This is a genomic window from Candidatus Niyogibacteria bacterium CG10_big_fil_rev_8_21_14_0_10_46_36 (assembly GCA_002772995.1).
Classification (GTDB): domain Bacteria; phylum Patescibacteriota; class Minisyncoccia; order 1-14-0-10-42-19; family 1-14-0-10-42-19; genus 1-14-0-10-46-36.
In genome coordinates, this window is the sequence record PFCO01000009.1 from 15832 (window position 1) to 73375 (window position 57544).

62 protein-coding genes and 6 tRNA genes (1 of these 68 cut by a window edge) are annotated in these 57544 nt (G+C 46.2%); 10 read left to right on the forward strand and 58 right to left on the reverse strand.

Features of this window, described 5'->3' with window-relative positions; genetic code table 11:
• Positions 1-1900: 1900 nt before the first annotated feature.
• Positions 1901-2122, forward strand: a complete 222-nt coding sequence (locus COU47_03785) for a MerR family DNA-binding transcriptional regulator (protein PIR69197.1) — start codon at positions 1901-1903, stop codon at positions 2120-2122.
• Positions 2123-2313: 191 nt separating this feature from the next.
• The gene (locus COU47_03790) at positions 2314-3309 is read left to right on the forward strand and encodes a hypothetical protein (GenBank protein ID PIR69198.1); all 996 of its coding nucleotides are present in this window, start codon (positions 2314-2316) and stop codon (positions 3307-3309) included.
• Positions 3310-3355: 46 nt separating this feature from the next.
• On the opposite strand, the gene pgk is transcribed toward COU47_03790, so the two are convergent.
• The 12 genes from pgk to COU47_03850 all read right to left on the reverse strand — a co-directional run bounded on the left by pgk (position 3356) and on the right by COU47_03850 (position 12451).
• Positions 3356-4501, reverse strand: coding sequence for a phosphoglycerate kinase (gene pgk, locus COU47_03795; protein ID PIR69199.1), 1146 nt, complete (start codon positions 4499-4501; stop codon positions 3356-3358).
• A 1-nt stretch (position 4502) separates the two neighbouring features.
• Positions 4503-5249: a triose-phosphate isomerase gene (locus COU47_03800; protein PIR69200.1), complete on the reverse strand. Its 747-nt coding sequence runs from the start codon at positions 5247-5249 to the stop codon at positions 4503-4505.
• 2 nt (positions 5250-5251) lie between these two features.
• Positions 5252-5851 (reverse strand): hypothetical protein, encoded by a 600-nt coding sequence (locus COU47_03805; protein PIR69317.1) that lies wholly within the window; start codon positions 5849-5851, stop codon positions 5252-5254.
• A gap of 27 nt (positions 5852-5878) precedes the next feature.
• Entirely contained in the window at positions 5879-6964 is a 1086-nt protein-coding gene (locus tag COU47_03810; protein ID PIR69201.1) for a galactose-1-phosphate uridylyltransferase, read from the reverse strand.
• Complete coding sequence (locus tag COU47_03815) at positions 6909-7664, reverse strand: hypothetical protein (GenBank protein ID PIR69318.1); 756 nt, start codon at positions 7662-7664, stop codon at positions 6909-6911. The genes COU47_03810 and COU47_03815 overlap by 56 nt, the downstream gene beginning before the upstream one ends.
• A gap of 76 nt (positions 7665-7740) precedes the next feature.
• Positions 7741-8169, reverse strand: coding sequence for a Holliday junction resolvase RuvX (locus COU47_03820; GenBank protein PIR69202.1), 429 nt, complete (start codon positions 8167-8169; stop codon positions 7741-7743).
• A 47-nt stretch (positions 8170-8216) separates the two neighbouring features.
• Complete coding sequence (map, locus tag COU47_03825) at positions 8217-8975, reverse strand: type I methionyl aminopeptidase (protein ID PIR69203.1); 759 nt, start codon at positions 8973-8975, stop codon at positions 8217-8219.
• Positions 8972-9574, reverse strand: coding sequence for a hypothetical protein (locus COU47_03830; protein ID PIR69204.1), 603 nt, complete (start codon positions 9572-9574; stop codon positions 8972-8974). Before COU47_03830 ends, map begins: the two co-directional genes overlap by 4 nt.
• Positions 9575-9620: 46 nt before the next feature.
• Positions 9621-10892 (reverse strand): preprotein translocase subunit SecY, encoded by a 1272-nt coding sequence (locus COU47_03835; GenBank protein PIR69205.1) that lies wholly within the window; start codon positions 10890-10892, stop codon positions 9621-9623.
• On the reverse strand, positions 10892-11332 hold the full coding sequence (rplO, locus tag COU47_03840) for a 50S ribosomal protein L15 (protein PIR69206.1): 441 nt from the start codon (positions 11330-11332) through the stop codon (positions 10892-10894). The genes COU47_03835 and rplO overlap by 1 nt, the downstream gene beginning before the upstream one ends.
• Positions 11333-11337: 5 nt before the next feature.
• The gene (locus COU47_03845; GenBank protein ID PIR69207.1) at positions 11338-11832 is read right to left on the reverse strand and encodes a 30S ribosomal protein S5; all 495 of its coding nucleotides are present in this window, start codon (positions 11830-11832) and stop codon (positions 11338-11340) included.
• Positions 11833-11923: 91 nt separating this feature from the next.
• Positions 11924-12451, reverse strand: a complete 528-nt coding sequence (locus tag COU47_03850) for a hypothetical protein (GenBank protein PIR69208.1) — start codon at positions 12449-12451, stop codon at positions 11924-11926.
• Positions 12452-12700: 249 nt separating this feature from the next.
• Here COU47_03850 and COU47_03855 point away from each other — a divergent pair, with 249 nt between their 5' ends.
• Positions 12701-13078 (forward strand): hypothetical protein, encoded by a 378-nt coding sequence (locus COU47_03855; GenBank protein ID PIR69209.1) that lies wholly within the window; start codon positions 12701-12703, stop codon positions 13076-13078.
• A 27-nt stretch (positions 13079-13105) separates the two neighbouring features.
• Here the strand turns inward: COU47_03855 and COU47_03860 are convergent, their stop codons facing one another.
• The 4 genes from COU47_03860 to COU47_03875 all read right to left on the reverse strand — a co-directional run bounded on the left by COU47_03860 (position 13106) and on the right by COU47_03875 (position 15030).
• Positions 13106-13531 (reverse strand): hypothetical protein, encoded by a 426-nt coding sequence (locus COU47_03860; protein ID PIR69210.1) that lies wholly within the window; start codon positions 13529-13531, stop codon positions 13106-13108.
• Between the two features lie 113 nt (positions 13532-13644).
• A tRNA-Ala gene (locus COU47_03865) sits at positions 13645-13718 on the reverse strand.
• A gap of 47 nt (positions 13719-13765) precedes the next feature.
• On the reverse strand, positions 13766-14932 hold the full coding sequence (locus COU47_03870) for a methionine adenosyltransferase (GenBank protein PIR69211.1): 1167 nt from the start codon (positions 14930-14932) through the stop codon (positions 13766-13768).
• Positions 14933-14955: 23 nt separating this feature from the next.
• Positions 14956-15030, reverse strand: a tRNA-Arg gene (locus COU47_03875).
• A 50-nt stretch (positions 15031-15080) separates the two neighbouring features.
• Between COU47_03875 and COU47_03880 the strand changes: the two genes are divergently transcribed.
• Positions 15081-16169, forward strand: a complete 1089-nt coding sequence (locus tag COU47_03880; GenBank protein ID PIR69212.1) for a hypothetical protein — start codon at positions 15081-15083, stop codon at positions 16167-16169.
• Positions 16170-16215: 46 nt separating this feature from the next.
• On the opposite strand, the gene COU47_03885 is transcribed toward COU47_03880, so the two are convergent.
• Positions 16216-16950, reverse strand: a complete 735-nt coding sequence (locus tag COU47_03885) for a hypothetical protein (protein ID PIR69213.1) — start codon at positions 16948-16950, stop codon at positions 16216-16218.
• Positions 16951-17004: 54 nt separating this feature from the next.
• A complete protein-coding gene (locus COU47_03890; protein ID PIR69214.1) occupies positions 17005-17244 on the reverse strand; it encodes an NrdH-redoxin in 240 nt (79 codons plus the stop codon).
• On the opposite strand from COU47_03890, the gene COU47_03895 reads away from it, so the two are divergent.
• On the forward strand, positions 17243-18376 hold the full coding sequence (locus COU47_03895) for a hypothetical protein (GenBank protein PIR69215.1): 1134 nt from the start codon (positions 17243-17245) through the stop codon (positions 18374-18376). The two genes, COU47_03890 and COU47_03895, sit on opposite strands and share 2 nt — an antisense overlap.
• A gap of 169 nt (positions 18377-18545) precedes the next feature.
• On the opposite strand, the gene COU47_03900 is transcribed toward COU47_03895, so the two are convergent.
• Positions 18546-19784 (reverse strand): RNA polymerase sigma factor RpoD, encoded by a 1239-nt coding sequence (locus tag COU47_03900; GenBank protein PIR69216.1) that lies wholly within the window; start codon positions 19782-19784, stop codon positions 18546-18548.
• 69 nt (positions 19785-19853) lie between these two features.
• Entirely contained in the window at positions 19854-21569 is a 1716-nt protein-coding gene (dnaG, locus tag COU47_03905; GenBank protein ID PIR69217.1) for a DNA primase, read from the reverse strand.
• A gap of 131 nt (positions 21570-21700) precedes the next feature.
• Here dnaG and COU47_03910 point away from each other — a divergent pair, with 131 nt between their 5' ends.
• The gene (locus COU47_03910; GenBank protein PIR69218.1) at positions 21701-22741 is read left to right on the forward strand and encodes a hypothetical protein; all 1041 of its coding nucleotides are present in this window, start codon (positions 21701-21703) and stop codon (positions 22739-22741) included.
• Positions 22742-22788: 47 nt separating this feature from the next.
• On the opposite strand, the gene COU47_03915 is transcribed toward COU47_03910, so the two are convergent.
• The 13 genes from COU47_03915 to COU47_03975 all read right to left on the reverse strand — a co-directional run bounded on the left by COU47_03915 (position 22789) and on the right by COU47_03975 (position 35065).
• Positions 22789-23010, reverse strand: coding sequence for a hypothetical protein (locus COU47_03915; GenBank protein ID PIR69319.1), 222 nt, complete (start codon positions 23008-23010; stop codon positions 22789-22791).
• Positions 23011-23210: 200 nt separating this feature from the next.
• A complete protein-coding gene (locus COU47_03920) occupies positions 23211-23723 on the reverse strand; it encodes a hypothetical protein (GenBank protein PIR69219.1) in 513 nt (170 codons plus the stop codon).
• Positions 23724-23771: 48 nt separating this feature from the next.
• Positions 23772-23856: transfer RNA gene (locus COU47_03925), tRNA-Ser, on the reverse strand.
• A gap of 82 nt (positions 23857-23938) precedes the next feature.
• A complete protein-coding gene (locus tag COU47_03930) occupies positions 23939-25096 on the reverse strand; it encodes a hypothetical protein (protein PIR69220.1) in 1158 nt (385 codons plus the stop codon).
• Positions 25097-25224: 128 nt separating this feature from the next.
• A complete protein-coding gene (locus COU47_03935) occupies positions 25225-26121 on the reverse strand; it encodes a zinc metalloprotease HtpX (GenBank protein ID PIR69221.1) in 897 nt (298 codons plus the stop codon).
• Between the two features lies 1 nt (position 26122).
• On the reverse strand, positions 26123-26683 hold the full coding sequence (locus COU47_03940) for a hypothetical protein (GenBank protein PIR69222.1): 561 nt from the start codon (positions 26681-26683) through the stop codon (positions 26123-26125).
• A 130-nt stretch (positions 26684-26813) separates the two neighbouring features.
• Positions 26814-28085: a hypothetical protein gene (locus COU47_03945; GenBank protein ID PIR69223.1), complete on the reverse strand. Its 1272-nt coding sequence runs from the start codon at positions 28083-28085 to the stop codon at positions 26814-26816.
• Positions 28086-28144: 59 nt separating this feature from the next.
• Positions 28145-28354 (reverse strand): hypothetical protein, encoded by a 210-nt coding sequence (locus tag COU47_03950; protein PIR69224.1) that lies wholly within the window; start codon positions 28352-28354, stop codon positions 28145-28147.
• Between the two features lie 159 nt (positions 28355-28513).
• A complete protein-coding gene (locus tag COU47_03955) occupies positions 28514-28765 on the reverse strand; it encodes a hypothetical protein (protein PIR69225.1) in 252 nt (83 codons plus the stop codon).
• A gap of 96 nt (positions 28766-28861) precedes the next feature.
• Positions 28862-30520 carry a chaperonin GroEL gene (groL, locus tag COU47_03960; protein PIR69226.1) on the reverse strand — a complete coding sequence of 553 codons (1659 nt, stop codon included), beginning with the start codon at positions 30518-30520 and terminating at the stop codon, positions 28862-28864.
• A gap of 18 nt (positions 30521-30538) precedes the next feature.
• Entirely contained in the window at positions 30539-30847 is a 309-nt protein-coding gene (locus tag COU47_03965) for a co-chaperone GroES (GenBank protein PIR69227.1), read from the reverse strand.
• 145 nt (positions 30848-30992) lie between these two features.
• Positions 30993-32117: a hypothetical protein gene (locus tag COU47_03970; protein ID PIR69228.1), complete on the reverse strand. Its 1125-nt coding sequence runs from the start codon at positions 32115-32117 to the stop codon at positions 30993-30995.
• 101 nt (positions 32118-32218) lie between these two features.
• Entirely contained in the window at positions 32219-35065 is a 2847-nt protein-coding gene (locus COU47_03975; GenBank protein ID PIR69229.1) for an excinuclease ABC subunit UvrA, read from the reverse strand.
• 138 nt (positions 35066-35203) lie between these two features.
• On the opposite strand from COU47_03975, the gene COU47_03980 reads away from it, so the two are divergent.
• Positions 35204-36466: a hypothetical protein gene (locus tag COU47_03980; protein ID PIR69230.1), complete on the forward strand. Its 1263-nt coding sequence runs from the start codon at positions 35204-35206 to the stop codon at positions 36464-36466.
• Here the strand turns inward: COU47_03980 and COU47_03985 are convergent.
• The 4 genes from COU47_03985 to COU47_04000 all read right to left on the reverse strand — a co-directional run bounded on the left by COU47_03985 (position 36451) and on the right by COU47_04000 (position 39617).
• The gene (locus COU47_03985) at positions 36451-36906 is read right to left on the reverse strand and encodes a magnesium transporter MgtC (GenBank protein ID PIR69231.1); all 456 of its coding nucleotides are present in this window, start codon (positions 36904-36906) and stop codon (positions 36451-36453) included. The genes COU47_03980 and COU47_03985 overlap by 16 nt on opposite strands.
• A gap of 2 nt (positions 36907-36908) precedes the next feature.
• A complete protein-coding gene (locus COU47_03990) occupies positions 36909-37484 on the reverse strand; it encodes a hypothetical protein (GenBank protein ID PIR69232.1) in 576 nt (191 codons plus the stop codon).
• A gap of 61 nt (positions 37485-37545) precedes the next feature.
• On the reverse strand, positions 37546-38208 hold the full coding sequence (locus COU47_03995; protein ID PIR69233.1) for a hypothetical protein: 663 nt from the start codon (positions 38206-38208) through the stop codon (positions 37546-37548).
• A 44-nt stretch (positions 38209-38252) separates the two neighbouring features.
• Positions 38253-39617 carry an MBL fold hydrolase gene (locus COU47_04000; protein ID PIR69234.1) on the reverse strand — a complete coding sequence of 455 codons (1365 nt, stop codon included), beginning with the start codon at positions 39615-39617 and terminating at the stop codon, positions 38253-38255.
• 104 nt (positions 39618-39721) lie between these two features.
• Here COU47_04000 and COU47_04005 point away from each other — a divergent pair, with 104 nt between their 5' ends.
• Positions 39722-41146: a hypothetical protein gene (locus COU47_04005; GenBank protein PIR69235.1), complete on the forward strand. Its 1425-nt coding sequence runs from the start codon at positions 39722-39724 to the stop codon at positions 41144-41146.
• Between the two features lie 31 nt (positions 41147-41177).
• On the opposite strand, the gene thiI is transcribed toward COU47_04005, so the two are convergent.
• The 11 genes from thiI to recJ form a co-directional block, all read right to left on the reverse strand.
• Entirely contained in the window at positions 41178-42326 is a 1149-nt protein-coding gene (gene thiI, locus COU47_04010; GenBank protein ID PIR69236.1) for a tRNA 4-thiouridine(8) synthase ThiI, read from the reverse strand.
• Complete coding sequence (locus COU47_04015) at positions 42302-42736, reverse strand: hypothetical protein (protein ID PIR69237.1); 435 nt, start codon at positions 42734-42736, stop codon at positions 42302-42304. Before COU47_04015 ends, thiI begins: the two co-directional genes overlap by 25 nt.
• Positions 42737-42760: 24 nt before the next feature.
• Positions 42761-43351: a nucleoside-diphosphate kinase gene (locus COU47_04020; protein PIR69238.1), complete on the reverse strand. Its 591-nt coding sequence runs from the start codon at positions 43349-43351 to the stop codon at positions 42761-42763.
• A gap of 211 nt (positions 43352-43562) precedes the next feature.
• Positions 43563-44495, reverse strand: coding sequence for a hypothetical protein (locus COU47_04025; GenBank protein PIR69239.1), 933 nt, complete (start codon positions 44493-44495; stop codon positions 43563-43565).
• A 3-nt stretch (positions 44496-44498) separates the two neighbouring features.
• Entirely contained in the window at positions 44499-45416 is a 918-nt protein-coding gene (locus COU47_04030) for an MBL fold metallo-hydrolase (GenBank protein PIR69240.1), read from the reverse strand.
• Positions 45416-46270, reverse strand: coding sequence for a hypothetical protein (locus tag COU47_04035; protein ID PIR69241.1), 855 nt, complete (start codon positions 46268-46270; stop codon positions 45416-45418). Before COU47_04035 ends, COU47_04030 begins: the two co-directional genes overlap by 1 nt.
• Before the next feature lie 134 nt (positions 46271-46404).
• A complete protein-coding gene (gene guaB / locus COU47_04040; GenBank protein ID PIR69320.1) occupies positions 46405-47844 on the reverse strand; it encodes an IMP dehydrogenase in 1440 nt (479 codons plus the stop codon).
• Between the two features lie 72 nt (positions 47845-47916).
• Entirely contained in the window at positions 47917-49386 is a 1470-nt protein-coding gene (locus tag COU47_04045) for a hypothetical protein (protein PIR69242.1), read from the reverse strand.
• Complete coding sequence (locus COU47_04050; protein ID PIR69243.1) at positions 49383-49832, reverse strand: hypothetical protein; 450 nt, start codon at positions 49830-49832, stop codon at positions 49383-49385. Before COU47_04050 ends, COU47_04045 begins: the two co-directional genes overlap by 4 nt.
• Positions 49825-50427, reverse strand: a complete 603-nt coding sequence (locus COU47_04055) for a bifunctional (p)ppGpp synthetase/guanosine-3',5'-bis(diphosphate) 3'-pyrophosphohydrolase (GenBank protein PIR69244.1) — start codon at positions 50425-50427, stop codon at positions 49825-49827. Before COU47_04055 ends, COU47_04050 begins: the two co-directional genes overlap by 8 nt.
• Positions 50428-50466: 39 nt before the next feature.
• Entirely contained in the window at positions 50467-52173 is a 1707-nt protein-coding gene (gene recJ / locus COU47_04060; GenBank protein ID PIR69245.1) for a single-stranded-DNA-specific exonuclease RecJ, read from the reverse strand.
• Between the two features lie 74 nt (positions 52174-52247).
• Between recJ and COU47_04065 the strand changes: the two genes are divergently transcribed.
• A complete protein-coding gene (locus COU47_04065) occupies positions 52248-52613 on the forward strand; it encodes a hypothetical protein (GenBank protein PIR69246.1) in 366 nt (121 codons plus the stop codon).
• 48 nt (positions 52614-52661) lie between these two features.
• Here the strand turns inward: COU47_04065 and COU47_04070 are convergent.
• The 10 genes from COU47_04070 to COU47_04115 form a co-directional block, all read right to left on the reverse strand.
• Positions 52662-52745, reverse strand: a tRNA-Leu gene (locus COU47_04070).
• Positions 52746-52747: 2 nt separating this feature from the next.
• Complete coding sequence (locus COU47_04075) at positions 52748-53251, reverse strand: 50S ribosomal protein L19 (GenBank protein ID PIR69247.1); 504 nt, start codon at positions 53249-53251, stop codon at positions 52748-52750.
• Between the two features lie 25 nt (positions 53252-53276).
• On the reverse strand, positions 53277-53972 hold the full coding sequence (locus COU47_04080) for an RluA family pseudouridine synthase (GenBank protein PIR69248.1): 696 nt from the start codon (positions 53970-53972) through the stop codon (positions 53277-53279).
• A gap of 56 nt (positions 53973-54028) precedes the next feature.
• Positions 54029-54343, reverse strand: a complete 315-nt coding sequence (locus COU47_04085) for a hypothetical protein (protein PIR69249.1) — start codon at positions 54341-54343, stop codon at positions 54029-54031.
• Positions 54344-54368: 25 nt separating this feature from the next.
• Positions 54369-54443 (reverse strand) — tRNA-Val (locus COU47_04090).
• The gene (locus tag COU47_04095) at positions 54434-54640 is read right to left on the reverse strand and encodes a hypothetical protein (protein ID PIR69250.1); all 207 of its coding nucleotides are present in this window, start codon (positions 54638-54640) and stop codon (positions 54434-54436) included. The genes COU47_04090 and COU47_04095 overlap by 10 nt, the downstream gene beginning before the upstream one ends.
• Position 54641: 1 nt before the next feature.
• A complete protein-coding gene (locus COU47_04100) occupies positions 54642-55163 on the reverse strand; it encodes a hypothetical protein (GenBank protein ID PIR69251.1) in 522 nt (173 codons plus the stop codon).
• Positions 55164-55260: 97 nt separating this feature from the next.
• Positions 55261-55335: transfer RNA gene (locus tag COU47_04105), tRNA-Glu, on the reverse strand.
• 85 nt (positions 55336-55420) lie between these two features.
• A complete protein-coding gene (locus COU47_04110; protein ID PIR69252.1) occupies positions 55421-55702 on the reverse strand; it encodes a hypothetical protein in 282 nt (93 codons plus the stop codon).
• Between the two features lie 11 nt (positions 55703-55713).
• Positions 55714-56970: a hypothetical protein gene (locus COU47_04115; protein PIR69253.1), complete on the reverse strand. Its 1257-nt coding sequence runs from the start codon at positions 56968-56970 to the stop codon at positions 55714-55716.
• A 74-nt stretch (positions 56971-57044) separates the two neighbouring features.
• Here COU47_04115 and COU47_04120 point away from each other — a divergent pair, with 74 nt between their 5' ends.
• On the forward strand, positions 57045-57544 hold the 5' portion of the coding sequence (locus tag COU47_04120) for a tRNA (adenosine(37)-N6)-threonylcarbamoyltransferase complex transferase subunit TsaD (protein ID PIR69254.1). Its footprint extends 661 nt past the window's final position; the window shows 500 of its 1161 coding nt (coding positions 1-500); its start codon is at positions 57045-57047; the stop codon falls past the right edge of the window.

Genomic DNA, 57544 nt, shown 5'->3' on the forward strand with positions numbered 1-57544 from the left:
AATTAAGCGTCTCCATCGGATTAAGCTGGGTTGCGGCCTGTCCTGACTGTATGGCCGCCGCAAGTGTTGTCTGGAATTGATTGCGCGCCTCGTCCGCCGGAATATCAGTGCGCGAAAGTATGTTGCTCATACGAATAAGGTCAACATCAACAAGAGAACGAAGGTACCGGTCCCGCTGATCAAGATTTATTGCACGCACAATGTCCTCGCGAGCAGCGTCTATGTCGCCGCTCTGGTTAAATTGCGCGAGCCCATTTCCGTAATAAATTGCCGCAACGTACTTCTGCCCCAAAAGATACACGCCCGCAATGCTTGCAACCGAAAGACACAGCAAGAGAAGCGCGGAAACAAACCCAATGCCTGCATTTTGGAACAAGGGAATGCGGTAGTCAGCAAGTGTTCCGCCGTGACTTGCTTGTGCCATAAAAAATCCAAGAAATAAAAAGAAGAACAGCACCAAGAAGTATCCCGGGGTATAAAAGATAAGACCCAAAAGCAGATACAGCACGCCCAAGAACGCGATAACAGAGAATTCATTTTCTTCTTCAGAAAAAGCAAACCGCACAACCGCGCGAAATCCGTAAAAAATAATCGCCCCAATGAGGAAAATGAGCGCCACTGCGCCCGCAAGCCCCAGTGTCGCAAGAAGCGTAGATAAAAAGCTCACGCCGGTAGTAAACCGCGCAGACCAAAATACAGTTTGATTTACCTCAAGTGGCTTGTACTGAAGCCAATCATACAAGAAGGTATTTGGGCCAGAACCAAGAACCAAGTTGCTTCCACGAAGCGTGTTTTGAATCACTGACCAACTTGCATCCCATGACGGGCGCACCTCAACCGCTTCTCCGCCGAATATTCCGCTTACCGACTGACCCAGCACAGGAGTTACCAGAAAGAACAACGCAATAAGAAGGAATATGAGCGGCTCCCAGTGCAGTGTTGCCTTCCTGCGCTTGAACGAATAGAGATACGCAAAGAGAATAACAGTAAATACCGCGTACAAAATCCACATCAACCTGAAGTTTACCGCGGCCATCATAACAAGCGCCGCCGCCGCAACAGCATAATAAAATATACTCACCCGCCTGTCTCCTCCTTCGCTATTCTTCGCAAGGAAAAGAAACAAAAACCCGAGAAAACTCCAGTAGAGTCCAAATGCGTTCCATGAGCCGATGGGATTTGCGCTCGGCGTACTGAACGAGCTCCCCCAGATAGAAATTCCCGCGAACATATGAACGAGCTGCAACACAAAAAGAATGAGTGACGACGCGCCAAGCACCATAAACAGCATTCGCGTTGCGCTTTTATCGCGGAATAAAAATGACATCATAAACGCCCCGAGGACAAACAACACCGACATGACAACCGTATCCGGTTCATGTCCAAGGCCGATAAACGAAATGTGTCCGCTTATAGAAAAAAGAGCGGAAATAAGATTGACTACAACATACGCGACGAGCGCAAGCGCAAGTCCGTGCTTTGGTATAGAAAACTCACCCTGCTGGATACGCCCGATAAGCCATGTAATGAACGCAAAGAGAACCAGAACAGAAAATAAAAATGATTTATTAAGCGCAATGGGGAAAATAGTAAGCGGAAGAGCCCACAACGGAAGCAGCCCAACAATAATGAACATAAACATCCGAGAAATATGATCCCACGAGAACGATTGCATAAAATTTCTGCGAAAACCGTCAAAATAACCCTCCGTATCTTGGGACATATTCTTTGCTGATGCCTGATACGACTTTTCTTCAAAAGATATGTGTATGTCTTCCATGGTAAAAAATAGGCTAATATAATAGTATGTATTTCATAGTATCAAAGACAAAACAAGAAAACAACAACGCGCCCTCCTTTCTTGTGTGCAAAAAAACATGTATAATAATAAACAATACGCATGACCAGGCATTATCTCACAATCAAACAAGCAGCTGATTTTATAGGGGTGAGCGCTCTCACTCTTCGGAATTGGGACAAGAAAGGAAAGCTCGCCGCATACCGCCACCCGGTAAACGGGTACCGTCTCTACCGAATGGCAGATCTTGAAAAATTCGTAAAAAGCATCTCTGGAAGACGTCCGCGCAAGCTCAATATCGTCATGCTTGAGGATGAAGAATGAACAACCTGTGGGAAACATGTGTATAGCAAGTGACTAACCCCGTATAAAGCAAGCGGGGCTTTATTTTTGCTCATTTTGGCTGACTTCCCTTATTTGCTTTGAGAAATTAACGACATTGGGCAAGTATTGACAAATGGCTAAAATTTGGTATAATACACCTATATTTTATGAATAATCTAAACACAAAATCAATGAAAACCATTAATTTAAGCCATTTTTTGAGCGTATGCGCTTTCTTGGTAGTCCTTACAATCCCCTTTGGCACATACGCGGAGAATCTCGAAGTGACGATTTCTGCGTCTCCTCAAACTATAGATAAAGGAGATCAGTCTACATTGAGCTGGAACTCGGAAGGAGCCGTAGAATGTAAGATTATCGGTAAGGGCATTATGGCAAACGGCGGGTCACCAAAGTCTTCGTATGTCGGCCTTGGTTCAGGAATCATTCCGGTAGAACCTGAAAAAACGACTACGTACTCAATCTCTTGCAAGGGAAAAGATAACACCTTCACGCCGGCACAAGGACAAGTAACGGTTACCGTTGAAGGAACTAACGATTCTGCAGACGGAAGCGAAGGTTCTTCCGGCTCATCTTCCGATGAGGAAGACTTTAACTTTACCGCGGGATGCGTTGTGAATCCTGAACGCGCGCGCAGGGGTGAACTCGTAACATTTACGGCGACATCGGTTGGGGGCGAAGGAACGCTCCACTATCAGTGGTCAGGAGATGTTGTAGGTGGCGGACAAAAGATATTTGATACATTCACAAGCTCCGGAACAAAAACAGCAACGCTTACCGTAACAGATTCACGCGATATAAAAGTAGTAACCGCATGTAATGTATTTATTGAGCCGAGCACTGATGTTTCTGGAACAACCGGAACAACTGGCGGTACGGGAACGCAGACATCACCCACAGGATCTTCGGGCCAAACAGCGGCCGGAGGAGGAACCACGCAAACACAAACACCGGGAGATACAGGAAATGGAGACACCCAAACCGACACCAGCCAAGTAGCGGCAGCAAGCGAAGGAGGTGGCGGAACGCTCTTCCTTGTCTTACTTGTTTCGATTGTAGTAAATATGGCGGCTCTCTTCTACTTCTTTGTATACGCCAAGAAAAAGAAAGAAGAAAAAGCCCTCATGGAAGAAGAGGCGAGACTCGCAGACGGTATGGCAACCGCATAATGTACTCATAAAAAACAAACCCCGTAATAATTACGGGGTTTGTTTTTTATACGCGCGCATGAATGAGCGCCTCTATGCCGGGCAGCGTATGCTCAGCGAGAAAATCGAGCATTGCTCCGCCTCCGGTAGATACAAAACTGAACGAATTGAGCATTTTTTTCTGATTCAAAAATGCAATAGTATCTCCTCCTCCCGTAATAACCGTGCGTTTTCCGTTTGCGAAAAAAGAGACGAGTTCTTCGGTGCTTTCCACATACCCTTTTTCTGTATACCCCAATGGGCCATTCCATAAAATAAACTTGCTCTTTCCGACAAGAGCCTCTGCCTTTTCCATCGTCTTCGGGCCAAGGTCATAAATGATGTCCTGCGATTCCATGTCTGCAAGAAGGATTGTTTTTCTCCGCTTATTCCGCTCCACCACCACATCTTCGGGTAAAAGAATTTTTTTTGAACGAGCGAGCTTTTCAATTATCTTTTTTTCTGCTGTTTCAATAACAGACGCCCCCACTGCAATGCCCTGCGCAGCAAGAATTGTGTTTGCAATAGCGCCCCCCACAACAACAGCATCTGCCTTATACAAAAATCGCGAAAGCAGCGTAAGCTTAACGGGTTTTCTTCCTCCCAACACCAACAGGAAGGGATGGGAAGGACGAAACACCCGGCTTAATTGTCGGACTTCTTCCCGGAACAAGGGCCCCGCGTAACTCGGCAAAAATCGCGGGATGCCAACTATAGACGCATGCGCCCGATGCGAAGCACTAAATGCTTCATTAATAAACACATCGCCGAATGAGGCGAGCTCCTCTGCAAATTGTATGCTATTCTTTTTCTCTCGCGGATCTTTGCGGACATTCTCAAGCAATAATATGTCTCCTGGACCCATAGACTCTATTTTTTTGTTCACATGCTCCACGTCAAGATCACGGGAAAAGATAAGCTGGCGCATGCCATGCATGCGAAGATATGTAGCAATAGGAAGCAATGTTGGCGTGCCCCCATTCTCATCTTCCATGTGAGACAGCAAAATAATCTTATGACGGCATTCTCGGAGCGCCTTAATAGTGGGGAGCGTTTTTTGTATACGCATGTCATCTTGGACATGCCCCTTTTTTACCGGAACATTAAAATCAACGCGCATAAGCACGCGTTTTTCACGAAGCCGTGACGGAAGTAACGATAAGCGTTTTGGCATATTACAGTGTCGACGCCTCTTTGGTTATATGAATAAATTCTTGCGCGCGCAGCGAAGCGCCTCCCACTAACAGTCCGTCGACTCCTTCAACAGACAGAAACGAAGCGGCATTTTTTGATGATACCGATCCGCCATACAGTACCTGCATTGCATGCGCCGCTTTTTTACCGAAAAGATCAAGCAATATCCGTCGTATATACAATGTCATCTCGTATAAATCCTCGGGAGATACGGGGCTGCCCGTACCTATAGCCCATATCGGCTCATAGGCAATAATAATTTTTTTTGAGTGTCCGCGGGACACCTTTTTAAGTCCTGCAAGTATCTGGTGTTTTACAAGCTGGAGAAACCGCTCCTTGCTTCTGTCCCGTTCACCCACGCACAAGACAACAGACAACCCGCTTTTAAGTGCGCGTTTTATTTTTTCATTTATCTCCGTGTCGGTCTCATGAAAATGCATTCGGCGCTCTGAATGGCCGAGAATAACATACGAAACACCAACGGAGGAAAGCATGGGAGCTGACACCTCTCCCGTAAACGGACCTTCGTCCTTCACGGATGCATTCTGCGCGCCTAAGCGAGACGAGCGGAGCGCCTTTCCCACATCCCGGAGATACGCTGTGGGGGGTGCTATAACGGTCCGTACCCGCCGCAGCCTTGAAACGCCCCGCTCAATATCCCGGGCGAGACGGACTGCCTTTTTTACCGTATGAGGATTTGATTTCCAATTTGCGATAATAATTTTCATAATTATGTGCGCTGTTTTTTTCTAAGATGCGACCAGAAAAAATATATAATACCCAAAATCAATACTACAACAATAGCAATATCAAACTGATGCGTATATGTCCGTATACTTTCCCATCGCTCCCCAAGCGCAAATCCTATCCATGTAAGCAGTAACGACCATAACAAAGAACCAATCGTTGTATATATGCTGAATTTCCATATGTTCATTTTCCCTAATCCTATAGGAAAAGAAATGTATGTGCGAACAACGGGAAGCATACGCCCGAAAAATGCGGCAAATGAACCGTATCGGAAAAACCAGCGCTCAGCACTTGCTAAATGCTCTTCTGATAAAAGAACATACCTGCCATAGCGCGATATAACAGGACGTCCTCCATAGTACGCTATCCAATACAACACCAGGGAACCGACAAGATTACCCGCCGTCCCCGCCGCAACAACCAGTATAAAATTAAAATCACCCCGAGAAACTAAAAATCCAGAAAATGGCATAGTGACCTCCGACGGAATAGGAATCGCGGCAGACTCAAGCGCCATCAAAAAAAATATTCCCGTATAACCGGATGTATCTATAACCCAAAGAGCAAACGAGCTAATCATTTCTAAGAGCGTATATATCATACGATACTATGCTTTTACGCGGCGCAGCCGCTCTGCCGCTTCTTCGGGAGGAATAGCAACCACCTGAATACCTGTCCCTAATTCAACCCCCGCCCATCTAGCGATGCGGGGAAGAATCTCTACATGCCAGTGATAATGATTCATGCCATCTGTCTTCGCGGGAGCAGTATGAATAAAAAAGTTATAATCGGGATCATTCAATGCTACCTTGATCTTGCGAAGAGCCGTCCGTAACGCATCGGCAAGATAAACACGGTCGGCCTTGCTGATGCGTTCAAAGTGCGCATCGTGCAATTTCGGGAAAACGCGAACTTCATATGATACGCGTGAAGCAAACGGAGCAACTACTATAAACTTTTTATTTTCATAAATGATGCGTGTCTTTTTTTTCATTTCAAATGCCAATTCGTCACAATGTGCACATACGCCATGCTTTTGGAAATATTGTTTTGAGCCCAATAAACTCCGCCGGACATCCGGAGGAATAATCGGAAGTGCTATAAGCTGAGAATGCGGATGCGTTAATGACGCGCCTGCAGTTTCGCCGTGGTTATGGAATACAAGAATATATTCAATACACGGTTCACTTTCAATGCTTACCGTACGCTCTTGATACGCATGCAAAACGACTTCCACCTCCTCCGGCGTCATATCAGCAATTGCGCGCTTATGATCGCGCGTAATGATAACCTCATGAAATCCGATTCCTTCACGAACAAGATACGGTCCGGCTGGCTCATCTGTGGGACATACATGGTGGGGCGCTAACGCAGGGTACTTATTCGGAACAACCTGTAAAAACCAACTATCCACATTCTCTGATGCCGCCATCCGGGGATGCGGATACCAAAGTACCGGCTGTTCTTTGCCGTGCGGGCGTTCAAACGGACACGAACTTTTCGGGGAGGATTTTCGTTTTTTGTGCGCACTCTTTTTTTCTGCGGCACCCGGACGATTTCTCCGGCCAGCAACAACTAATATCCACTCGCCCGAAATAATATCCTTCCGGAACTCTGACACTTTTTTGTACGCGTGCTTATGATCTTGGCTCTTCATAATCTTCTTTCTTTTTATATGCGCCTCTTCGCACATTCCAGCCGATGACAACCGTTTCCCATAATACTTTTATATATGAAAAAAGGTTCACCTTCGTATTCGGATCATTTATCCAATGCGCAGGGATAATGCCTATGCGATATCCAAAAAGACGTGACATCGCAAGCACCTCAATATCAAAACCAAATCCCGTTATCTTCATCTGCGAAAAAATCTGTTCCGCCGCAAAATTACGGAATGCCTTAAAGCCGCACTGCGTATCCCAAATACCACGCACCGCAACTATCTGAATAAATATATTCCCCATATCTCCCAAAAGACGCTTATGGAACGGCTGGGCGACTGCCTGTGTCGCCCCCTCCGCATCACGCTCTTCACGGGAACAAATAACAACTTCATATCCGTCGTCAAACAGAGGCCGCATTTTTTCAAAATGAGAAATATCTGTCGCGTTGTCAGCATCCATAAAAAGCCGTATCTTGCCTGAGGCTGCAAGCATGCCGACACGGACCGAGTCCCCCTTCCCGCGATTCACCGGCACATTAATAACATTGAGATGGGGAACATCTTTTTTCATAGACTCAACAACCCCCACCGTATTATCCGTTGACTTGCTCGAAACAACGATAATTTCGTAGTTGTAGCTTTTCTGCTTTAAGTAATCGGCAGTCTCCCGAAGTGTTTTTGGTAAACGTTTTTCTTCGTTGTATGCCGGGATAATAATAGAAAGATACACGTCTTTTTTTATTAAAAGCGATTTGGGCACAAAGGAAGGTTTTGGGCGTGTAAGCGTAACTCCGTCCATGATAATATTATACTTCAGGAATATCTTTTATGTCTTTCCCCGTCTTTTGGTTCCGCCTGTCCAAAAAACTTTGGAGTATCAGTGCTGCAGCAGATGCATCGGTCTTGTGGGGAGGCGCAGCGCCCGACGATTGCACTGCCCGCGAGGTAAAACTTTCGTTCTCAAAATGAATAGGCAAATTAAAAAACTCCTTAAGATGCAAAACGAACTCGCGGACATGCCTGCTCATGTCGCTCTCATCCCCCTCAAGAGTCAAGGGAAGGCCAATGACTATCTCCGCGATTGTTTCTTTTGCAAGAATATCAGCAATGACGTCTTTGATGCCAGGCCATGCGCTCGGGTACACCCCCTTTGGGAAGGCAACCTTATGCCCTTCATCAGAGAGCGCTAGGCCTGCTTTTCGCAGGCCATAATCTATGCCTAAGATACGTGACATTGCTTTATTGTAACACACCGCAACAAAAAAACCCGCTCTGCGGGTTTTTATTCTATAGTAAGAATTTCATATCCGTCCTCTGTAACGAGAACAGTATGTTCAAAATGCGCTGCGCGCGAACCGTCTTTTGTGCTGATAGTCCATCCGTCCGGATGAGTGATGATATCTTCTCCATTTTCAGTAATCATGGGTTCGATTGCTATTACCATACCCGCCTCCAACCGATCCCCGGTCCCCGCTTTCCCAAAATTAGGAATTTGTGGGTCTTCATGAAGCGAATAGCCAACGCCATGCCCCACTAATTCCCTGATAATGCCATACTTGAAAGGCGTTATGTGCATTTCTATCGCAGAACCGATGTCGCCGACATGTCCGCCCCCATGGATTGCTTCTATCCCCTTCATAAGTGCCTGCTCAGTCGCCTGAAGAAGCTTTTTTGCGGCAGCATCTCCCGCTCCTACAATGACGCTTTTTGCCATATCGGCAATAAGCCCGCCATATACAAGACCCATATCAACGCTTACAATGTCTCCTTCACTGAATATTTTTTCCTTTGTCGGTATGCCATGCACAATCTCATCATTTATTGATACGCAGATGGCAGCAGGGAATGGAGAGCTATCTCCCGCATACCCCTTGAACGCGGGGATCCCTCCAGTGCGTTTCATTTCTTCTTCGGCTATGCTATCAAGCTCTTGCGCTGACATTCCCGAATTGATTGAAGAAAGCACATGCGTCATAACATGTGCTAATTTGTTTCCGCATGCGCGAAGAACGGCTATGTCTTTTTCTGATTTTACACTCATAGGCCGATGGCTTTCTTTAAGTCTTTGTGTATCTGTTGCGGGTCGCGGGGGTTACCGTCGAGCTCAATAAGTGCATTCTTGCTTTCGGTGCGGAAATATTCAATCGCAGGCCCCACCTCTCTTTCAAACCAACTCAATCGCTTTGCAATCGTCTCGTCGTTATCATCAGCACGTCCGCGCTCTTTGAGGCGCCTGCCTGCTTCATCCGAAGCAACATTCAAATATACCGGGTACACCCGTGTGATGCCATAAAATGAAAAAGCGTCATCCAAAAATTGCGACTCCATGCGCGTTCGCGGAGAGCTGCTTAAAATAATATGCTGACCCTCTTCCAGGTCAGCTATAAAACTCTGGCCCCACGCCCACACCGCAAGAAAGTCCGGCGCTTTTGCGCCTACATCCATAACTTTTTCCTTTATTTCGCGTGCAGTATATGTGCCAAGCCGCATAGCATTACGGAGCTTTTCTCCCGTATATATATATAACACCTTTCCAGATGTCTCAAGCGCTTTTTGCAGAAGATCCGCTTGCGTATCCTTCCCGGAACCGGGAAGACCCATAAACATAACTGCGATAGCGTCTGTGTGTTTGCTCTGCATAATATCTCCCCTTTAGTATACTATCAAAAAACTATTTTTGCTTTTCTTAATATTCCCGCATTACGAGCTGGGAGTCAATTTGTTTTATAGTTTCAAGCACCACCGATACGACAATCAGAAGACCCGTGCCGCCAATGGTGAGCGCAACAATACCCGTTGCGATTTGCATAAGCACCGGCAATACAGCAATAAGACCGAGAAAGATGGCGCCGAAAAGCGTTATGCGATTAATAATCTTATAGAGAAACGCTGCCGTAGGCGCGCCCGGACGGATTCCCGGGATAAACGCTCCTTGTTTTTGAAGATTTGTCGCAATGGATTCCGGATCGAATGTTACCGCAGTATAAAAATAGGTAAACGCGAACACGAATAAGAAATACAGCGCCGCATATATCCATGTCGTATTCAAGAACGCAAGAAACACATTTGAAAGATTTTGGATAAGCGCATTTTGGGAACCCGCAAGAAAGTTAACGATCATTTGCGGAAACAATAAGATAGAGAGCGCGAAAATGATAGGAATAACTCCTGCCTGGTTCACGCGAATCGGCAAATATGTAGACACTCCTCCGTATACACGCATACCGCGGATGCGCTTCGCATACGAAACAGGAATTGGCCGCTGGCCTTCAGTGATAAATACAGTGCCCGCGACAATAATAACCGCAACAACAATAAATCCGATTACGAGGGGAATCTGGGAAGGGTCAAATGTAAAAATAATCTGGCTCGCAGCGCTTGGGATGCCTGCAACGATACCCGCAAAAATGAGAATGGAGATACCGTTTCCTATTCCCTTCTCGGTAATAAGTTCTCCGAGCCACATCAAAAGGACCGATGCAGCGATCACAATAGTAACATTAAACAAAAGGCCGAATATACTTAATTCCCCCAATATGCCCTGCCTGCCCAATAAAGACAAAAGGCCGAACGCCTGAACAGCGGCCAACGGGACGGTAAGCAGGCGGGAATACTGATTGAATTTCTGGCGTCCCGCTTCTCCTTCTTCCTGATACATTTCTTTCAGGCTTGGAAATATCATGGTCAAAAGCTGCATGATAATGGATGCCGTAATATACGGTGCTACTCCAAGCATCATAACCGAAAGATTATCAAGCGTGCCTCCGGAAAAAATGTTCAACAAACCAAAAAACTGGTTTCCCGCAAAAAATTCCTGAAGACGCGCTGCATCAACTCCGGGAATAGGAATCGCAGCCCCTACGCGAAATAACGCAAGAATAAACAAGACAAACAGTATTTTGCCTCGCAAATCAGCATCCTTTGCGATAAGTTTGAATTTTTGAAACCACATGAACATTATGTTTCACTCCGAACTACTTTCCCTCCCGCTTTTTCTATCTGCGCTTTTGCACCTTTTGATATCTGACAATCTTTTACCAATAGCTTTTTTGTTATTTTCCCTGAACCAAGTAATTTTACTGTCGGGAATATATTGCCACGCACCTTAACAAGCCCACGGGATGCTAAAAGCTTCGGTGTTACTGTTTCTCCATCCTTCATGTTCTTTTCAAGCATCCCTAAAGATACTTCGGCTGTTTCTTTTTGAATGCTCTTCATGCGATACCCGCGCTTTTTCGGAAGCTTTTTAATAATATCACGAAATTCCGGGCGAAGTTTTCGTCCTGCGCGCGCCTTCTGCCCCTTAAGTCCGCGGCCCGAATAGGTGCCGCGCTTTCCGCCGCGCCCAACGCGTTTCTTCGTTTTTCGTTTTGGTGCTGTAAGAGTATGAAATTGCATAATATTTATTTCTTGTTCAGCTGCTCAAGCGCCTTAATGGCTGCACGTGCGTTATTTATCTTATTTTTTGTGCGAGAAAATAATTTTGCCGTTGCGTTTTGCACGCCCGCAAAATCAAGAACCGTTCGCACTGCTGAGCCTGCAACAAGGCCGCTCCCACCGGGCGCACGGCGAATAAGCACATGCGCGCTTGCGAATTTCGCTTCAACGTCATGCGGAACAGAGTGATCCTTAGTAAGCGGAACGAGGATAGCGTTTTTCTTTGCATTCCGGAATGCTTTATCCATAGCAAGCGCCGTATCGGCGCCCTTCCCGACGCCAATTCCCACCTTCCCCTTACGGTTTCCGGCAATAATTGCCGCGCGGAAGCTAAACCGCCGTCCTCCGGCTTCTACGCGGGCAACACGGCGAAGATCAACCATCTTTTGTTCAAATTCGGGTGGTTCGCGGAACTGCCTCCGTTCGCCCCGTCTTTGATTTTTATAGGTTTTTAGAGCCATAAATAGTATTTTCCCATAGTAGTGGAACAGCCGGGAAAAATCAATACTAAAACATAAAAAACGGCTCAAAAAGAGCCGTTTCTGCTGTACGTTAAAAGAACAGTAATTTCATCAAAATAAAGCCTGCGCCAAAGGTGGCATATTTCGGGTCGCGTTCAATGGTTAGCTTTTTAATATGCGGGGTGCTTTTCCAGATAGAATGAACTACCCTGTCCCCCTTCACAACAAATGTGAAAGAGGCGTCCCATCCTTCGGTTTCTGTTATGACCTTCAGCCGCGAATAATGAAGGATAAAATTACCCTTTCCGCGTAATGTTATGTCCTTGCGCCTTATTTCGTAACCGTAACACTTGCCCGGGATTGTTTCATCCAAACACTCAAGTATACCATTCGGAACATATTTTAAACCCTGCTCGGAAGAAAAGACATTCGCAGGGAGGAAGATATTCTGGATATCAACATGAGACAGCTTCGTGCAGTTTTGCGCTGTATCGGGATCAAATCCGTTTTTTCTAAGGTCATCGATAGTAGTAACACCGTTATGAATAGTGCCATAAAATTCCTTTATCTGATTATGGGATTCCCAGTTACCGTCTTCTATTTCCTGCTTTACCGGCATCATCCTTCCTGCGCATCCAAAACTCATAAGTACGCATATGCTTAACACACACAACACTACTGTCCGTATCATCATAATATGTCACCTCTTTCCCCGTGCATTCACGCGGCATATTGTAAAAAACCGTTTCCTAGCACAATATCACATTCTTCCCACATGGTCGATATAACGAAATATGTTACGCCATACTTATTTTAAAAATCAAATTATTAGACATCGCGCAACAAAACGGGGTATTCTAAATGATATATGGCCTTACATCCTACGCTTCTTCTTGTCGGCGGCTCAACCGAACTCAAGCGTTTTATCTCGCTTTTCCATGAGGCAGGTTTTTCTATTGTGACCGCGGAACGCATTGGAGAAGCGCTTGCAACAACAAAAAAAATGCGCATCCAAGGAATTGTGTTCATCATTCCGGTATATTGGGAGCCGATTACGCGTTTTATCGAACAGGTGCGCACTATAAAAGGATACGCCGAAGACCAGGTTCCAATTTTTTACCTCGGAAAGCTCATTGAGGGGGAAGATCAGCGGATTCTTCAGCGATACGGCGTAAAAACGGTAACACTCGGACCTGTCCCTGATTCGGAACTTGCACGCTACATCATCAATCAAATACGGTTCTAATAGAAAATCCCGCGTAGTGCGGGATTTTTATTTTTTACGGATGCGTTTTGGTTTGCTTTTTCGTTTTTGCCTGCTCTTTTCTTTGGTTATTTTGTCATAGCACTCACGAAGATGCGGGGCATGTTTTTTCAGCAAGTGCGGCAATAGGTAATGCGCTTCAATATGTCTCGCCATATTCCGAAGCTCTTTCACGGAATGTTTTTTCAAATAAGAAGATTCTCTTTGCAATACCACTTCTTCTTCTTTGAGAGAATCCATCGGGAGATTCGCTCCTTCGGCATGATACCACTCGTGCACATAGGTCATAACCAAAAACAATTCTATATTCAGATTGAATACATCGCGCTTATCGGCATTGTCTGTGGGCAGATACTCTCCCCAGTCCCTTTTATTGATCCACGGAAACCGTATCTCATGATCTCCCTCTGCAAGCGATTGCTGCACTTTATCCACTACGCACCTCCGGTATGTAAAAGAATAAAACTATACTTTTATTTTATCACGACACAAAAAAGAAACGGTTAAAAAAAATATGTTTAACCATAAAATAGAGAGAGAATCAAATTTTGTGGACCTAGGGAGAATCGAACTCCCACCTCCTCCATGCCATGGAGGCGTTCTGCCACTATACTATAGGCCCATTTTTTAATTCTTGGTCCCTGACTATCGCTTTTATAATCCGGCCGCTTACATCCCAACAGCACTACGCAATTCTTTTATCTTATTTGTCTTTTCCCATGGCAAATCAAGATCGGTGCGTCCAAAATGACCGTAGGCGGCAACTTTTTTATATATAGGACGGCGGAGCCCAAGATGTTTAATTATCATTCCCGGGCGAAGATCAAATACTTTGTTTATCGTGCGGGAAATTTTCTCATCCGACACAATACCGGTGCCGTATGTATTTACCGCTACTGCGAGCGGACGCGCAACGCCAATGACATAAGCAAGGCGGACTTCTGCGCGTTTTGCCAAGCCCGCAGCAACGATATTTTTTGCAACCCAGCGGGCAGCGTAACTGCCCGAACGGTCCACCTTGGTCGGATCCTTCCCGGAAAATGCTCCTCCGCCGTGCGACGCCATGCCGCCGTAAGTATCTACAATTATTTTTCTTCCCGTAAGACCGGAGTCGGCCTGCGGTCCCCCGATAACAAACCGTCCTGTTGCGTTAATAAAGTATTTCGTACTTGTATCAAGTAATTTTTTGGGGATGACTTTTTCTATTACTTCGCGTTTGATGTCTTTACGGAGCGTTGCCATATCTACTTCGGGATTATGCTGAGCAGCAATAACGACATTTGTAATATGTTTTGCTTTTCCGTTCTCATATTCAACAGTAACCTGTGATTTTCCGTCGGGACGCAAATACGGAAGCGTTCCGTTCTTGCGGACCTGTGCTAAGCGCTTTGTTAATTTGTGCGCAAGCGATATGGGAAGTGGCATAAGTTCTTTTGTTTCGTCGGTTGCGTACCCGAACATAATACCCTGATCCCCCGCACCCAGCTTCTCCAATTCTTCTTTCTCCGAAAGCCTCCCTACACCCTGCGCAATGTCAGGAGATTGTTCCTGAATAGTCGTTGTCACCCCGCAGTTTGCATAATGAAACCCAAAATCAGGATGCGTGTATCCAATATCTTTTACGGTCTTGCGCGCGACACCCACAATATCAACATAGCAAGATGTTGTAATCTCACCTGCAATAAATAACGCGCCGTTTGCAGCCATTGTTTCGGCCGCTACCCGCCCGCGCGGGTCTTTCTCTAACACCGCATCTAAAATAGCATCGGACACCTGATCGCAAATTTTATCCGGATGACCCTCGGTTACTGATTCTGAAGTAAAATATTCTTTCATGTATTATTTATTACAATATATAATTGTCTCCCTGGAGGGAATTGAACCCCCATCTCTCCCTTAGGACGGGATTGCTCTATCCGTTGAGCTACAGGGAGGAACGCGGGAGCTTGCATGACACTCTCAAGTACCATACTATAATAGTAATATGGATTATCAAGCGCAAGTGATTAATGCAATAAAAAAAGTGCTGCCTGCGGTCGTCAGCATCACCGTATCAAAGGATATGGCGGATATCACGCGCGAACTTCCTTTTGATATTGAGAGTCTCAATCCCTACGACCAGGAAATACTCAAAGAGCGCATGCGCCAAGCCCCAAAAGACGAGCATGGCCGTATTAAGGTAGGGGGCGGTTCGGGGTTCTTGGTGTCCGCGGATGGCGTGATACTCACCAATAAGCACGTTATCATGGACCCGCATGCGTCATACTCTGTACTTGCATCAAATGGAAAAAAGTACGACACAAAAGTGATTTCATACGATCCGATAAACGATATCGCGATACTAAAAATAGATGACAAGCGTCTCCCGACGATTTCTTTAAACGCAACAGGGGAGATAGAGCTCGGTCAGTCAGTCATCGCTATCGGAAACGCACTCGGAGAATTCGCAAATTCCGTATCGACCGGTGTTGTTTCGGGATTATCACGCCTCATCAATGCCACCACCGACATGATGGGCCATCAAGAAAAACTTCGCGGCCTTATCCAAACAGACGCAGCAATAAACCCGGGCAACTCCGGAGGTCCGCTTATTAATTTAAATGGAGAAGCAGTCGGCATTAATGTCGCGGTTGTCTTTGGCGCACAAAATATCGGCTTTGCCATTCCGGTTGCTCGTGCCATAAAAGACCTGGAAGAGATAAAGTCGTATGGGCGCATCCGGCGGCCCTTTATCGGTGTGCGCTATGTGACTCTTAATAAAGCCCTCCAGGAGCATTTCCGCCTACCCGTAGACCACGGCGCCCTCGTTATCAACGAAGGGGCACCGGGAGATGTCGCAGTCATTCCGGGAAGTCCGGCAGAAAAAGCGGGTCTTCGCGAATTTGATGTTATTCTCTCCTGCGAAGGTAAATCCATTAATGAAGAAACGACCCTGGAGGATCATCTTTCGGATTCAAATATAGGCGAAACTCACAAATTGACGGTCTTTCGCAAAGGGAAAGAACACGAAGTACAACTTACACTTGAAGAATATAAGGTGCCCGCCCCTCCAATGGAAACAAAAGAACTCTAAATAACAAAAACGGAGCGATATATATCGCTCCGTTTTGCTTTGCGTGCTAGCGCACAAGATCACTTACTACATGCCCAACACCGTATGCGATGAGGGCCGCGATTCCGCCAAAAAAGAGCATCTCAAGACCCGAAACAAACCAACTCCTGCCCGTAAAATACGCGCGCAGCGCTCCGATAAAAAAGAGCGCACAACCGGTAGCAACAAATGACCAGAAAAATATTGTTGATGAGTCGCCCGAAAGCAAAAAATACGGCAAGAGCGGCAAGATTCCCGCGCCAATAAAAGAAAAGAATGTCGCAATGCCATGCTTGAGTGCTCCGCGGTGATCGGGCGGGGCAAATCCAAGCTCTTCATACATCATAAGATCTACCCAGAATTTTTTATTATTTGTTATGAGCGCCGTCAGCCGCTCAAGCTCTTCGCCGGCATATCCTTTGCGCGCGAGTATGACGCGTATTTCTTCAACCTCAGCTTGAGGGCGGGTTGCTACCTCGCCCTCTTCAACCATACGTTCCCGAAAATAGAGATCTCTGTTTGATTTTGTTGCAAGATAATTTGATGTTGCCATCGAAAAGGCATCGGCAAGCATGTTCGCAACACCAATAATTATGACGAGCACCGGCGAAAGCGCGGCGCCCGCAACGCTCGCGACAACCGCAAAGGTCGAGACAATGCCGTCGTTTGCGCCGAATACTCCGTCTTCAAGAAAAAAACCGAGCGCGGTATGACGGAGACGCTTAAAATTTTTCAGCGATGTGTGCGGTTTTTTCGTATGCATATACGCTCATAATAACACAACCCCGCGCATGCGGGGCTGTGAAGCTCGATGGTTTTATGACACGCCAAGTAGTTTAGAAAGCGTTTCTTGGTTGAAGCCGACAACCAAATTGCCATCTACATCAATAACCGGCACACCCATCTGCCCCGAACGCTCTATCATTTCATTGCGCTTCTCGGCATCAGTAGCAACATTGTATTCTGAGTATTGAATATTGTGTTCCTGAAAAAATGCTTTTGCCATTTTGCAGTACTGGCATGAGGGGGTCGTGTAAATAGAAACTTTGTGTTCCATGGTGGTAATACGTGCCTTTTACCCGGAGGCGCAAGGCGCATTAATGATAATCAGGGAAAATAAAAACCGCTCGCACGGCTTTTTCCTTTTTCTTTTATTGTATCATACCCGTCAAGAGAACGGGCAATTTATTGATGTGAAAAAGCCATTACGATACAATAGTCCTATGACAAAAGAATCCCGACACATGCCCGAAAAACCGCCTCACTACGAAGCGTATTCGGCATACGAAGCGGCGGATATCATTATTCGTACCGAAGAAAAACGGCTCCCTCGGCCGGACATGCATGCGTTCCGAGAAATAGCAGGAGAGGAAGATATCCGCAAAAAAGAAGAGCGGCTGCAAAAAACCCTCGAGCGTATCCGGCAGGATGAAGAACGACTTGACCCCATCCTGCGCAAACGGAGCTTTGAACAGAAAAAAATCAGTGACGCGTTTGAAGTAACGATTATTGCCCACGGAGAAGAAAGCGAATGGCTCGGATCAAATGTATTCATAACAAGAACAACAGAATATGATGATGTACTAAACGGCGTTGATGCGGTGGCAGAGTTTAACGCTCCGCATGAGGGAGCCGAACACCCTCGCCTTGCGCTTGCAATAGACGCAACTACTGACCAACACTATACGACTATAGAGAAAAAAATAAAACAGAATGTAGAAAAAATACTCTCCCTAAAAGGAAGGACTGCGGAGGTTGAATACTTTGAATCCCAAATCACTGAAGAACGCGGTCATCTTACGCATACCGTTCCTATCGTACTTGGCCTTGAGTACCGACACGCAAAAGAGATACTTACCGACTACGCAAACCTTATCGCGTTCCGGGAACTCGGCCGTGATGCGCACAAAGATGATATCCATGCGATACGCGAACGTTTTGCGCGGCACCCCGCACAACGCGTATTCCTGAAAGAAGCGACAGCGCAACTTGAGCTCTATCAGCACATACTCAAAGAAAAAAACGACCCGGTAAGCGTGTCGTATAAAGAAAAGATAAGCGACCTGCAGCGGATCATACATGATATCGAAAAAGAGAAAGAAGAAATATCTCTGGAAGATCTGGAGGATGACGCGGTGCTCGAAACTATTATCCAAGCGTCTCCCCATATACAAAAAGACTACTCATAGCTATGAGTAGTCTTTTTCGATTTTTCTCTCAAGCACTTTTCCCTTTACGCGCTTTTCTTTTTCTTTCTGTTTCTTGGACTTCATCGGTCCGCCTGCTGGCGGTATCGGTTTTCGTATTGATTGGTATATGGTTTTCTTTTTTTTCATGGCGTTTCCCCTCCGCACATTGTTAATATCCCAACAATTTGTTTGCTTTATCATGCGTGCGTATTTTTTCGAGCGCCTTAGCTTCGATCTGGCGGATACGCTCGCGCGTAACACCGAACTCTTTTCCTACCTCCTCAAGTGTGTGAGTCACGCCATCTTCAAGGCCGAACCGCAACGATAAGATCTTTTGCTCCCGCGGAGTAAGGTCAACGATTATTTCACGGAGCTGTTCGCGCAACAGCACCCGCGCGGCTTCCTGTGAGGGAGAAAGGGTTTTGGTGTCCTCAATAAACTCCCCGAGCACCGAATCTTCTTCATCGTCTCCGACTGGCGCCTCAAGAGAGGCTGTATCCTGTGAAATTTTTTGGATATGAAGCACTTTTTCCGGCTCCATCTCCATTTCTGACGCTATCTCATCAATAAGCGGTTCGCGTCCCAATTCCTGCGTAAGCCGGCGGAGCGCTTGCTGGTATTTTGAAATAGTCTCTACCATATGGACTGGAATACGAATGGTCCGCGACTGGTCTGCAAGCGCGCGGGTCACCGCCTGCCTGATCCACCATGTCGCATATGTTGAAAATTTAAATCCTTTTGTATAATCAAATTTTTCTACCGCGCGCCGAAGCCCGATATTGCCTTCTTGCACCAAATCCATAAGCGTAAGGTTGGGGCTCCGCCCGACATACCGCTTTGCAATGGAGACTACGAGACGGAGGTTCGCCTCCATCAACCGGTTTGATGCGTCCTTATCGCCCGCCTCAATGCGCCGCGCAAGTTCTTTTTCTTCTTCGGAATTCAATAATGGGATTTTTCCTATCTCGCGCAAGTACATTTGCACCGAATCTGATGCTGGAGTCTCCGAAAGAGTTTTGCCTTTTTTCTTCCGTGATTTTCCCTCTTCAACATCTAAAAATTCTTTTCCCTCAAGCACATCGATGCCAACTTCTTGGAAGCGGTTGTACAAGTCGTCTAAAAAGAAAATGTTCTGTTCAATGTGCGGAAATATGGAGAGTATCTCGCTGTATGTCACAAAACCACGCATGCGTCCGCGCTTCATAAGATCATCTACCTTCTCTTCGGAAAACTCTTCTTTTTTGTTTATGCGCTGGGCTTTTGCCTGCTTTGCCGGTTTTGCTTTTTTGCCTTTCGTTGCCGCCGTTTTCTTTTTCGGTGCACGCTTTTTAGAAACGCCCTTTTTTGCCGTTTTTTTCGGGGTTTTCTTTTTTTTGCTTGTTTTTTTTGCTGATTTTTTCACTGTCATATAGGGAACACTATAATTGCTCGTATCTCATACGATACTGAAAAAGCGGCCGTTTGGCAACCGCAAAGACTATTCTTCGTGGAGCTCCTGCGAGAGACGCTTAAACTCTTCCATTTTCTTTTCAAGTAGGCCCACATCACCCTGTCCCTCCGCGCGCCGCATATCGCTTGCTAATGTTTCGAGTTCGGCGCGTATGTGCTCCTTTTTAAGCCCGCTAGTAAGCTCCTCGAACTCTGCGTGAGCCTGCAAGTCATCTTCGTACGCAAGCTCCGCTTCTAACGCGAGTTTTTTTATATAATGAGAACTCTGTGCCTCTTTCCCCGCAAGCGCGTGCTCCGCAAACTCCCGTCGTTCGGATGAAAACCATCCGGCATTCAGCTTTTCAAGTGTTGCTTGCGGCATGTCCTTTTTCCACGCAAGAATGCCGAGTATCCGCTCTTCAATAGAATCTTTGCGCGATGACGCGCGCCGCTCCGGCTCCTTGAGCTGCTTCGGAGCAGCATCTGTGGTGCGGGGCGTCTTGTCCATTTCTTTCCACACCGCATCTTCCGCAAGCGAAAGCCGCCGGGCAATATCCTTCACCCAATAGGCCCGCTCCATCTCGCTTTCCATAGAAACAATATACGGGAGCACTCGCTCCTTCACGGTACGCAATAACGCCCGTCCGTCCTTTTCTTGCTCGGAAAATGCATCCATAAGAAATGCAATAAATGGAATGGGGTGCTGTATGCTTTCTCTCCACGCGTCAGCCGATTCTTTGACGATATCCGCAGGATCCTTCCCCGGAGGAAGCGAGATAACGCTTACATCAAAGCCTTCCGCAAGCGCATGCTTAATGCTCCGGTCAGCGGCATTGAGCCCCGCCGCGTCGCGGTCAAATGACACTAACAGTGATTGCGCAAACCGCTTGAGCGTTGCCAAATGAAATTGCGTAAGCGCTGTTCCCGATACGGCAATTGCGTGCTCGACTCCCGCTTGGTGTGAAAGAACCGCGTCCATCTGCCCCTCAACAAGAATCGCTTTTTCCTCTTTCCGTATCGCGTCTTTGGCGTGGCTTAATCCATACAGCACTTTTGATTTATCGTAGAGTATCGTTTGCGGGCTATTGATGTACTTTGAATCAGCGTCCTTCTGCCCCTCCGCGTCTTTATCAAAAATGCGTCCCGAAAAACCGACAATGCGCCCCGAGCCGTCAAAAAGAGGGAACATAATGCGTGCGCGAAATCTGTCAAAATGCCCGCCGCCGTCTTTTTTTACCGCAAGCCCAACTTTTTCTATTTCGTCTTCGCGGTATCCTTTTCTCTTCAAATAATCACAAAGGGTATTCCATTCGCGTTCGGCATATCCTATCCGGAACCGTTTCGCGGTCTCGCCGGTGAGCCCACGTCCCTTGAGATAGTCGCCCACATCTTTTCGACGTACAAGATTTGATTCGTAAAAACGCGCGGCATCATCCACGAGCGAGAGCAGGCGCGTGCGTTCAGAACGCGCGCGGGGGTCTTCGCGTTTAAGTTCCACGCCCGCGCGTTCGGCAAGAATACGGAGCGCTTCGGGGAACTCAACGCCCTCTAAGTCCTGTATAAATTGAAAGTGATCTCCTCCCTTACTGCACGAAAAACAATGCCACATCTGCTTTGCGGGAGACACGAAAAAAGAAGGGGTCTTTTCGCTGTGGAACGGGCAAAGCGCTTTAAAATTTGCGCCTGCCTTATCAAGTTTTACATACGAACGGACGAGCTCAACAATATCCAATCGCTCTTTGATTTGTTCTACAGGAGACGACATAAAGATACTCTAATATACCTCATTATCATAGCATATTCAAAGGCAGGCACCCTCCATTGAAATAACGGGACAGCACTGATACAATACCCCCGACACTGAACCTTATCATCACAATATTACGGAGGAGGCATATGGAATTTGAAGGCATGCCGAGAAGTTTTTGGGATAACAAAATGCGCACCATGCAGGTATCGGGTTATTTTTTAAGCACGCTCCTGCAAGAGCTTGGCTCTATCTTTATGGGCGCGCATTATCTGTGGCACCCATGGGGCAAACAGCGCGCGCAAGAATTAAGCGCCATTGGTTACCGCCTTATAGACAAAGCCGAACAAAAGCGCATACAAGGGTGGGGATGGGCAGGCAATGATACGGGATTCGGAAACGGTGTCGGCTCAACGCTTGTTGATCATAGATACAAACGCTACTACGGCAGGGGGCATAAGGAAGAATTAACACCTCACCCGGAAGCGGTGCCCTGTATGATAGCGTTTGCGGTTGAATTCATTCTGCATACGCTCCCGCTTTTTAAACATCTGGAAAACAAATACTACCAGCTACGCAATCATTGGGTGCCCGAACTCGAAAAAATAATAGAAGACATGATGGAATCTCCCTGCATAGGAAATGACCCGATAGCGATACCAAAACTAGATGTAGCGTACAAATCACTTGAGCATCGTGCATTTATGCATGAATGCGAGATATTAGCGCTTACACAAGCATCCATAGAAGAAAGTTTTCACAGAGAAAACAAAACGACAAAGCACAAAAAGACGCGCCTCACCCAAAAACAGATACAGGCACTCCTAGAGAGCATTGGCTGGGGTGATGATATGTTGAATGTGTTAAAACATATCCTTGCAGAACAGGAGTCTCCATGGCGCGGCATTGCAACCCTGTTCGAAGAACAAGCGAAAGAAGACAAAGAAACAATCTTGTGTATTTTGTCTTCGGAGAGCAACATACAAGACATCATACGCACCGCGTGGTACCCAGGGATGACTACAAAAGAAAATCTACATGCGTTCCCCTGCTATTCAAAAGACACGCTACGCAAAACAGAAACACTCACCAAAGGACTTACGCGGGCATTGACCTGTTCGCGGTTTGAATGGATGAATGACCTCAGAGAAAACCAAAGCGAGCAAAAAGCAATCGCCTCCGAAACATAAACAAAAACCCCGGCACGAGTGTGCCGGGGTTTTCTCTACCAATCAAATTATGAAAGATGCTGAGAAACCAGCTTGGTCATTTCGAACATGTTCACCGTGCCTTTGCCGCCGAAGACCTTCTTCAGCTTATCATCAGCATTGATGTTTCGCTTGTTCGCGGGGTCCTGAAGGTTGTGTTTTTTGATATATTCCCACAACTTCTTTACGACCTCTGACCGTGGCATGGGTCCTGCGCCGACCACCTCCTCCAAATCGGAGCTAAGGTTCATCGGCTTCATAAATGCGGAGTTTTTCGCCATATGTATTGTTATTAATTGGTAATACTTATAACGCTTTTCATTATAACAGAATGCAGGGAAGTATCAATCTGCAAACTACCTCGGGCTGAAACCGTGGAGAGTTTTGCCCTGTAAGGTTGTTTTTAGTTTTTTGGTAGAGCAATTTAAGGTTCTAACAGCGCATTTATTGTTTATACCTTTGTTCGCTCCTCATGTTGGTTAATCCGCCGTGCGAGGTCAACGGGATCAAAACGTCCTTTATTCTCTAAACGCAACAGCGGCACGCCAGCATCACTCAAAATATGTTCCACTTCTTTATCGCGCTCTTGTCGGTCGGGTCGTTCGTGACTCCTGTCGTCCAGCTCAATGGCGAGCTTCGGCGAGATATATGCCTTATCGCAGAGTACGAAGTCAACGGATTTGCGGTTGATGTGGGCGAATGCCGCACGCCAATTCTGTCCCTTCACTTTATTGTCTAGAATGGTTGGAAGATGCACCTGTGCAAAGATGTAATACTTACTGCCTACGGCTGCAATGAGCGCGTCGTAGCATTCGTGTTCAGCGCGGGTTAGGAAAAACTGCTTGCGGGTATAGCGATACTTGGGTTTCTCTTTTTCATTATCACCACCTTCAACAATCGTTTTGAGAAAAACGAGCACAACGACAAAAGCGACAATGATTCCTATGATGATGTAGATGCTCATAAATTATACTTAGCAAAAAACAAACTTCCTCGTGCTAGCTGTTAGATGCGGAGAGGGAGGGATTCGAACCCTCGATACCTTGCGGTATACCCGCTTTCCAAGCGAGCGCACTCGGCCACTATGCGACCTCTCCAAGGCATTAAAATAAAAAGAGAATGATAATCATCTCTATTATATAAAAAAATTCCCGCATGTCTATCCATGCGGGAATTATATTATTTTGATTGAAACGGAACACCGAGCTTTATCATATACGCGGCGTCGTACCACTCATCTTTGCTTAAATTTCGTGTCAGGAGATAAGCGATATCGGAACCGTTCTCTAAAAACAATACGCGCGCCGTACTATGTTTGTTCCACGGAAATATCGCCTTAAATAGACGAGCAATAGCAAAATCGAGCTTGCTTGGCTCTCCTCTCCCTTTCCTCTTACTGCTGAATATCCGCCTCACGATGCTTGAAGGTAGAAATTTACGAGTATCACGGATATGGCTTGTGGTGCGCATAGCAGATGTATTGATGAATAAAATATCATTGTTCACCGTGACTGTCCCCGGCCATTCTGGAGGCGTATGCGTATGTCCGTATATATACATAACGCTTATGCCCTCTTCCGCCCCGACAGCCTCCGTACATGTTGATAAAGATGCTTTCAATTCATCGGAGTTATATACATTCGAAGGATTATATTTTTTCCAGAATAAAAACGAACGCGGGTCAGTAAGCCAAGCGATGCCTTCGGGCTTTTCGTGAGTGAGAATAAAAAGCAGTTTTTTGTCTACAAGGGCCTCTGCGCCTTCTTTTTCGAGAAACGCAATACCGTCTTTGGGAAGATAGCGCTGCAATTCCGTGTTTCCTACCGCATCTTTATGCCAATTGGAAAGACCGATAAGAACGATGTTTCCTATTTCTTTTTTATAATAGAGGCCGTCTCTGCCTAAAAGCTTTTTGCATTGCGCAAGGCCTGATTTTACATCGTGATTTCCGCATACACGGTACACGGCATCAGCATTCACGCGCTTTTCTTTTTGTTTGTAGTCTTTTATCTGCCAGTCTTTCCCTTCCTGCGTTAAGTCGCCCGCGACAAGCAGGACAACATGCGCGCCCGCAGCCTGTGTAAGCATTGTATTTACATTATCAAACGCCGTATCTATGCTTGCGCATTCTTCCTCATCGCGGCATTGAATATCGCTCAGCATAACAATAGCGGTATCCGCATGAAACACAGAAATGTCTTTCTTGTGTTTTTCGGTTACATACGGGCTATTTGTAGAACGAAGCGCCGCGCACCCCGCAGTACATATCGTAAGCACAATAAGTCCTACTATCACTGCCAAAGCAATAACAGGGAACAGCTTTCTTTCTTTTTTCACCGCAGAACCCCCATATATAGTAAGAACAATTCCTTTCAGTATACATAAAGAACATACGAGCAAAAGTTGACATATAAAAAAATAACTGCCTAATAAATCAGCAGTTACTTGCACCCGTGCTTGTTATGTCACATATTCATTCCCCGCAACCGCGCAACTCGGTCCTCTAACGGGGGATGGGTCATAAACATGCGGGACATAAACCCGGGGCGCTTTCCATGCGGATCAGAAAGCCATAGATGCGCCGTCGCATTATTCGCGCTTTTCATGGGAGCAGAATGTTTGCCTATTTTTTCCAGTGCGGATGCGAGGCCTTCCGGATAGCGTGTTAAAAGCGCGCCCGATGCGTCGGCAAGATATTCGCGTTTTCGTGATATCGCAAGCTGTATGAGCGACGCAACTATCGGCGATAGAATAGCGAGCATAACGCCGATAAGAATAATGACACCTCCTCCCCCGCGCCGGTCCCTGCCGCCGTTCAATGACCCCCAGAAAAGCGAGCGCAAAAACATGTCAGACAAAAGCGCCAAAAAACCCACAAGAACAACAACGATGGTGGAAACAAGCATGTCACGATTACCGACATGCGAAAGCTCGTGCGCAAGTACACCCTCAAGCTCGGACCTATCAAGAATACGCAAAAGACCCTCGGTCACCGCGACAACAGCATGTTCTGGATCGCGACCGGTCGCAAACGCGTTCGGCACGCTTTCGTCTACGACATACACACGAGGCATTGGGAGACCAGCGGTTATTGCAAGATTTTCCACGATATTGTAGAGCTCGGGGTTATCTTTTTTTTCCACCTTTTTTGCGCGGGTTAACCGAAGCACTATTTTGTCCGAATACCAATAGCTAAAAAGGCTCATGAACACACTGAAAAGAACGGCAATAACAAGTATTGCCTGATTCCCATATATATATGAGAATGCCCATCCAACGCCGATGACTACAACAAAAAAAACAGCAAACAAAAGCCATGTTTTACGGATGTTTGAATCCTTATGGGTGTACAGAGACGCCATGCTAGAACTTGACTTTGGGAACCGATTTTTCCGCTTCGTTCTCCACTTCAAAGAATTTTTCGGAGACAAAATGGAACCACCCGGCAATCATATTCGTCGGGAATGTTTCTATCTTTGTGTTCAAGTCGCGCACGGTCGTGTTATAAAATCTCCGCGACGCCTGGATTTTGTTTTCGGTATCAGAAAGCTCGCGCTGTAACTCTAAGAAGTTCGCATTCGCTTTAAGGTCCGGATAATTTTCAGAAACCGCAAATAAGGTTTTCAAGGTATTTGAAAGCATGTTCTCTTGCCCTGCGCGCTCAATAGGATCACCTCCCGTGGAAGCCACTTTCGCGCGTGCCTCGGTTACATGCTCAAGAACTTCTCGCTCATGACCCATATAGCCCTTCACCGTCTCGATGAGGTTGGGAATAAGGTCAAACCGGCGCTTAAGCTGTACGTCAATATCAGATATCGCTTCGCGAGCGCGCATCCGGAGAGTAATCAGGCGGTTATAGGTATAAATGAGCCACAACACGGCAAGAAAAATAAGTCCGATAATAATGCCGATAAATATGTTCATAATGCTTATATGGCTAAGAAATATACCCTTATTGTAACAACACGCTATCCCGTGTCAATAAAAAAGACAGGACACATATCCTGTCTTTTCAATTTTACATATTTTTGATTGTTTGTTTTTTTACAAAAGGCTAGTTACTCCTGGTGCGCCCCACGGGAACGGACATATCAAGTCCCAAGTCCTGTAAAACTTTTGCGGTAAAAAGATTTAAGAGATTTGCCGCTTCATTGCCCGGAGCTGACGTTCCATTGCCCGTGCTCATCATAACTTCTGGGACCCATTTTTGTTTCCCAAACTCTTCGGCAAATTTTGCCATAACGAACTTGTACGCTTCAATCTTCTGCTGTAGTGCACCATCAGCTTCCATAGCAAGACGCTTACGCTCCGCTTCACCTTCACCAAGCAGTATTTGCTCTTGTTTGTATTCACCTGCAGCGAACTTTTTCTGTTCTGCCTCAAGCTTTTGCTGGGCGGCAACCTCAACCCGTTGCTTCGCTTCAATGATAGCAACCTCTTTCTTCTGCTGGGCCTCAACAATAGCTTTTTCTTTTTCTACCTCTTTAGCGTATTTCGCTGTCATGACATTTCGCTTACCTTCCTGCTCGGCAGTCATTGCTTCTTGCTGAGCGCGTTCGGCGTCAGCTTTTGCGGTGATAATCGCCATGGTCGCTTCTCTCTTTCGGGAAATCTGATCAAGGGTCTTTTGCTCAAACCCCCAGTCAGTAATCTGGAAGCCGCTCACCGGAATCCCATATTCCGTAAGGTCGCTCTTTTGCTGCATGGGAAGTCCGTTTTCTCCGTATTTGATTACAGGGATATTCTTCGTGACTCGTTTGCCGGTTCCTTCTTCCACATCAGTGATGGTTTTTAATTCGGTCTGAAATTTACCACTGGATATCTGTTGCTGCGCCCACTGAGTAAAGATGCCTCGTTTTTCAGCGTACGCTTCTTCCGACGACATAAGCCCCGCAGTTAAGTTCATCCCCTCTTCCGTAACGGGCTTGATGAGCTTTTCGGCAACGCCCTCGGGTGAACGAAATGCTTTGTGTAATTTTATCATGCTCATTTCGTCATTCGGTAAATTAAACCGGGCTTTCCCGTAAATTGAACCATTACCGCCATCCTGATAACGCACAGCAATTCCCTGCTGGTCGAGAGATGCGCTCTCTTCCGGTTTTGTCTTGTCAAAATCATAGGTCAGTACGTCATTATACGAAGTGGTACGTCCAAAAAACTTGAGATACCACCCGGGCGTGAACTTAACGAACAACGAACCATTGGGATACTGAACTACCGTGCGCTGGCCTGCGTCGTTAATGCCCACCGTGCAAGAAAAACAGATGATAACCGTCAAAATCAGAAAAGCAAAAAAACCAACCTTCAGCTTACTCAAACCAAACATATTACTACCTCCTATTATGGATTTTTGCAGCCAATGAAAAAAATATAAAACAGAACATCTTACTTTCTGCCCGTTTTGCCTCGCATCTTCCCAGCTTCCTTTTCTATAGAAGCCGCTTCTGCTTCTAGCGCCGCAACGCTTTTCTCAGATTTAGCGTCTTCCACGCGTTCCTCAGCCTTCATTTTTCTTCTGGCTCTTCGTATTTCTAGATAAAAATAAGCCAGAACAATGATAAGAATAATAGCAAAAACCACTCTCACAGAAGACATGTCTCACCTCCTTATAGGATTTTCAAAAAAACTGAATGAGATATATGTACCAAAAATTCTTATTTTTGTCAATCTTCTCCCGCAGAATAAATAAAAAGCCCTAAAAAGGGCTTTATTTTTAAAAATGGCTTCCGCCTTCATCTTCCCAGCGGTGTATATCTAAGGTATTTCCGTCTCCCGTGTCTTTTTTTTTAAGCGTTCTTCTGCGTTTTCTTTGTTTTGGGTGTCTAGCTTTTCCTGCTTCCGATACCGCAGAAAACATTCAAGGCTCGCATAAAGGCACACTACCCCAAGCACCCACCATATCCAATGAGAACGCCCTTCAAGCGTCATTGCCAGTGTCCCCAAAAGATCAACAATACCTACAACAAAAAATACCCTGCAAAGTATCAGATTACTGTTAAAGTCCATTATCGGCGCTCCTCCTCTCAAAAAAACGTTTATCCAAACATACACGAATGCACAACAAAAAACAATCCCGCTTTCAGCGGGATTGTTTTTCTGAGCTTACATCATGCCCCCCATGTCGGGCATGCCACCTTGTGGCATGACGGGCGCATCTTTTTCTTTCGGTTTTTCCGCAACAACCGCCTCAGTCGTCAAAAGCATCCCCGCCGCGGAAGCAGCGTTCTGAAGAGCAGAACGCGTTACCTTCGCCGGGTCCACAATGCCCGCCTCAATAAGATCCACATCAAATTCGCCTGTTCCCGCATTGTATCCTTTCGCTCCCTTCATTTTCTTTACGCGCTCAACAACAACCGCGCCCGACGCGCCCGCATTCTCTGCAATCTGCCACAACGGTTTTTCAATCGCGCGCGCGACAATTCCGATACCAAGCCACTCATCACGGTCTACTCCCACTTTCTTTTCCCGCTCCACAAGCATAGCCTCAAGCGTTGCGCTCGCGCGCAAGAGCGCCACTCCTCCGCCCGGAACGATTCCTTCTTCGATTGCTGCTTTGGTTGCAGAGATTGCATCTTCAATGCGATGTTGTTTTTCTTTTTGTTCCACTTCAGTTGCGGCTCCTACTCGTATGACCGCGACCCCCCCAGAGAGTTTCGCTAGACGCTCCTGAAGCTTTTCTTTATCAAAATCAGAAGTCGTCTGCTCAATTTGTTTTTTCAGCTGCTCTACGCGCTTTTCAATACCTGCCTTCTTGCCCTTGCCGCCGATAATAATAGTGTTGTCTTTGGTAGATACAACTTTGCGCGCGGAACCCAGCATGTTCAGTTCCACATTCTCCATTTTAATACCGAGCTCATCTGAAACAACCTGCCCACCGGTAACCGTTGCGATATCCGCAAGCATTTCCTTGCGCCGATCTCCATATCCGGGCGCCTTTATTGCAAGCGTATTGAATGTGCCCTTGAGCTTGTTTACAACAAGCGTCGTCAATGCCTCGCCTTCAATGTCTTCAGAAATAATCACTAATTCTCGCTTACCGGCCTGTGCTATCTTTTCCAAGAGCGGTAAAATTTCCTGGATAGAAGATATTTTTTTATCGGTAATGAATATCTTCGGATCTTTGTATGACGCCTCCATCCGCTCGGAGTTTGTAATCATGTACGGAGAAACAAACCCCCGGTCAAAGTTCATGCCTTCCACTATTTCGTGATCAATGCCAAATGTTTGGGACTCTTCAACAGTAACAACGCCATCCTTCCCTACCTGATGAATAACTTCTGCTATTTTTTCTCCGATAACCGGGTCTTTTGCCGAAATGGTTGCGACCTGTGCAATCTCCGCTTTTTTTGAAATAGGCAAAGATATCTTCTTGATATGCGCGACCACTTTTGTAACCGCTTCTTCAATGCCGCGCTTGAGCGCTATCGGATTTGAGCCCGCAATGACATTTTTTAATCCTTCGTTAAAAATAGACTGCGCTAAAAGCGTTGCGGTAGTCGTGCCGTCGCCTGCAATGTCATTGGTTTTCGTAGCAACTTCTTTTACAATCTCCGCCCCCATATTTTCAACCTTGTCCTCAAGCTCAATTTCTTTTGCGATGGTTACGCCATCGTTCGTAATAGTCGGCGCGCCGAACCCTTTATCCAAAACAACGTTGCGTCCTTTCGGTCCAAGAGTTACCTTAACAGCGTTTGCAAGCATATCAACACCCCGCTGGAGCTTTTCGTGCGCTTTTGTGTGGAAATGAATTTGTTTTGCCATAATGTGTATTAATTAAGATTATTCAATAATGCCGAGAATATCCTCCTCCTTTACAATAAGATATTCTTTGCCGGAAATTTTGATTTCCGTGGGGCCATACTTTGAGAACAACACCCGCTGACCTTTTTTAAGGGAAACAGGGATGCGCTTGCCGTCTTTTGTCATCCGGCCAGCTCCGACCGCGACAACTTTTCCTTGCTCCGGACGTTCTTTTTCAGCGGTATCAGGAATAACGATGCCCGATGCGGTCTTGCCTTCTAATTCATCTTTTGAGAGCGGCTCCAAAAGGACGCGGTCTCCCAGGGGGGTGATAGTAGGTTTTGTCATATTTATATGAAAACTACATGTTAAATAATAAAATCACTTTTTGTAAATTAGCAATCTAATACATAGACTGCTAATCCAGTGTATAAGAAATAAAATACAAATGTCAAGAGAATATAAAAAGCCCCGACATCGCCGAGGCTTTAGTTTATTCGAATATTAGCTCATTAATACGCTCGCTTACGAGCTTTTCTGCGTGCTCCCGTACTCCCTCGCTCCACCAAATACCGAAGTCAATATTGATAGTGACTCCCCCTTCGCTGGTAAGTGAAGGAGTAAGCTTTGCGCCACCCGAACTGAACTTTTTCCGCAATTCATCTCCGAGCAGCGTCCCTAAATCGCTGCTTCGCGCACTAATCCGCACCTTCTGCCCAATCATACCCCACACTACCGCAAGATCTACCCCCTTCTGACGAAGCATAAGATCGGCAATAACAGACAGGTCATCTCCGGAATCCTCTTTCAGCTGTCCGGCATTCATTACGATGCGTCCGCCTTTCTGCTTGCGGTGGTTTAACGCATACTGCAAGCTGTCAAAATAATTTTCGGAAAGCGGAAAATTGATAAGCATCTGTAATTCTTGCTGGTTTGCTTTCTCGGTTAAGCGTCCGTAGCTTTCGCGGTCGCGACGCGAGGAACTCGCGAGCTGTTTCGTGTCATTATAAATACCAAACGCTAAGAAGAGCGGGCGGTATTCGGTAAGTTCCGTGTCCGTAGCAACCGCAAGTTCTTCTATAAGCGTACTTGCCGAACCCACCTCATTATCAATGCAGAAAAACTGGTCTTCGCCTTCTTCTTGCGACGCAACATCGCCATCATGGTGATCAAACACCATTACGGGCCGCAACGGACGGAGGCTTTCCGGAATACGCGAATCATTTGTCGCTGAAGAGTCAATGAGAATAAGAATATCATTCTTACCCACCGACATTTTATCTACCATATTAAAATGCTGAGACAAACTGCCCAGGTTCACAATAGCCCGGTTCTGTGCCATGCCTGGCTGTCCGCACCAATACAACTTTATACGCGAATCAGACGCTTTCAAATTGCTCAGTACCGCCTGAAACGCATACGCAGCCCCCAATGCATCCGGATCAATCTGGGTGATAAGAATAAGAAAATTTCCTTTTACGCTTTTTACGATAGATTTGAATTTCTCTACGCGGTCCGCGCTTAGCCCAAGATTATTTAATGCCCTTCCCTCTTCTGCTGATTTGTCAATCATTTCTGCCACCTCTTTGTATAGGTACAACTTACCCCCACTATGCATGACATCGCCGTTTTGTCAATCTAATAAACGGCTCACACGCTGTGTGAGCCGTTTATTTTGGCTTATAAAAACAAAAAAACCGCGCACGCGGTTTTTTTGTTTTAAAGCCACTTCCCGGTATATGATGTTTTATTTTTCTTCACATCAGCGGGCGTACCCATAACGACTATTTCTCCTCCGCCGTCTCCGCCTTCCGGGCCAAGGTCAATAAGCCAATCGGCATTCCGCAAGATATCAATACTGTGTTCGGTGACAATGACCGTGTTCCCCTTGTCTACAAGCGCGCGGAGAACAGTTAAAAGTTTTTGGACATCTTCTGCGTGCAGACCGGTTGTTGGTTCATCTAATATATAGACTGTCCTCCCTGTCGCTTTCTTTGCCAGCTCAGTCGCAAGCTTTACTCGCTGCGCTTCTCCTCCGGAGAGTGTTGTTGCTGGCTGCCCGAGCTTAATGTAGCTCAATCCCACCTGGTTGAGCGTTTCTATTTTTGATTGTATAGCAGGAACATTCTTAAAAAATATGAGCGCTTCTTCAACTGACATATCAAGCACTTCTGCTATGTTTTTATCATTATAGTGGATCCCGAGCGCCTCACGATTGTATCGCGCGCCGTCGCATTCTTCGCACGGCACATAGATATCAGGAAGGAAGTGCATTTCTATTTTTTTGACGCCCTGCCCCTCGCACTCTTCACACCTCCCGCCTTTCACATTAAAACTAAACCGCCCCGCTTTGTACCCTCGTGCACGGGCATCGCGTGTTTTCGAAAAGAGATCGCGGATCCCCGCAAATGCCCCGGTGTATGTCGCAGGGTTGCTTCTCGGCGTGCGGCCGATTGGCGACTGATCCACTACAACTACTTTATCAATGCTCTTTAACCCCTCTATTGATGTATGCCCGCCGGGGACGGCGCGCGAGCCGTAAAAATGCTGCATGAGCGAGCGCGATAATATATCGTTGATAAGCGTTGATTTTCCAGAGCCGGATACGCCCGAAACACCGACTAATTTTCCAAGGGGGATTTTTACCGTAATATTTTTCAAGTTATGTTCGCGGGCTCCTTTGATAGTTATAAAGCCAGCGGCTTTGTTCTCTTTGGACGCAAGCACAGATACTTTTTTACGTCCGGAAATATAATCGCCGGTAAGCGTCTTTGCCTTTTTGATATCACTATATGTGCCTTCAAAGATTATTTTGCCTCCATGTATTCCTGCGCCCTCACCGAGATCAATAATCCAATCAGCCTCCTCCATCGTCTTCTGATCATGCTCTACCACTAAAACGGTATTTCCAAGCGCTTTCAGTTCTTTAAGTGTTTGGATAAGACGATAGTGGTCACGCGCGTGAAGCCCAATGGACGGCTCATCAAGCACATAAATAACCCCCGAAAGACCGGAACCAATCTGTGTCGCAAGGCGCACGCGCTGCGCCTCTCCCCCGGAGAGCGTGGTGGACTGGCGGTCAAGCGACACATATCCGAGCCCGACATTCACTAAAAATTCGAGCCGCCGTTCTATTTCTTTTACGAGCGGGCGCGCAATTGCGTCTTCCTGTTTTTTCTTTTTTACTTCCTGCAGCACTTTTTGCATAAACGCGATTGCATCCTCTGCGGCATACGCGGAGACTTCCGCAATAGATGTCTGGATAATTTTAACACCCAGCGATTCCGGACGCAGCCGTTTACCTCCGCACGCAGGGCAGCTGTTCATAAACATGTATTTTTCTATCTCTGCCCGGGTCCATTCGGAGTCCGTTTCGCGCCACCTCCGCTCAAGGTTTGGGATGACGCCCTCAAATGCCTCGCCCGGTTTTTTATCTTCAGTGTCTTTTTCTCCATACAAAATAAGGTCAGTTACTTTCTTCGGGAGCGCGCCCACAGGCGTATCAAGCGAAAAGCTATACCGCTCGGAAAGATCCTCAATCATCCACCAGTACCAGGACTGCCGTCCCACCCGATGCGATGCACGCGCCCACGGCTGGATTGCACCTTCGGCAAGTGTTAACTTTTTATTCGGCATCACCAAGTCCGGATCAACCTCCAATTGATGGCCGAGGCCCGTACAGCGTTCGCACGCACCATAGGGACTATTAAAGCTGAACAACCGTGGCTCTATCGGCGGAAGTGAAATATGACAGACCGGACAAGAAAAATTTTCCGAAAAAAGCACCTCTCTTCCTTTTGTTCCGTTTGCGTCTTCTTTATACTCAACCACAAGCGCAATACCTTTTGTAAGCGCAAGCGTGGTCTCCAGCGAATCATGTATGCGTCCGCGTTCCGTGTCCTTATCTATAGAAAGCCGATCTACAACAACCTCAATGGAGTGCTTCTTTTTTGGATCAAGCGGAAGATCAAGCGCCTCTTCTATCCGCATAACGCCTCCGTCGAGACGCACGCGCAAGAACCCTTGCTTTTGTATTTCGGCAAGTATCTTTTTATGTTCTCCTTTTTTTGAACGGATGACGGGAGCGGCAATCATCACAAATGTGTCCTTGAATTCGCGGCTTACCGTTTTTATCATTTCATCTATCGTCTGTTTTTTTACGAGCCGCCCGCATGCCGGACAATGCGGCTTGCCGATGCGTGCGAACAAGATGCGGAGATAATCATATATTTCGGTTATGGTTCCAACGGTCGAGCGAGGATTTTTCGAGACCGACCGCTGGTCAATAGCGATTGCGGGCGATAAGCCTTCTATTTTTTCAACATCGGGCTTTTCGCGCACGCCTAAGAATTGCCGCGCATAACTTGAAAGCGACTCCACAAAGCGCCGTTCGGCTTCGGCATAAATGGTGTCAAAAGCAAGCGAGGACTTTCCTGAACCGGAAAGCCCCGTAATAACTACAAGTTTGTTTTTTGGTATCTCAAGCGAGATATTCTTGAGATTGTGAGTACGCGCACCTTTTATGCGTATAACATCTGTTTCGTGTGTTGGTTGTTTTCTTGCCATACAGAGTACAAATAGAGGTGCGCAAAATTTTGCAATTATTCAGTATAGATATTTTTAGCGCCCGGGTCAAGATATGAATGTGAATTGAGAATATCTTTTTTTGACTTAGCATCTGATGATTCTTATAATCAACCCATTATGAACAAAAAGCCGGATACCATTCCCCAAGCGCCAGGCGTATACTTTTTCAAAAAAGGAAGGACTCTCTTATATGTCGGAAAGGCAAAAAATCTCAAAGAGCGCATCGCATCTTACTTTTCGTCACAAAACACAGACGCGCGGAAAATAAGCATGGTGCGTCAAGCAACGTCAATTACCTGGAAAGAGATGCTCTCCGACACAGAGGCGCTCATACGCGAAGCGGAATACATCAAAGCACATAAGCCCCGCTATAACATTGTTATGCGGGACGACAAGCAATATTTTTTCGTCCGATTTTCTGATGGCGCATTTCCTCGGATCACACTGACTCACCAACCTAACAGCTCAAAGGATTATTTTTTAGGACCATTTACGGACGGCTCCTCGCTCAAGCAAACATTAAAAATGCTCCGACACGCATTTCCGTATTGCACATGCAAGGGCGCGCACAAACGCAGATGCCAACACGCGTCCATCGGGAATTGTCTTGGCATATGCTGCACCGAGAGCGCGTACATGAAAGCACTTTTTCCTGACTACCAAAAAAGGAGTTCTCAATATAAAAAGAATATCCGCACGATAAAACAGGTGCTTTCCGGAAAAGGAAATGCGCTCATGCATACTATGCAAAAGCGCATGAAGAAACTTTCCGAGCATAAGCACTATGAACAAGCAGCACTCATCCGCGACCAACTCTATGCGCTCGAAAACATATTCTCACACCGGCACACCCTGAGGCGCGAAGAGCATATCTATGCAGAAAAAGGCGTTACCTATCTCAAGCATGTTATTGGTATGAAAAAAACACCCAAGCGCATAGAAGCATACGACATCTCAAATATTCAGGGGAAGCACGCGGTAGGTTCTATGGTGGTGTTTACGAACGGCGCACCCGATAAAAATGAGTATCGGAAATTTGCGATACATCTCCCCCCTAAACCAAATGACACTGCGATGATGCAGGAGATTATTACGAGACGATTCTATAACGCATGGACACATCCTGATCTCATCATCATTGATGGGGGCACACCACAACTTCATGCTGCCCAAAAAGCCCTGGCGCACCACACTCTACGAATGCCCGTTGCCGCACTTGCGAAGCGAGAAGAAGAACTGCACCTCCAAAACGGAACCGTTATCAAATTAAAAGAGCGGCCTCAGCCACTCCTTCATCTTTTACAATATATTCGTAACGAAGCACATCGGTTCGCAATTAGCTTTCACCGAAAAAAACGGGGTGATCAGATTGGATCATAGTCGTCGTCGTGTTTTCTTATTTTTCCTTCAACTTTTCGGAGCGCCCACAATACTAACAGTACGAGCACAGCGCTAAATATCGCAAGACTATACATCTGTACGCCTACAGTCATGCCAACTGCCGCAACCGCCCACAAACCCGCTGCAGTTGTGAGACCGTGAACGCTGCCACGCTGCACAAAAATAAGACCCGCACCGATGAAACCGATGCCAACAACTACCTGTGCGGCAACCCGCGCCGGATCTTGAATGCCAGTTCCAAATTGCTGAAACGCCTCAACTGAAAGAATAGTGAAAAGTGCCGCACCCATGCATACAAGCGCATATGTCCGCATACCTGCGGCCTTTCCCTTATATTCCCGCTCAAAACCGATAAACAATCCGAGCCCTGCAGCGAGCGCCATCTGAAAAAACATTCGCAATATTTCAGGATCAAACATAATTAAATTTCGATTATTTTTTCTTTCCGGATAAGTTCTATCACTTTTTCCACAAGCGCTTTCGGATCAGTGTCATACACCACCTTTCCGTTTTCCCGATGAGAGAGATCGATAATCTGCCTAATCAGATTGGTTGAACCCCCTGATTCCTCAAGAATGCCGATAGGCTTGTTATCTTCAAACGCGATAGTAAATTCGTTAAGCGTCCCCATGCGCCCGCAACCGACAATAACACCGTCTGACGCGCGTGTTAGCAAAAGATTCCGCCCGGAATAATCAAAGCCGGTATATACGATCATATCCATGTAATCCACGGGGAGCTTATATTTTTCAATATGCTCCTTTTCGCTTGATGCCGGAGAGAGCCCGATTGATATCCCGCCCGCTTCTTTCGCGCCAATCGCTGACCAATATGGAAATCCGGTAGTCGCGCCCGTAACTAAAATAGCATTATGACGGACGATCTCTTTTCCTATTTCCTTTGCTTGTTCAAGTGCATTTTTCGAGCAATGACCTGTTTCGGCGGCACCTGAAACGCAAATCTTGAATTTGAGATGGGAATGCGGTGATGGTTTCATATTAGTAGTATACTCAAAAGCAAAAAAATAAAAAAGCTCTGCTATGCAGAGCTTTTGATGGCTAAAGAGAAAACCCCAAACGAGCCAGTTTTTCTTCTAAGCGATATAGTCCGTCACCGATATTAAACTCAATAGCATGCGCGCCTGCCGCCTTGCATCCCTCAATATTTTCAGGACGATCGTCTATAAACACCATATCGGCCCGCTTTATCTCAAGCTTTGATTCTATCTCGCCAAAAACTTTATTAAATAATACGGGACTCTCACTCTTGCGGAGACACATGCTCCATGAATAATACCGGAACTCTTTCGATATGTAAGCAAGCAAATGCCCGAGCTCATACTCCATTTTTTTTGCATGAATTGCATTTGCGTTAGAAATAAGCCCTTGATAATATCCGGCACCATGAATTCTTCGGGAGAATTTCAAAAAACGCCCGCTATGCTCATAGTCTTCCCGCAACGCATTGCTGAATATTTTTTCGAACATTTCATATTCGCACTTTTTCCCGAACCGGGAGCAAAATGCCAGAAATATCCTGTGCGTATTCCAATGCGAATCCCCTTCAATGACATGAATAAATTGCTTAGTGCTATCCGGCATAGGGCCTTCCATAAAAGCAATTACTTCAAACGGGGTCACAGAAAAGAGAGATGCCACATCCTCCAAAAACCGATCCACGGAGAATGCCGCTATCACATTCCCAAAATCCCACAATATCATCTTATTGCCCACTAAATACCTCCTTTTTTTCTTTTTTTAAAGAACTATATATCGAATGATTCTCCTAGCTTTGGAGCAAACGCCCGAATCCCCAAATGATCACGTATCCGCTGCACAAAAAAGAGCGCGGACTCTCCTTCTCCGTGAATTGCAAACACCGTATCAAGCGTGTCTATAGAATCCTGGACAATACCCATAAGCATACCTTGATCGGGATGCGCAGAATATCCGGATATCTTTTCAACACGCGCACGCACCGGCACTTCTTCGCCGAATATCTCTACACTCTTTGCGCCCTCCTGCAACTGCCTCCCGCGCGAACCTGCCGCTTGATACCCAACCAACAACACCATTGAATGTGGGTCGGGTAAATACCGCCGCTCGTGGTGCAAAATGCGCCCACCGGTGGACATACCGGAACCCGCGATGATTACTTTTGGCGAAGGCACATCATTGATTGCTTTTGATTCTTCGGTGGCAAGCGTAAATTTAAGCATAGGGAACTTAAAAATGTGTTCGCCCGAATCCAAAATATACCGCGTACGCTTATTGAAATACGCATCGCTCTTCCGATAAATTTCCGTCGCGCGTATTGCTAGCGGAGAATCAAGAAACACCGGTACCATGGGAACCCGCCCATGCTCTATAAGGTCGTTTATTTCGTAAAGAATCTCCTGTGTGCGCTCAAGCGAAAATGCGGGTATCATAAGTACGCCTTTTGCTTTGACGGTGTCTTCTATGGCGCGTTCAAGTTTTTGTTTGCGTTCGTCACGCGCTTCGTGGTCACGGTTCCCATACGTTGATTCGATAACCAAGATGTTCGCTCCCGAAATCTTTTCGGGCGGCGGCAATAATGGCGTTGGCGGGTTTCCGATATCTCCGGTAAATATTATTTTCTTTTGCGCACGACTCTCATCCTTGTAAATAATCTCCACCATCGCTGAGCCTAGTACATGACCCGCATCAAGCAAGCGGATATGCATATCTCCAATAATGAACTCATGATGATATTCATGTCCCTCCCAATGCTCGAATGTCTTCTCAAAATGCTCTTCTTCGAATATCATTTCTTCCCCCTCGCGCTCTGCTTCCCGTTCCATTAACCCCAGACTATCCCGCAACATTAAATGCGCGAGTTCTTTTGTTGGATGCGTTGAATGAATCATTCCCTGAAATCCTTCTTTAAATAGCTTCGGGATGCGTCCTGTGTGATCGGTATGCGCATGCGTCACAATAACGCCATCAATGGATGCGGGGTCAAATGTAAAGGGCTCATAATTTTGTGCTTCGCATACGCGGGGGCATTGGAATAACCCGCAGTCAACAAGCACCTTTGCCTCTGCGGTTTCTAACAAATAGCAAGAACCTGATATTTGCTGAGCGCCACCATGGAAAGAAAGTTTTGCCATGCTTTTAGTATATCATTTATTTTCTGCTCATATCTTGCTTTTTTGCAAAAAATACCGTATAATCAAAAAAATTTGAAAACAAAATACATAAGGAGGTGCCTAGTATGGCTGCCGGCAGAGACAATGAAACAAGGTATGTAAAAATTCCCATACGGGGAGATGTTTCCCACCTGAGTACGGGGAACAAAGATACGCTTGAAGCGCTTATTTCCGCAGCAAGGCTCATTAATCCGATATATCTTGCGCAGATGAACCAGAAATTGGAAGAAACGGGCGGTATTATTGATGAATCCCGGAACGCGGCATATTACCCCCCCGGCATGACAGCCGAAGAGCTTGAAGTATACATACAAGCGCACCCCGACCAAAAACAAGATATCCTGTCTCCATTTTCGGTGGTGCAGAGAGACGGCACACTGCTCAAAACTATCCCGTATGCGGAGCTTTATGAGCCGCATCTCACACGCATGAAGCTTTTTCTTGAGCATGCGTCACGCATAACGGATCATCCGCAGTTTAAAAAATTTCTTAAAAGCAAAGCCGCCGCGTTTGTTTCAAATGAATATAAAGAAAGCGACATAGACTGGATACATGTAACCGATGCACCGATAGAGCTCACCATAGGGCCGTACGAAAGCTACGAAGACAAAACTCTCGGCATAAAACGAAATTTTGAAGCAATGCTCGGAGTGACTCTCACGGAAGAAAACGAAAAAGTCAGGCAATATCAAGACTTAACGCTGGAATTTGATGCGTATCTCGGAAACATGTACGGCTACACACCTTCTGGGAAAATAACGCCCATGGTAGTGATGAACGAAATACTGGCAACCGGAGGAGCGTATTACAGCTACATCGCGATGGCATATAATCTGCCAAACGATAACGACATACACGAAACCGTTGGATCAAAAAAGGTGTTTGTAAAAAATGTCATGGATGCAAAGTTTACTACCATGACCATACCCATCGCGGAACGAATTGTAGAGCGCTCCATGATGCATCACTTTGACCCATGGACCTATTTTCTCTTCGTTGTAGGACATGAGCTTTCACACGGACTTGGCTTCCGATTCAGCGGACCGGAATTTAAAGAACTCGGGCCATCCCTGGAAGAAGCAAAAGCGGATGTATTCGGCATGCTGTTCCTTTATTTTCTTGCCGAAAAGGGAGTGCTTGCGAAAGAAGTTGCGGAATCAGCCGTATACATACATGCCATCGACGGTCTCCGTCAGCTTCGCTTTGGACTTGAAGAGGCTCACGCATTCGGCGCCCGCATACAGTATCAATGGCTAGAGAACATGGGGGCTATCGGCATTCATGAACAGACATTTTTGTTTGACCCGCGATTTTTCAAGCAGGCACTTGAAAGCCTGGGATATGAATTTTTCAAATTATCCCAAGCGCAAAATTACACGAACACAAAATCATTTGCAGACACATGGAGTGCAGTATTACCCGGATTAAAACCCATGATAAAACGCCTGGAAGGAATTCCGGTCGACATAGACCCCATCTTTGACTGTTAAAAACAACACCGGCTGCTTATCGCAGCCGGTTTTATATTTGAGATAATGCGTATGCCGCTTTTTCTTCCAATTCTTTTCGTATCGGGTCTTCTATCTTTTTTATTTCTTCTATCGTTGTTTTCGTCCGCGGAGAACCTTCCACAAAAAGCGAACAACAATCTTCATACGGCAGTTTTGAGATGTCATATGTCCCATATTGCTTTGCGCGCTCAATAATCTCCTCTTTATCAAGCCCCGCCAACGGCCGGAGAATGGGCAATGTGGCTATCTCCGAAATGGTCTCAATATTCTCGAGGGTTTGTGATGCAACCTGGCCTATAGAATCCCCAGTTACAAGAGCATGTGCTTTTTGCATGCGGGCTACACGTTCTGCCATCCACAACATCCACCGCCGATACATAACTATCCGCAGAGCTGACGGAGCCTTGGTAACAACATACTGCTGGATATCGCTTAACGGCACTTCAAGCAACGCAAGCGATGAGGGAGCATAGCGCGAAAGCGCATCGCGCATATGCCGCACATTCTCTAAAGAGTCCTTTGATGTGTACGGGTAGCTATGGAAATGAACGAGCGCTGGCACACACCCGCGCTTCATCATATACAGCGCCGCTATCGGAGAATCAAAACCGGCTGATAGGAGTACTACGACCTTCCCCGAAACACCGACCGGCAATCCCCCCGGTCCTTGTATGCGTTCAGTTAAAAGATACGCATGCCCTTCAACTATCTCTATACTCAAAACAAGCTCGGGATTTTTGAGCGAAACAGGGAAACCGAATTCTTCATGGATAACCGCGCCCACTTCCCGCTCAACATCCTGCGATGTGAAGGGATGGTTTTTTTCCGCACGCGACGCAGTAACGCGGAACGGAACTTTTTTTATTTCTGGAAAAACACGGCGTGCTTCTTCTTGTATTGCTTCCATTGTAGCGCCAGCGCGCGTGCCTATTTCAATGTGATGAATACCAAATACATACCGCAACCGTTCGGCTAACGCATCCTTTTGAGATGCGTCCGCACACAAAACTATTCTCCCTGAAATGCGCGAAGCCGAATCATACAACCCATGCGCCTGTCTTTCTATATTAGAAAGAAGCGCCTTCTCAAAGAAAGCGCGATTTTTTCCCTTTAGTGCTATTTCATGATAATGCACTACAATGTATTTTTTTTCAGCCATAGTAAGAGCATGCCCGCAAGCGAACCGCCAGCGATATCCATTAAAAGATCCAGCAACGTATCAACAAGCACCGCTTTCCCGGAAAGGCCAATGCCCAAGAACGGGATATTGATAATGTCCATGGCAAACTCAAAGAATTCCCACAAGACACCTACGAGCGCTGTCCCGCTTACAATAACTACAAACGCGATAAAACACGGCATCCGGACGCTGCCTCTGTATGTATAAAAAAGGAGGTAATATATGAAACTAGCAGCCCAAAATCCGCCCATGCCGTGCACCGCAATATCAAACCAAGGCAGTATATAATAGAGCGATGTAAGAAGTGCAAATATATGCACGCCCAAAATAATGACAAGGGATGTAAGGAGAAATGCCGGGAAATTATCTTTTTCTTTTTTAAAAAACATACAGGTCTCCTGTGCGCAAATACGCTAAAACATTATATCCTCTTCCGCCCGTTTGTACGCATGAATCTCTTGGTCTGTAAACCAATGTGTAAGTTCATGCTTTGCCTCTTCCGGGTCGCCCGACGCATGCACCACATTATGAATGGAACGCTTTTGGATATTTGCAAGCGTAGGAGAATCAACCGAAAAATCGCCGCGTATCGTTCCCATTTCTGCAAACGCAGGAATGGTTTTGCCCACGATCTTGCGCACCATATCAATGGCATGTATCCCTTGTACTACCATTGCTACCATGGGACCAGACGTCAAAAAATCAACATTCCAGCGTGCAACTTGTTTGCCTATTTCTATCGGATCATCAGTACCAACTTCTTTTTTGGCCTCTTTGCCATATTTTTCATAATTTTCAAGCGTCTTTTCTCCAATCCCGCGAAGCCATGGTTCTGTGTTAGGGTAGTGGCTGTGCGCATGCTCCCGCGAGGCCAATATCATTTTGAGCGCAATCACTTTCAAACCACGCATCTCAATGCGCTTAATTACTTCGCCTATCAATCCGCGCTTTACACCGTCGGGCTTGATAAGCACTACTGTTTTTTCTTCTGATGGGTGTTTCATATGTTCACATACTAATGAAAATGGATTCTTTTGACAAGATATAAAAAATCCGGAATATATCCCAGATTTTTGTTTTTAGTATATGGATATCATACGCTATCAGTCTTTGCCGCCTCCCGAGAAAGCTCAAGCAAGCCCCCCGACTACATCAGCGATATCCTGAACTTCCCCATAGATGGAAAAGCCGCCTATTACGGGGCGGCTTTGCTTATTATAAAATCTCTTTCCTCGTGTATTCAGCGATAAGAGGAGCTATGGAGTGCACCTGAAACATTGAGGGCTCCCGTATGGCAATGGTGTCGGTTATATGAGCGCTCGCAAAGAATATATTTGAGTGCGCAAACCGCTCATACCCCTGCCCGCTCAGCACAGCATGCGTTGCAAACAAATGAATATCTTTTGCGCCGGCGTTTTTTAACGCCTCAGCACCCTTCATAACAGTCCCGCCGGAGTCGACGATATCGTCAATCATGATAACTGTCTTATTCGCCACATCACCAATGATATGCATCACTTCTACCTCGCCCGGTCCTGCGCGACGCTTATCAAGAGAAACCGCACTCACATTAAATTCTTTCGCATATGAACGAGCTATACGGAGCCTCCCTACATCTGCTGACGCAAAAACAAACTCAGAAGAAATACGCATGTCACGAATAACATCAAAGAATATGGGCTTTGCGTATAATTCCTTTACTCGGATACGCATATCAAGTGCTGTACAGTATTGAATACCCGCATTATGCAAATCCACGAGAAGAACCCTGTTTGGCCTTCGTGATGCTATAGCAGTCATCTGCATGCGCCCCGCTATATCTTCACCCTCCTGGTCTGCACGGTCTTGCCGCCCCGCGCCAAAATACGGAACGATAACTACGGTTTTTTGCACGCTGAATCCCTGGACAGTATCAAGCAAGGTAAGCAATTCTGTGAATTCAACCGGCCCTTGTGTATTTCCTACCACAAGCGCAACTTCGTTGTGAGGCGTTTCAAGAATATGATTAAAGATTTGTCCGTCGGGATATTTTCCTATATTCACCGGGCTCGGCGTTGTCCCGAGGCATCTCGCTATTTTTTCACCGAGATTCTTCCCTGATCCTGTCGTGTAGATCTTCAATACTACATCCTCCCTTTCCTGTGCAATTTTTTAAAAGACATTTTCTCCATTTGAGCGCAGAATTACTGTACTGTCAATGTCGGTGCGGAGTATGCGGATGCCTGCTTTTTCCAACTTATTGAGGATAACATCATGCGGGTGGCCATAGCGGTTATTCCTACCCGCAGAAATAACTGCGACACTTGGAGATACAGCTTTTAAAAATGCGTCGCTCGTAGATGTCTTGGAGCCATGATGCCCCACCTTCAACACTTCGCATCCTATATCGTCCCCCAAAAGAGAGCGTTCTATATCCCGTTCCATGTCACCCGTGAATATAACGCAGGTATTTCCATACACAAGCTTCCCCACAATCATAGCGTCGTGTATGTTCGCAGGCTCTTCTTGTATGAAAGATGCGGGAGCAAGAACATCAAACCAGACATCAGATGCAAGCCAAATCCGCATGCCGCGAAGCGCGCGTACGTGCTCTGCTCCTTCCGCGTCTACCTTTTCATCCCATTCCCGGAATGCCCCCGAATCATATGGCGTCTCTGCCGCAACTACCGTCCGAACATCATACCGGTCAAGCACATCAATAAGTCCCCCCACATGGTCCTCATGCGGATGGGACAAAAGAACCACATCAATAGTTCTGTCGGTAAACGGCATAATGCTCCCAAGCTCTGAAAGAATTTTTTTATTCGGGCCGCCGTCAATAAGCATTTGCACATGGTCTGGCGTTTCAATAAATATCGCGTCTCCCTGCCCGATGTCTAAAAAATACATTACTACTTCGCGGGAACCCTCTCCACCGAATGCGAAAAGAGCACCCCATAAAAATATGGCGACGAAGAGCAATCCAAAAAAAATGTACGCACATGAATGTGCGCGAACATGCAACATAATTTTCCTACCATAATATAAAAAAAGCCCCGCGCAAAGCGGAGCTTTTTGTTCCAGCGTCATTAGACGCAGCGGATTTTTTCTTTTATAGAATCAAGGTAGTCGTTATATGAACGCCCCTTTTCGTCAACGAATTCTCCGTGGAGATCCTCTGCAAGCACCCGGCACACCTGTGCGGCCACCTCGGAAGGTTCACTCAACAGTTTTTGATTGAATCGCGCAAGTAGTCCTTCCATAAGTTCCTTGTTCTCTTCTAGGTGACTTATCATGCCGGTCCTCACCATACCAGGCGTAAGACAATTTGCACGCACATCAATCCCCTTTCTTTCCCGCATACCGTTCAGCGTCCCCATAAATGAGCGCATAAACCCAATAACCGCGGCTTTGGTGGAATCATACATCTCGGAACCGCTCTCTGGATCAAGGCCCGCCAGAGAAGCAATAGTAATGATGCGGCCATGTTTTTGCGGAATAAAAAATCTGTTCATAAATTCATTCGTAAGGCCTATCATTGCCGCATAATTTATGGTGCATACCTGAAGGATGTCGTCCATAGTCCATTTGGTAATGAATTTGCTCTTCCCTCCGGGACCTATAACGCCCGCGGTATAGATAAATATATCTATAGGCGTTCTTGCCATCTGTATCTTTGAGAATAGATTATCCCACGATGCCGGATTCATGACATCAATCCCCGCTGTGTAATACGCGCCGCCGCACGCTTCATCAGAAGAAATAGAAGATACTGCGCTGTAACACTTTTTAATATCATTATCGGCAAGAAAAAATGTAGTAACGCCCTTGATCCGCAATGCTTTTACTATTTCTGCACCCATACCGCCAACACCCACAATAGCAACATGCTTATTATTAAAATTCATAAAAGAGCTCCTCTTGCTGCAAAATTTTGCTTTCATTGTATACTATTTTTCAAAAAAATCAACCCCGCTAGACACTATCATGTAACGCGCTCTTATACATCGCATGGAAAATAGATAAGTTCATCTAAAATCAAGAAAAAGCCGCACAATATATGTGCGGCTAAGTTTCGTTAGAGTTTTTTATAGTTTGGAGGGTCTTTTTCCAGTAGAATGTCGTGAGGCCCGCTTTCTTGCATCGTGGCAAAGCTCATGATTTGCGCTTCTATTTCTGTTTCATGCATATCCTGTATAGAGGCGCACCCAAGATACCCCATCCCCTGGCGAAGGCCTCCGAGAAGATAATGTATCTCTTCCCTGAAGGTTCCATGATACGGTATCAGCGCCTCTACGCCCTCCGGGACGGCTTTTGCGCCATATCGGTCGCTTCCTCCGCTTTTTAGTACTGCCTCTGAGCCCATTCCGCGATATCTTTTGTACTTCACCCCTTTGACTTCCACTATCTCCCCGGGGCTCTCATCAAGTTCGGCAAAAAGTCTTCCTATCATCACAGCGTCCGCACCCGCAGCTAAGGCTTTGGTGATATCTCCGGAAAAACGAATACCTCCGTCCGCGATGATGGGAACAGATCGCTCTTTTGCGGCAGATACAACATTTTCTATCGCGCTGATCTGCGCAACACCAATTCCAGTAACCATACGGGTAGTACAGATAGAACCGCCTCCAATGCCTACACGAAGTCCATCGGCGCCAAGATCTATCAAGTCGTCGGCCGCTTCTCTTGTCGCAATATTCCCCACAACGATATCAACCATCCCGCTTACTGATTTCAGTTTTTTAAGCGCATTCATTACATTGCTTGAATGGCCATGCGAGCTGTCAAGAACAATCATATCAACATCGTGGTTCAGCAATTCTATCGCACGTTCATAAAAATCTCCCGTGGCACCGATTGCAGCGGCAACGCGCAAGCGTCCTTCTTTGTCGCGCGTAGCTGACGAGAACTCCCGCATAAGATTGATGTCCTTCAGGGTTATGAGCCCGCGCAAATGCCCCGCTTCGTCCACCAACGGAAGTTTTTCGATATGCTCTTTCAAAAGTATCTTGTACGCTTTTTCCGCCGAAATGCACTCTGAAGCAACTACTAATTTTTCTAACGGTCTCATTGCCTTTTGTACAAGAAAATCATCATCAGGAGCATACAGCAGATCTCTGCGGGTAAGCAGCCCTACAAGTGTGTCATCAGACTTAACAATGGGAATACCTGAAATGCCTCTTTCTTCCACAAGCTTTTTTGCATCTCCTATGGTCTTATGCGGAGCAAGTGTGTATGGCTTTGCTATCTTCCCGCTCTGGTAACGCTTAACGCGGTATACTTCATGCGCTTGGCGCTCTATATCCATAGCCCGATGAATAACGCCGATACCCCCATGCAAAGCAAGAGCTATCGCCATCTTATACTCCGTCACCGTATCCATAGGCGAAGAAATAAGTGGTATGCTCATGGCAACATTTCTACTGCAACGCGTTTCCAAAGAAACTTCCGAGGGAAGTATTTCGGAACGCCGCGGCGCAAGTAATATATCGTCAAATGTTCTTCCTGATTCTTTAATAGTCAGCACTTTCTCCTCCTGTTGTAAAAGATGTATGTGCAAAAGAATACCACATTTTTTTGTATATGGCAATTATTTCCGCCGTATTATAAGCCAAGCGATACCTATATAGAGCACAAGCATCGCAATGAGGGGAAATCCTGGAAGAGCTATTTCCGCAAACGAAAGTGATGAAAATGTCTCGACTATTTTGAGCTGATATTCAAGCAAAATGTACGCAACCCAGGCAAAAGGAAGCGCGAGTATCTTTGAAGCAAACGCTAGTGCGCCTGCCGTCGCTCCAAAAAACATTGTGTACGGAACCACAACAAGAACAAGCATATTTACGGGAAGCGCAACGACAGAAAATGTTCCCATAAGATGCAAGATGAGTGGGGTAACTGCAATCTGGGCGGAGAGCGTTGCTGTTGCCGCTTCCCGTAATCCGAATCGCTTAGGAGCCCATGAAAGCATGCGCTCAAAACGAGGCGCGAGATAAATAAGTCCCAGCGTTGCCAAAAATGAAAGCTGGAACGACGCGTCAAACAGGAGAATCTTTGGATTTACAAATATCATAAGAGCGCCTGCAATGAGGAGCGCGATAATGACACGGTTTATGCGCCCAGTCGCCTGAGCCGTATAAATGAGAATGGCCATAATTGATGCACGTACCACGGGGGCCGCAGCACCAGTGAATAGCGCAAAGAGAATTATTCCGGCTACTCCCGCGCCCACGCTTACCGCCCACGAAAAGAATACCCCTAAAAATCCTGCAAAAGCCCTGGCGACAATGGTAATGTTATACCCGGAAAGAACAACAATATGAATAACGCCTACCCTGCGGAACTCCTCAAGTACATTCTCAGGTATGCTTTTTCGAGCGCCGACAGTAAGTCCACCCAAAAAAGACGCGTGCGGTTCGGGCAATACGCTTCCGATTCGCTGTATGTACTCCTCCTTAAGCGAAAATAACCATCGCTTCAAAAAAAATCCACCTCTTCCTATGAGCGCGGTGCTTGGATATGACATCTGAAGATAAATTTCGTCTTTCGCAAGATACGACTCCCAATCAAAATCAGAATCAGGAATATTCTCCGGAGGTTCAAGCCGCCCACGCGCTTCTACAATGTCTCCGTACACAAAAGAGGGGTAACGGCTCACGGTAAAAAGTATTTTCTCTGACGGAACACTTCTCCATGCTTTTTCGTTCCAATCAAATAGTTCCCCGCTTGCAACTACAAAGCGAGTATACCGGTCGCGTTCATCGGCTTCACTTGTTATTATGCCGCGCAATAATACAGTGTTGCCCACAACTCGCGCCCACTCCGGATTCACCCCTCCCCTGTCTTTCATATTAAAGCGCAGCACTCCAAAGCTACCCCCCGCGAACAGCAACGCAATAATAAAAAATAGACCCGCCCCTCTGACGCGCCAAAAAATAAAAAAACCCGCAGCAAGAAAGAGCCCAAAAACCGCATATACTTCTGCAATAGTAAAAAAGGAGCGGATACTTATACCCGCTCCAAATCCTATAATACTTATAACCAATGCTCGCTCTCTCATAATAATGTTTTCTGTTCTCCTGCATCGAGCGCCTCGTTCAGCAATCTGTCTGCTTCTTTATTCTTATCACGCATAAGATGCGTGTATACAATACTCCCAAAATCGAGCGTAAGATTGTGCGCCTTCATATACAACGGAAATAGTCGTTCTTCTTCTATTTTATATATGCCGCTCAATTGGCGCATAACGAGCTCCGAATCCATACGAACTTCAACGCGCATCTGCTTTGCTTTTGCTTTCCCAAAAAGCTGCTTTGCTTTCTTGAGAGCAAAAATAACCGCCTCATATTCGGCTTCGTTATTCGTGCGTTCTCCTATCTGTTCCCCGTACGATTTTATATCCCGTCCGCCTACATCCTGAATAACCACGCCGATAGCAGCTGGCCCGGGGTTCCCTCGAGATCCTCCGTCCGTATATATCACAATGTCATTTTTTTGCTTATTCATACTGTGCGTAAAACGATTCTGCTATGCCACAGAATCTATCAAATGCCACTCTATACTCGGCAAGTATTCCTTTTGCTCTGCTGTGTCGCAACCGCCCTGTTAGTATATGTAGAACAGCTCCATAATACCACACCTGCTCTTTCGGCTCTGCATTAAAACTGCTCCACACACTGCTCCCTTGTTTTTGAAAATCATGCACGCAGGAGTTCATATTATGAACCTTGTCGGCAGCACACACAAGTAGGCTGTTTCGCGATACATGTTGAAGATTGTGCAGATACGCCTCTTTCCGAACCTTCCATGGAATTTTTTTTCCATCTCTCATCTTTTTTTCCGTAACTCCCATAACTATATCTCGTATTACGAGACCAAAGTCGTGCTCTAATGCTTCGGGCGTATACGGCGTATCCTCTATAGCATCATGCAAAATACCCGCAGCGATGACATGCTCGTCAGAAGTATATTTTTTTAGAATGCCGGCAACTTCTTTTAAATGCGTAATATACGGCGTTACTCCGTCTGATTTTCTCACTTGCCCTTTATGAAGAATTTCTGCTTTTTGTAATGCTTTATCTATAATAGTGCCGCGTGTCATTGGTTTCTCCTGTTAATGCGCATTTGCCAAAGCGTATCATTATCTCGCACGATAATCAACGATACGCAAACGTATCTCTCCGGTATTGCGAAATGAGGAATATTCAATTGATGCCGCAAGGTCAATCGTCGCCCCCCTCTTTATCATCTCGGCGCCACTCCCCCCGCCAAAAAATACTGCTTTGACCGCATTCCCGCTCGATTGCTTACATCGCAGTTCCAGATGGCTTTGCACATTTCCAAATGTACGGACGTTTTCTATGAGAACGCCCGAAAACAAAAATACGGGATTTGGGTTTCCTTCACCAAATGGCTCGAATCGCGAAAGAGTCGCATATATATCCCATGCAACCTCATCTATAGAAAGTTCTTTTTCTATATGAAGCTCTCCGAAAAGATTCTCTTTTTTGTCTATGCTTGCATACGCATCATTAAGCGCCCGCTCCATATCTTTTTCACGGCCCCCAGCAATCGTGAATCCAGCGGCCATTGCATGCCCGCCGTATGCCGTAAACAAATCCTCACCCGCCCTCTTCATAAGCTCCACAAGATTTGCCGACCCATCGCTTCTGCACGAACCCTTAAATGTTTCACCTTCTCCCTTTCCAAATAAAAATACCGGGCGCGCATACTCTTCAACCAGCCTGCTTGCGGCAATACCGAGCACACCCGGGAACCAACCCTCCTCTCCAAGTACAATAACCGCAGGCATATCTCTATCAGCATACTTTGCCTGTATTAGAGAAACGACATCTTGCGTCATCCGCTTGCGCTCCGCATTCGCGTCCTGCAAGCGGGACGCAAGCCAGCGTGCTTCCTCTTCATTATCTGCGCGCAATAGCTCAACAGCGGTGTTTGCATGGTCTATACGCCCCGCTGAATTGATGAGCGGCCCCAATGTAAACGCAATGTCGCTTGCTTGCATACGCGGGAGGGAAATATACGGCTGCTGTTCTAACAATATACGAAGCCCGGGGCGCCTGTTCTTTTTTAGAACTTCGAGCCCCCAATGTACGAGCATTCTATTTTCGTCACGGAGCGGAACCATATCGGCAACCGTTGCAATAGCAACAACATCAAGCATCCATTTTTCGTATCCTTCTTTCACCGGCCAATCGCCCCTTTGGAAAAGCGCTTGTACAAATTTAAACGCCGTGCCTGTTCCACAGAGTTCCGGAAACGGATAGGCGCTGTCTTTCCGCTTATGATCAATGACAGCAAACGCCCGCGGCAATTCATCTCCCGGCAAATGATGATCGGTCACAATAACATCAATTCCTTTTTCTTGGAGCGTGCGCACACCCTCGATATCACCGATGCCCGTATCCACCGTTACTACAAGCGACGGTTTTTGTTCTAATACCGCTTCCATTACATGTACGGTAAGCCCGTATCCTTCCTTGTATCGGTCGGGGTTATATAAAAAGAAATTCTCATACCCCACAAAACGGAAAAAATCAGAGAATACAATAGAACCGCATACACCATCGGCATCGTAGTCGCTAAAAATAAGGATGCGTTCGTTTTTTTTCATGGCGTCCAAAAATCGTTTTACTGCTTTTTCCATATCGGGAAGCAAAAACGGGTCATGCGTATCACGCTCATACGCAGGCGAGAAAAATGCATCTGCTTCTTCCTGTGTGTGTATGCCGCGGTTAAAAAGAAGCTGAAGCGTTAACTCATCTCCGCGCATCTGTTCTGCATACGGCTCTGGGTACGGATTTTTTATCTGCCACTGTTTTTTCATATTATCCAATATAGCACAGGGCTTGAAAAAAGGACGGAAAAACACTACTATGCAATAAAAATGGGGGGGGTTGTATGGCTGCTATATACATTGAAAAGAAGATGCACTTTGAAGCGTCCCACTCGCTTATAGATGTAAACAATCCGCAGAATAATGAACCGAGGCACAGCCACCTGTACAGCTTTACTGTGCGCATCAAAGGCGGTACTGACAAAGGCGGTATGATTACAAACATCCGCGATGTAAAACGCGTACTTAAAAAAGAAATAGTAGACGCGCTGAATGGCAGGTATCTGAATGACGTGTTCCCCGAAATGAATCCAACCATGGAGAATCTCGCCGAATTTATTTACAACTCAGCTAAATTAATATTTCCCGGCGTTGTACGCGTTCAGATTTGGGAAAACGAGGACTCTTCAGCAATATACGAAGAAGAATAACAAACAAAAAACTCCCATACGGGAGTTTTTGTATTTGAGCTAGTTGTGTGCGCAGGAGAGGATTTGAACCTCCACGCCCCGAAGGACACTACCCCCTCAAGGTAGCTCGTCTACCAATTCCGACACCTGCGCGTTTACGCTTCTTTTTTTTCTTCTGTGCTTCCCGGAGAGCTTTCTTCTTTCTTTGCTTCAGTCAGCGCTGAAGTATCTGCATTTTCTTCCCCGTCTTGCGGTTTTTCAGGTTCATCCTCCTTTGTTTCCATCACAACCTCATTCACGATTCTCATCTGCTTCATTTTGCGCCGTGCCGCGCGCGTTGCTTTTTCGCGGATATAATAGAGTTTTGCGCGGCGGACTTTCGAGCGCCGCACCAATTCAATTTTCTCAATAGTTGGTGAATATAATGGAAAAATTCGTTCAACGCCAATACCGTCTACCACCTTGCGCACCGTAAATGTCCCACCCGGTTCAGCTCCGTGCTTCCGCGCCAAAACAAGACCCTCAAACGCTTGAAGGCGCGTCTTGTTCCCTTCCTTGACCCGTTGCCATACGCGAACCGTATCGCCCGAACGAATATCAAGCTTTTTACGGTCTTCTATCTTTACGGGTGAAAATTTTATCTTATGAATGGTATTCATAATATTTCACCAAGATAACACTATTTTAAGCATTACGCAATCCCTCAAGAACCCGCTCAAGATCAACGGGGATGTCAGCCTCAAGGCGTATTTTTCCGCTCTGGGGGAGAGCAATCTCAAGAGTAGATGCATGCAAAAAATGCCGATTGAGGCCAAACGGGCACACAAACCGCTTCCCCGCATAAAGTTTATCGCACACAATAGGGTACCCAATAGCTTTCATGTGTACTCGTATCTGATGGGTGCGGCCTGTTTTTGGAAATAAACGGACCAGCGTATAGCCGCCCCCGAAATATTCAATTACCTCATAATCAGTACGCGCTTCGCGGACCATACCACGCATAAGGCCTTCCGCAGCGCGTCTTGTCGGATCATTTTTTGAACGGCCTATCGGCATGTCAATGGTGCCTTTTTTTTCTTTTACTTTCCCGACCACTAACGCCGCGTACTCCTTTACAACAGTACGCATATGGAATTGTTTTTTGAGATAGTCAAATGCTTCTTGGTTCCGCGCGACCACAAGAACGCCCGACGTGTCTTTATCAAGCCGATGCACTACACCAGGGCGTAATGGATCCTCTCCTACACCTTCTATCTCGGGAAATTGCCCCGCTATCATTTGGATAAGGGTGTCAGACGGGTGGTGTCTGTCGGGGTGCACCGAGACACCTGCGGGCTTATTTACCGCAATAATGTCACTGTCTTCGTAAATGATTTGCATGCCTCATAATGCCACATCTTGCAAAAAATAAAAATCCCGCGCGGGGCGGGATTCGTTTACATATCTTTTAGGAATTCTTCGTATAAGTCTACATCGCCGTTCTTTTGAATCTGCTTGTCTTCGTGCGGTGCAGCAAGTCTCCGATATAGCTCTGCTGCAGCGTCGTACAAAGCGCCCCTTATGGATGCGAACATCCAATACCGGAATTTCCCGAAGCGCGCTTTAACAACCGCTAGCCCGAGACGCGTGAAGCTATAATTGAGCAATCCTGTCATATCAACATCTTCGTGTATCAGCTTAGACATCTCTTCAGCAAGCTTATCAATATGAGGATTTAAAGCCGTGCGGTCCGGCTGTTTAATATATGGCATTAATATGCCTCCTTTTTTAAATACCTGGTGCGCCCGAGAAGGATCGAACTTCTGGCCTTTTCGATGTCAACGAAACGCTCTACCACTGAGCTACGGGCGCATGTTCTTGATGATGTGTTCAACTTCTTCTCGGCTTACGAGATTCCGTTTTTTTACTTCTTCGTCAATTAACTTCTTTATCTGTTCTTCGAGCGCCCTCTGACCTTCTTGCGCCTGCGCCAACAGTTCCTTCATTTGCGAAGGATCCATATTTTTCATCATGTCTGCTGCAAGTTTTGCCTGATCAAATATTCCCATATTATATGTATGCTAATTTTTTCTTGTATATAATATCATGTCCCGCCCCTTTTTGATAGAGGTCTTCCCGCTTGAGAGCTTCGTATCGGTGCCGCACAAGAAACGTCTGAATAGGAAGATTGTCCGCTTTCGCGTCGCACACAATATGCGAAGAGTTAAAATCACGAGCTCCTTCTATTTCGACATTACGCAATAGAAAGCTCGCGATATACCGCCCGCGCATATCGGGGCGCACCGTAAGATTTTTTATTTCAAGAGCGCGGGGATCTTTTTTGTGGCGTTGGTAGAGCGCCACCCCCGCAATATCATTGCCCGAAAGCGCTACCATCGCGCGCTTTTGTTCATTTTTGAGTTCAATAAAACTTTTATGGAGCCACTCGTCAAAATCAGGATACTGGATGCGCGGTATCCAAAGCCGCGGTCCCAAAAGATACCCGACTATTTCATCCAAACAAGAAGCGGGATATTCATTTGTGAAATGAAGGTTCATTGTAAAAGTTACCCCACCAGGATTTTTCTTCATCCGTAGCTCACAGCGTCCCGCTTACAACGGGACAAGCTCGCTCCTCCTTCAGAACCGGGGTTTCAAATCCCGGCAAACATTAAAATTATTAAATAAGCGGTCCCACCGGGATTTGAACCCGGGTTTCTAGGATGAAAACCTAGCGTCCTAGACCAGCCTAGACGATGGGACCAATAATAACCAGGATATAGTACATAATGTACCAGAGAAAATCAATCCTTTCAATAAAAAAACCTAGGCATAGCCTAGGTTTTTTGTTATTTTTTCACTTCTTCGCCTATGAGGTCTTTTGACACCCAAAAATTACTTCCCTGGAAAAATCCGTATCCACCGCATTGCATGCCTCGCACCGTTACGAGATACGCATCTTCGCGCTCACTCAATATGTCTACTATCAAAGATCCGTCTTGGATATAGCCGTCGGGATAAAATCCCGATGCCACCTTTCCGTTCACATCTTTGAATGAGACAAGTTTTTCTTCCGAAAACATTCCTCTGCTAACCGACTCAAGCGTTAAAAGACGCTTAGGATAATCCATCATAACCTCCGTCATTGTTTTTGAATAAGCTGTCCACGCATGGAACGAGGAGCTGTTACAGCGGTTATCATCCCATCAAAACGCAACACTTCTTCCGCTGCTGCACGGACGGCTTCTTTCGTTACCTCCCGGTACTGTGCGATTTCTTCCTGTATGGGAACGATGCGTCCATGCCACATCAATGCATTGAGATTCCGCGCCCCAAAAGAATAGGTTTTTTCGCATGTCTCAAGGTCTGCGGTATTCATGGTCTTCGCTTTTTCCAGCTCAGCATCAGAAACATATTCGGAACAGATTTTCTCAATCTCTTGCATAATAACCGCATGCGCTTCTTTCGGTTCTGATGTATATCCGACTACACTACTAATACCCGCATTAGAAAACCCCCAATACCCGGCTCGAATACTATACGCAAGTCCGCGCTTATCCCGCACCTCTTGGAACAGCCGGGAAGACGAGCCACAGCCTAAAATGCACATCAGAATATCAAGCGCATAACTTCTGTCGTCAGTAATTGGAGGTGCCCAAAAACCGATAGCAACAGCACTTTGCGTTATATGCTCCCTCACCCGTTCAGCGTATCTGTCAGCAACGCCACGCGCGGAGGGTCCCTTGAGTTCGCTTTTTCCGCTCCATGCTTTGTGAAAATTCCCAAAAAATTTTTCTGCAAGGCGTTGTGCTTTAGAATGCGATATGCCGCCTGCCATCGAGATAACTATGTTTGCGGGTTTGTAATATTTATACGCAAGCGTACGCAGATTGTCGGGCGTGATACGCGATACCGTTTCTTCGTCTCCAATAATGCTTCCCTGCAAACCGAGCATAGTCTCAAACAACAGATTTGTAACCGCCCTTGTGTTGTGTTCATGCCTCGTGCGCCATTCTTCTAAAATGACCTTCCGCTCTTTTTCAAATTCTTCTTCAGCAAATACGCTATTATGCAACGAGTCGGAATAAATATCCAAAAAGAGCTCTGCCTTGCTTTTGGGTCCGCTTACATAAAATACCGTCTCTTCGTAGGAAGTAAATGCATTCGTTTCCGCGCCGCATTCTTCAGCCTCACGCGCGATATCAAAGGCAGTCCGCGTAGGGGTTCCCTGAAACACCATGTGTTCATAAAAATGAGATAGACCCACCAGACCATCCGGCTCGTTGCGGGAGCCACATTTTACCCCAAGCTGGAAAACGAATTTCCCGGTATCCCGTTTTTGCGTTACTACAGTAATACCGTTCGGCATCACGCTTAGCTGAATGTCTTCCTTCTTCATAAAGACCTCCTTGGAAAAGATCAATTGCTCCACTTAACATATCAAAAAAATACTATATATTACAATGATAGAGTATGCGTATTCTTGCTATAGAAACATCGTGCGACGAAACATCGGTTGCCGTCATATATGCCACCGGCTCTTCCACGGAGCCGGATATTTCAATACGCGCCCACAACACAAGTTCGCAAATTAAGATACATCAAAAATTCGGGGGCGTTGTACCAAATCTTGCAAGCCGGGAGCACCAAAAAAATCTCGTTCCTATTCTTATACAATCCCTTAAAGAAGCGCGCATGCATGCGCGCTCAAAACGCGCCATAGCCACGCATAAAACAGTAGAACAGATACTCGTGCGCGAACAAGAGCTGCTATCACAAACAAAAAAATATGTATTTCCTCTTCGGAAGCCTGATATTGATGCAATTGCGGTTACTGTCGGGCCGGGTCTTGAGCCCGCGTTATGGGTTGGTATCAATTTTGCTCACGCGCTTTCCACACTTTGGAATCTCCCCATCATCCCCGTAAATCACATGGAGGGGCATATCTTTTCGGCGCTCCTTGAAACAAAAAA

Excerpts from the sequence above, each read along its gene's own strand:
- COU47_03945 (PIR69223.1), bottom strand. The coding sequence starts at position 28,085 with ATGTTTGGTTTGAGTAAGCTGAAGGTTGGTTTTTTTGCTTTTCTGATT.
- COU47_03845 (PIR69207.1), bottom strand. The coding sequence starts at position 11,832 with ATGGCTCTAAAAACCTATAAAAATCAAAGACGGGGCGAACGGAGGCAG.
- COU47_04100 (PIR69251.1), bottom strand. The coding sequence starts at position 55,163 with ATGAAGAAAAATCCTGGTGGGGTAACTTTTACAATGAACCTTCATTTC.
- COU47_04005 (PIR69235.1), top strand. The coding sequence starts at position 39,722 with ATGGCTGCCGGCAGAGACAATGAAACAAGGTATGTAAAAATTCCCATA.
- COU47_03915 (PIR69319.1), bottom strand. The coding sequence starts at position 23,010 with ATGAACCTTAGCTCCGATTTGGAGGAGGTGGTCGGCGCAGGACCCATG.
- COU47_03980 (PIR69230.1), top strand. The coding sequence starts at position 35,204 with ATGAACAAAAAGCCGGATACCATTCCCCAAGCGCCAGGCGTATACTTT.
- COU47_03830 (PIR69204.1), bottom strand. The coding sequence starts at position 9,574 with ATGCAGAGCAAACACACAGACGCTATCGCAGTTATGTTTATGGGTCTT.
- COU47_04000 (PIR69234.1), bottom strand. The coding sequence starts at position 39,617 with ATGGCAAAACTTTCTTTCCATGGTGGCGCTCAGCAAATATCAGGTTCT.
- COU47_04020 (PIR69238.1), bottom strand. The coding sequence starts at position 43,351 with ATGAAACACCCATCAGAAGAAAAAACAGTAGTGCTTATCAAGCCCGAC.
- COU47_03995 (PIR69233.1), bottom strand. The coding sequence starts at position 38,208 with ATGATATTGTGGGATTTTGGGAATGTGATAGCGGCATTCTCCGTGGAT.
- COU47_03950 (PIR69224.1), bottom strand. The coding sequence starts at position 28,354 with ATGTCTTCTGTGAGAGTGGTTTTTGCTATTATTCTTATCATTGTTCTG.
- map (PIR69203.1), bottom strand. The coding sequence starts at position 8,975 with ATGAGTGTAAAATCAGAAAAAGACATAGCCGTTCTTCGCGCATGCGGA.
- COU47_03805 (PIR69317.1), bottom strand. The coding sequence starts at position 5,851 with ATGATTAGCTCGTTTGCTCTTTGGGTTATAGATACATCCGGTTATACG.
- COU47_04065 (PIR69246.1), top strand. The coding sequence starts at position 52,248 with ATGGCTGCTATATACATTGAAAAGAAGATGCACTTTGAAGCGTCCCAC.
- COU47_03910 (PIR69218.1), top strand. The coding sequence starts at position 21,701 with ATGGAATTTGAAGGCATGCCGAGAAGTTTTTGGGATAACAAAATGCGC.
- COU47_03800 (PIR69200.1), bottom strand. The coding sequence starts at position 5,249 with ATGAAAATTATTATCGCAAATTGGAAATCAAATCCTCATACGGTAAAA.
- COU47_03990 (PIR69232.1), bottom strand. The coding sequence starts at position 37,484 with ATGAAACCATCACCGCATTCCCATCTCAAATTCAAGATTTGCGTTTCA.
- rplO (PIR69206.1), bottom strand. The coding sequence starts at position 11,332 with ATGCAATTTCATACTCTTACAGCACCAAAACGAAAAACGAAGAAACGC.
- COU47_03820 (PIR69202.1), bottom strand. The coding sequence starts at position 8,169 with ATGTCACGTATCTTAGGCATAGATTATGGCCTGCGAAAAGCAGGCCTA.
- COU47_04115 (PIR69253.1), bottom strand. The coding sequence starts at position 56,970 with ATGAAGAAGGAAGACATTCAGCTAAGCGTGATGCCGAACGGTATTACT.
- COU47_04015 (PIR69237.1), bottom strand. The coding sequence starts at position 42,736 with ATGTTTTTTAAAAAAGAAAAAGATAATTTCCCGGCATTTCTCCTTACA.
- COU47_03900 (PIR69216.1), bottom strand. The coding sequence starts at position 19,784 with ATGACAGTGAAAAAATCAGCAAAAAAAACAAGCAAAAAAAAGAAAACC.
- COU47_04055 (PIR69244.1), bottom strand. The coding sequence starts at position 50,427 with ATGACACGCGGCACTATTATAGATAAAGCATTACAAAAAGCAGAAATT.
- pgk (PIR69199.1), bottom strand. The coding sequence starts at position 4,501 with ATGCCAAAACGCTTATCGTTACTTCCGTCACGGCTTCGTGAAAAACGC.
- COU47_03835 (PIR69205.1), bottom strand. The coding sequence starts at position 10,892 with ATGTTCATGTGGTTTCAAAAATTCAAACTTATCGCAAAGGATGCTGAT.
- COU47_03855 (PIR69209.1), top strand. The coding sequence starts at position 12,701 with ATGGCCTTACATCCTACGCTTCTTCTTGTCGGCGGCTCAACCGAACTC.
- COU47_04050 (PIR69243.1), bottom strand. The coding sequence starts at position 49,832 with ATGAATAAGCAAAAAAATGACATTGTGATATATACGGACGGAGGATCT.
- dnaG (PIR69217.1), bottom strand. The coding sequence starts at position 21,569 with ATGTCGTCTCCTGTAGAACAAATCAAAGAGCGATTGGATATTGTTGAG.
- COU47_03940 (PIR69222.1), bottom strand. The coding sequence starts at position 26,683 with ATGAACATATTTATCGGCATTATTATCGGACTTATTTTTCTTGCCGTG.
- COU47_03785 (PIR69197.1), top strand. The coding sequence starts at position 1,901 with ATGACCAGGCATTATCTCACAATCAAACAAGCAGCTGATTTTATAGGG.
- COU47_03870 (PIR69211.1), bottom strand. The coding sequence starts at position 14,932 with ATGAAAGAATATTTTACTTCAGAATCAGTAACCGAGGGTCATCCGGAT.
- COU47_03885 (PIR69213.1), bottom strand. The coding sequence starts at position 16,950 with ATGCATACGAAAAAACCGCACACATCGCTGAAAAATTTTAAGCGTCTC.
- COU47_04110 (PIR69252.1), bottom strand. The coding sequence starts at position 55,702 with ATGGATTATCCTAAGCGTCTTTTAACGCTTGAGTCGGTTAGCAGAGGA.
- COU47_04085 (PIR69249.1), bottom strand. The coding sequence starts at position 54,343 with ATGCCATATATTAAACAGCCGGACCGCACGGCTTTAAATCCTCATATT.
- groL (PIR69226.1), bottom strand. The coding sequence starts at position 30,520 with ATGGCAAAACAAATTCATTTCCACACAAAAGCGCACGAAAAGCTCCAG.
- COU47_03920 (PIR69219.1), bottom strand. The coding sequence starts at position 23,723 with ATGAGCATCTACATCATCATAGGAATCATTGTCGCTTTTGTCGTTGTG.
- COU47_04095 (PIR69250.1), bottom strand. The coding sequence starts at position 54,640 with ATGGGAATATTTGATCAGGCAAAACTTGCAGCAGACATGATGAAAAAT.
- COU47_04075 (PIR69247.1), bottom strand. The coding sequence starts at position 53,251 with ATGAATACCATTCATAAGATAAAATTTTCACCCGTAAAGATAGAAGAC.
- COU47_03880 (PIR69212.1), top strand. The coding sequence starts at position 15,081 with ATGGATTATCAAGCGCAAGTGATTAATGCAATAAAAAAAGTGCTGCCT.
- COU47_03975 (PIR69229.1), bottom strand. The coding sequence starts at position 35,065 with ATGGCAAGAAAACAACCAACACACGAAACAGATGTTATACGCATAAAA.
- COU47_03965 (PIR69227.1), bottom strand. The coding sequence starts at position 30,847 with ATGACAAAACCTACTATCACCCCCCTGGGAGACCGCGTCCTTTTGGAG.
- COU47_03985 (PIR69231.1), bottom strand. The coding sequence starts at position 36,906 with ATGTTTGATCCTGAAATATTGCGAATGTTTTTTCAGATGGCGCTCGCT.
- COU47_03810 (PIR69201.1), bottom strand. The coding sequence starts at position 6,964 with ATGTGCGAAGAGGCGCATATAAAAAGAAAGAAGATTATGAAGAGCCAA.
- COU47_03935 (PIR69221.1), bottom strand. The coding sequence starts at position 26,121 with ATGGCGTCTCTGTACACCCATAAGGATTCAAACATCCGTAAAACATGG.
- COU47_03895 (PIR69215.1), top strand. The coding sequence starts at position 17,243 with ATGGTGGTAATACGTGCCTTTTACCCGGAGGCGCAAGGCGCATTAATG.
- COU47_03970 (PIR69228.1), bottom strand. The coding sequence starts at position 32,117 with ATGCATAGTGGGGGTAAGTTGTACCTATACAAAGAGGTGGCAGAAATG.
- COU47_04030 (PIR69240.1), bottom strand. The coding sequence starts at position 45,416 with ATGACGCTGGAACAAAAAGCTCCGCTTTGCGCGGGGCTTTTTTTATAT.
- COU47_03890 (PIR69214.1), bottom strand. The coding sequence starts at position 17,244 with ATGGAACACAAAGTTTCTATTTACACGACCCCCTCATGCCAGTACTGC.
- COU47_04045 (PIR69242.1), bottom strand. The coding sequence starts at position 49,386 with ATGAGAGAGCGAGCATTGGTTATAAGTATTATAGGATTTGGAGCGGGT.
- COU47_03790 (PIR69198.1), top strand. The coding sequence starts at position 2,314 with ATGAAAACCATTAATTTAAGCCATTTTTTGAGCGTATGCGCTTTCTTG.
- COU47_04080 (PIR69248.1), bottom strand. The coding sequence starts at position 53,972 with ATGCAAATCATTTACGAAGACAGTGACATTATTGCGGTAAATAAGCCC.
- COU47_04035 (PIR69241.1), bottom strand. The coding sequence starts at position 46,270 with ATGAAAGCAAAATTTTGCAGCAAGAGGAGCTCTTTTATGAATTTTAAT.
- thiI (PIR69236.1), bottom strand. The coding sequence starts at position 42,326 with ATGGCTGAAAAAAAATACATTGTAGTGCATTATCATGAAATAGCACTA.
- recJ (PIR69245.1), bottom strand. The coding sequence starts at position 52,173 with ATGAAAAAACAGTGGCAGATAAAAAATCCGTACCCAGAGCCGTATGCA.
- COU47_03850 (PIR69208.1), bottom strand. The coding sequence starts at position 12,451 with ATGCCGGTAAAGCAGGAAATAGAAGACGGTAACTGGGAATCCCATAAT.
- COU47_03955 (PIR69225.1), bottom strand. The coding sequence starts at position 28,765 with ATGGACTTTAACAGTAATCTGATACTTTGCAGGGTATTTTTTGTTGTA.